Raw genomic sequence first — 56,496 nt, forward strand, 5'->3', positions numbered from 1 at the left:
CATCAAGCCAGCAGACACCCCGCTATCTCGATAACCCCACAATACCTGTGGGAGCGGGCTTGCCCGCGAAGAGGCCAGCACAAGCACCGCCAACCCTTGCCACATCCAGAAACCATCAAGCCAGCAGACACCCCGCTATCTCGATAACCCCACAATACCTGTGGGAGCGGGCTTGCCCGCGAAGAGGCCAGCACAAGCACCGCCAACCCTTGCCACATCCAGAAACCATCAAGCACTCGCGACCTGCATGTGAGCCGCTACTTTCCAGGAGGTATTCACTTTCAAGGAAGATCCAAATGTCCCTCGCCGAGTCCTATCTACTTCGCCGTGGTCGCTTTTCCGAGCCAGGCAGACGCTATCTGTTGACCACCGTCACCTCCCAGCGCAATCCGCTTTTTCGTGATTTTCACAGAGCTCGGCTGGTGGTCCAGCAGATGCGCCAGGCCGATCTTGAGCATGCTTGTCAGTCTCTAGCCTGGGTAGTTATGCCGGACCATGTGCACTGGCTGTTCGAATTGAAGGCAGTGACGCTGGGCACACTGATGCGCAGGTTCAAGTCACGCTCAGCTATGGCCTTGCGCAAGACGGGTATTGAGTGCCAGCCGATATGGCAGCCTGGGTATCAGGACCGTGCGCTGCGCAAGGAGGAAAGCGTGCGCGCCGTGGCCGAATACATTGCACATAATCCTGTGCGTGCCGAGCTGGTGGAGCACATTGGTGATTATCCGCATTGGGACAGTGCTTGGCTGTGAAGTGGCGGTGCGGCCTTCGCGGGCAAGCCCGCTCCCACAGGGTCCAATATCACTGATGAAATTGAGTGGTATCAGGCTGGAGCAAGGTCCAGCACAACTGATGAAAAATGAGTGGTATCAGGCTGGAGCAAGGTCCAGCACAACTGATGAGCATCATCACTTTTGACGTTGCGCCGGAGCAGAGAACGCCGAACCGCCGCTTAGGGCCGCAGTGCGGCCCTAAGCGCGTGGGTCAAGCCGACGCGGCAGCCGGAGACGGGCGCTTGACCTGTGGCTGCGAGAAGTTCGCCGCAGCGCCTTCCTCGATAGCCTGCTGGATCGCCTTGCGACGATGTTCTTCAGCGCGGCGGCTGAAGTACCAGACCATGAAGGTCACCAGCGACACCGACAGCAGAATCAAGCTGGCCACGGCGTTGATCTCAGGCTTGACGCCCAGACGCACCGCCGAGAACACTTCCATCGGCAAGGTGGTCGAACCTGGCCCCGAGACGAAGCTGGCCAACACCAGGTCGTCCAGCGACAGGGCGAACGACATCATGCCGCCCGCCGCCAGCGATGGCGCGATCATCGGGATGGTGATCAGGAAGAACACCTTCCACGGCTTGGCACCCAGGTCCATTGCCGCTTCTTCGATCGACAGGTCCAGCTCGCGCAAGCGCGCCGACACCACCACCGCCACATACGCCGCACAGAACGTAGTGTGGGCAATCCAGATGGTGACGATGCCGCGCTCCTGCGGCCAGCCGATCATCTGCGCCATGGCCACGAACAGCAGCAACAGCGACAGACCGGTGATCACCTCAGGCATGACCAGCGGTGCGGTCACCAAACCACCGAACAGCGTGCGGCCCTTGAAGCGGGTCACGCGGGTCAGCACGAAGGCCGCCAGGGTGCCCAGCGCCACAGCGGCGATCGCCGTGTAGCAGGCGATCTCCAGCGAGCGCATCACCGAGCCCATCAGCTGCGAGTTGTCGAGCAGGCCGACGTACCACTTGATCGACCAGCCGCCCCACACCGTTACCAGCTTGGAGGCGTTGAACGAGTAGATCACCAGAATCAGCATCGGCAGGTAGATGAACAGCAAGCCGAGCACCAGCATCAGCTTGGAGAAACTGAAGCGCTTCATGCCCTGCCCTCCATCTCTTTGGCCTGGCTGCGGTTGAACAGCAGGATGGGCACGATCAGGATCGCCAGCATCACTACCGCCAGCGCCGACGCTACCGGCCAGTCACGGTTGTTGAAGAATTCCTGCCACAGCACTTTACCGATCATCAGGGTTTCCGGGCCGCCAAGCAGCTCAGGAATGACGAACTCGCCCACCACCGGGATGAACACCAGCATGCAGCCGGCAATGATGCCGTTTTTCGACAGCGGCACGGTGATCTTCCAGAAGCTGTTGAAGGTGCTCGAACCCAGGTCAGAGGCGGCTTCCAACAGGCTCTGGTCGTGTTTGACCAGGTTGGCGTAGAGCGGCAGGATCATGAACGGCAGGTACGAATAGACCACGCCGATGTACACCGCCAGGTTGGTGTTGAGGATCTGCAGCGGCTGGTCGATCAAGCCGATCCACAACAGGAAGCTGTTGAGCAGCCCGTTGTTGCTGAGAATGCCCATCCAGGCATATACGCGGATCAAGATCGCGGTCCAGGTCGGCATCATGATCAGCAGCAACAGCACGGTCTGGCTTTCTTTGCGCGCGTTGGCAATGGCATAGGCCATCGGGTAGCCGATCAACAGGCACAACAGGGTGCTGAAGAAGGCCATCTTCAACGAGCCCAGGTAGGCCGAGATGTACAGCTCATCCTCGGTCAACAGGCCATAGTTGGCCAGGTTGAGGACCAGCTGGATCTTGTCTTCGACGTAGCTGTAGATCTCGGTGTACGGCGGGATCGCCACGTCGGCTTCGGCGAAGCTGATCTTCAGGACGATGAAGAACGGCAGCATGAAGAACAGGAACAGCCAGATGAACGGCACGCCGATCACCAGGTGCCGTCCCTCCGGGACCAGGCGCTGGAAGGCTCGCTTGAGCTTGCGAATTTTCATGAGCGCAGTACCACGCCGCTGTCATCTTCCCACCACACGTACACTTCATCGCCCCAGGTTGGTCGGGTGCCCTGGCGCTCGGCGTTAGCCACGAACGACTGTACGACCTTGCCGCTCGGCAGCTCGACGTAGAACACCGAGTGACCACCCAGGTAGGCGATGTCGTGAACCTTGCCGCGCGACCAGTTGTGCTCGCAGGTCGGCTGTTGGGTGGTGACCAGCATCTTCTCCGGACGCAGTGCGTAGAGGATGTGTTTGTCCTCGACCGAGGTGGTCACGCCGTGGCCGACGTAGATCTTGCGCTCAAGCTCAGGGCTGGCGATCACCGCGTGGCCTTCGGCGTCGTCGACCACTTCACCTTCGAACAGGTTGACGTTGCCGATGAACTCGCAGACCAGGCGGCTGGTCGGGGTCTCGTAGATGTCGATCGGCGAGCCGATCTGGGCGATCCACCCCAGGTGCATGATGGCGATGCGCTGGGCCATGGTCATGGCCTCTTCCTGGTCGTGGGTCACCATCACGCAGGTTACCCCCACGCGCTCGATGATCTCGACCAGCTCCAGCTGCATCTGCGAGCGCAGCTTCTTGTCCAGCGCACCCATCGGCTCGTCGAGCAGCAGCAGCTTGGGACGCTTGGCCAGCGAGCGAGCCAGGGCTACCCGCTGACGCTGGCCACCGGAAAGCTGGTGCGGCTTGCGCTTGGCGTACTGGGTCATGTGGACCAGCTTGAGCATCTCGGCCACACGGGCTTCGATCTCGGCCTTGGGCATCTTGTCCTGTTGCAGGCCGAAGGCGATGTTCTGCGCCACGGTCATGTGCGGGAACAGCGCGTAGGACTGGAACATCATGTTGATCGGCCGCTCGTAGGGCGGCATGTCGGTGATGTCGACACCATCGAGGAAGATCCGACCTTCAGTCGGACGCTCGAAGCCGGCCAGCATCCGCAGCAAGGTCGACTTACCGGAGCCGGAGCCACCGAGCAGAGCGAAGATCTCGCCTTTGCGGATTTCCAGGGACACATCGTCCACGGCAATTGTTTCGTCGAATTTCTTCGTGACCCGGTCGATCTTGACCAGCACCTGCTTGGGTTGCTGGCCACCCTCGAGGGCTTTCTTATAGGCACCGGAGGCAACTGCCATGAGTGAAACTCCCAACAAGATTTTTAAGCCCGCCCTTGGCGTGGCGGGTCTGGATGATTATTTGCCCGACTTGACCTTGGTCCAGCTGCGGGTCATCAAACGTTGCACCTTCGGCGGCAACTCACTGTTGACGAACATCTTGTCCAGCACTTCCTGCGGTGGGTAAACCGCGGCGTCAGTCCTCACGGCCTGGTCCATCAGGTCGCCAGCCTTGGGGTTCGGGTTGGCGTAACCGACGTAATCACTGACCTGGGCGATAACCTCAGGTTTCAGCAAATAGTTGATGAAGGCGTGCGCCTCTTTGAGGTTCTTGGCGTCCTTAGGAATCGCCAGGACATCGAACCAGAGGTTGCCGCCTTCCTTGGGAATCGCGTAGGCCAGGTTGACGCCCTTCTTGGCTTCTTCAGCACGGGCCTTGGCCTGGAAGATATCGCCGGAGAAACCGGCGGCGACGCAGATGTCGCCATTGGCCAGATCGGTGATGTACTTCGAGGAATGGAAGTAGGTCACGTAGGGACGCACGGCCAGCAGCTTCTGCTCGGCCTTTTCATAGTCCTTGGCATTGGTGCTGTTCGGGTCCAAGCCCATGTAGTTGAGCACCGCCGGCAGCATTTCGTCCGCCGAGTCGAGGAAGGCCACGCCGCAGGTGGAGAGCTTTTTCATGTTCTCGGGCTCGAACAGCACCGCCCACGAATCGATGGTGTCTACGCCCAGCACCGCCTTGACCTTGTCGACGTTGTAGCCGATGCCATTGGTGCCCCACAGATAAGGCACGGCGTACTGGTTGCCCGGATCGTTCTTTTCCAGACGCTTCATCAGCGCAGGATCCAGGTTGGAATAATTGGGCAGCAGATTCTTGTCGAGCTTCTGGAACGCGCCCGCCTTGATCTGCTTGCCGAGGAAATGGTTGGACGGCACCACTACGTCATAACCGGTGCGACCGGCCAGCAGCTTGCCTTCCAGGGTCTCGTTGGAATCGAAGACGTCTTGCACCGGCTTGATCCCGGTTTCTTTCTCGAAATCGGCGAGGGTGGTCGGCCCGATATAGTCCGACCAGTTATAGAAATGCACCGTTGGCGCCGCTTGGACGCTGCATGCCAGCGTCAGGCCCGCTCCAGCCATCAAGGCTTTGCGAAATACAGAAATAGACAAGTGGATGCTCCTCACAATCAGTGCATTCAGTGACGGTGTGCCGTAGTAGTAAGCCGCGCCGTACACGCGAAACCGGCGCGCAACTTACCGTTGCAGCCTCGATGCCGCAAACTTATTTGCCTTACAGCCACCCTGAGCCGGAGAACCCCGGCGCAGAGGGCTTGAGCACAGGCTTACTTGCCCGACTTGATCTTGGTCCAGCTCCGGGTGATCAGGCGCTGGGCTGCAGCTTCTGGAGCGGCAATGGCGTACAGCTGCTTTTTCACGTCGGCTGGTGGATAGATGCTTGGGTCGTTGGTGATGTCTTTGTCGACGAACTGGGTCGCGGCCTTGTTGCCGTTCGGGAAGCGCACGGCATTGGTGATCTCGGCCATGACTTCAGGCTGCAACAGGAAGTCCATGAACTTGTAGGCGGCTTCCTTATGCTCGGCATCCTTGGGAATGGCGACCATGTCATAGAAGGTGCCGGCACCTTCTTTAGGAATGATGTAGTCCAGCTTGACCTTGTCACCGGCCTCGTGGGCACGGGCCTTGGACTGCTCCAGGTCACCGGAGTAGCCGACCGCTACGCAGATGTTGCCGTTGGCCAGGTCACCGATGTACTTGGACGAGTGGAAGTAGGTGATCGAAGGACGGATGCTCAGGAACAGGTCTTCAGCAGCCTTCAGGTCTTCCTTGGTCGTGCTGTTGCTCGGCTTGCCCAGGTAGTGCAGCGCAGCCGGGAGCATTTCGGTCGGCGCATCCAGGAAGCTCACGCCGCAGCTCTTGAGCTTGGCGATGTTCTCTGGCTTGAACACGGCGTCCCACGAGTCGATCTTGTCCACGCCCAGCGCGGCCTTGACCTTCTCTGGGTTGTAGCCAATGCCGATCGAGCCCCACATGTAGGGGAAGGCGTATTTGTTGCCCGGGTCGCTGGCGTCACCGACGGCCTTGAGCAGGTCTTGGTCGAGGTTCTTCCAGTTCGGCAGCTTGGAACGGTCCAGTTCTTCGTAGACGCCAGCCTTGATCTGCTTGGCCAGGAAGTTGTTGGACGGCACGACCACGTCGTAGCCCGACTTGCCCGCCAGCAGCTTGGCTTCGAGGGTCTCGTTGCTGTCGAAGACGTCGTACTTGACCTTGATACCAGACTGTTTCTCGAACTTGGCGATGGTGTCCGGCGCGATGTAGTCCGACCAGTTGTAGACGTTCAACACCTTATCTTCAGCCTGAACAGCAGTGGCCATGGCACCCATCAGGGCTGCGGCCAGCAACGTCTTGCCCATTTTCTTCATGCGTCATGCTCCAGATTTTTTTAATTAGCCATCCGTTCAGCTGCCAGGTCCCGCAGTACACGCGTTGGGCGACTGAAACAGTCGCTAGTCTGGCAAGTTACAAGGCGCTGTTTCAAGGAAAGCAAGGCCTTGTAACCGCTTAATGTCACAACGCTAGCGTAGCAGGTGGTCATTTCACCGCTTGGAGGGTCAAGTCCAGGCATTTACGTGCCTTTTCCACCAGCTCGTCGATCTCGGCATGGCTGATCACCAGCGGCGGCGCAATGATCATGGTGTCGCCTACCGCGCGCATCACCAGGCCGTTCTCGAAGCAGAAGTTTCGGCAGATCATGCCCACGCCCTTGCCCTCGTAACGGCTGCGAGTCGCCTTGTCCTTGACCAGCTCGATCGCGCCGAGCAGGCCCAGGCCGCGCACTTCGCCCACCAGTGGGTGGTCCTGTAGCTCACGCAGACGTTTCTGCAAATACGGTGCCGCTTCTGTCTTGGCTTTCGCGACAATGTTCTCGTCACGCAGAATGCGCAGGTTTTCCAGGCCTACCGCCGCCGCCACCGGGTGGCCGGAATAGGTGAAGCCGTGGTTGAAATCGCCGCCTTCGCTGAGCACCTTGGCCACAGTGTCACGCACGATCACACCGCCCATGGGGATGTAACCGGAGGTCAGGCCCTTGGCGATGGTCATCAGGTCGGGCTTGAGGTCGTAGTAATCGGAGCCGAACCATTCGCCGGTACGGCCGAAGCCGCAGATCACTTCGTCAGCGACGAACAGGATGTCGTACTTGGCGAGGATCTCTTTCACCTTCGGCCAGTAGGTTTGTGGCGGAATGATCACCCCGCCAGCGCCCTGGATCGGCTCGGCAATGAAGGCGGCGACGTTGTCTTCGCCGACCTCGAGAATCTTTTTCTCCAACTGCTCGGCAGCCCACACGCCGAAATCGTCCGGGCTCATCTCGCCGCCTTCACCGAACCAGTACGGCTGCGGGATATGCACGATCCCCGGGATCGGCAAGCCGCCCTGCTCATGCATGCCGCTCATGCCACCGAGGCTTGCGCCAGCAACGGTGGAGCCGTGGTAGCCGTTGATGCGGCCGATGATGGTCTGCTTGTGCGGCTTGCCCTTGAGTGCCCAGTAATGGCGGACCATGCGCAGCACGGTGTCATTGCCTTCGGAGCCGGAGCCAGTGAAGAACACATGGGTCATGCCCTTGGGGGCCACGTCGGTGATCGCCTTGGCCAGCTCCAGCGCGGGCGGGTGGGCGGTCTGGAAGAACAGGTTGTAGTACGGCAGCTCGCGCATCTGCTTCTCGGCCGCTTGCACCAGCTCATCACGGCCATAACCGACCGCCACGCACCACAGCCCAGCCATGCCGTCGAGGATCTTGTGCCCCTCGCTGTCCCACAAATGCACGCCCTGGGCCTTGGTGATGATGCGCGGACCTTTCTCTTTCAGCTGTTTGTAGTCGCTGAAAGGCGCCAGGTGGTGCTCACTGCTCAGGGTTTGCCAATCACGGGTTTGCGGGTTGTTGACGCTCATGTGCTTCTCCGTTTTGCGACAGCCGCGCTCCTGCGGCCCCAGGGTTGATCAGACGGCAAACAGCAGGAACTCACGTTCCCAGGAGCTGATTACCCGTTTGAAGTTTTCATGCTCGGCGCGTTTGGTCGCGACGTAGCCGGTAATGAATTTCTTGCCCAGGTATTTCTCCAGGTCCTGGCAGTTCTCCATTCGCTCAAGGGCATCTTCGAGGGTCAGCGGCAGGCGCAGGTTGCGCCGCTCGTAACCCCGACCCTGGACCGGCGCACTCGGGTTGATGCCTTCGACCATGCCGATGTAGCCGCACAGCAGGCTGGCGGCAATCGCCAGGTAGGGGTTGGCGTCGGCGCCCGGCAGGCGGTTTTCCACCCGGCGATTCTGCGGACCGGCATCGGGCACGCGCAGGCCCACAGTGCGGTTCTCTTCGCCCCACTCGACGTTGACCGGCGCCGAAGTGTCGGGCAGGAAGCGGCGGAACGAGTTGACGTTGGGGGCAAACAGCGGCAGCACGTAGGGGATGAACTTCTGCAGGCCGCCAATGTGGTTGAGGAACAGTTCACTCATGCTGCCATCTTCATTGGAGAAGATGTTCTTGCCGGTGTGCGCATCGACCACGCTCTGGTGCAGGTGCATGGCGCTGCCGGGCTCGCCGGTCATGGGCTTGGCCATGAAGGTGGCGGCGACGTTGTGCTTGAGCGCGGCCTCGCGCATGGTGCGCTTGAACACCAGGATCTGGTCAGCCAGGTGCAGGGCGTTGCCGTGACGGAAGTTGATCTCCATCTGCGCCGTGCCGTCTTCGTGGATCAACGTGTCGAGGTCCAGCTGCTGCAGTTCGCACCAGTCGTAGACGTCTTCGAACAGCGGATCGAATTCGTTGGCAGCCTCGATCGAGAACGACTGGCGGCCGGTTTCCGGGCGGCCCGAACGGCCGACTGGCGGTTGCAGCGGGAAGTCCGGGTCTTCGCTGCGCTTGGTCAGGTAGAACTCCATCTCTGGCGCGACAATCGGCTGCCAGCCCTTGTCAGCGTAGAGCTTGAGCACTTTCTTCAATACGTTGCGCGGCGACAGCTCGACCGGATTGCCCTTCTTGTCGTAGGTGTCGTGGATAACCTGGGCGGTCGGTTCGATGGCCCACGGCACGAGAAACACCGCGTTCTCGTCGGGGCGGCAGATCATGTCGATATCGGCAGGATCCAGCAGCTCGTAATAGATGTCATCGTCGACATAGTCGCCGGTCACGGTCTGCAGCAATACGCTCTCGGGCAGGCGCATGCCTTTTTCGGCGATGAACTTGTTGGTCGGCGAGATCTTGCCGCGGGTGATGCCGGTCAGGTCGCTGATCAGGCATTCCACTTCGGTGATCTTGTGCTCTTTCAACCAATCGGTGAGCTGGTCGAGGTTGTTACTCATAAATACCTCAGGAGGTAAGGTGGCCCGGCTGGAGTATGTCGGGCGCTACTGACGCCTGGCGTCGATCAAGGTGGACGCTGCTCGGCTGCAATGGCCGCAGCAGACCCACGCATTGATTCTGGATGCACTGCCGTGGCAAAGCAAAGCGGCGCGCGCAGGACGTCACTGGATACCCGCGCAAGGCGTGTGTCCATGAAGCATTCGAAGGGCAGGAAAAACGAAAGGCGTGCAGTAAACTGCTACTTAAGGTGAATGGACCGTGCCGACCGTCAATTATTGCGGCCAGGGCATCGACGTCTACGGCGCTGTGCGCGAAGACCTTGCGGCGAGCGGAACGGGTACCTGTATGCGCTGCGCAGGCAGCACGTGCAGGTCGCGGCAAGCGGACCATGTGACCCTCGTATTATTGTGTTTTGGGTTGAGGCCGAGCTTAGCCTTGTTCATTTTTTTACACAACATCTCCGTAAAAAATAAAACACGGCCCGCGTGAGATAACCCTTCCGAGGCAAAATAGCGGATAATGGCACGCCCCGATATGCAGCAAATCGGCCGTCGATGTGCCATTTCAGGGCATCATGGGGTTGGCTTGACTTCAGTAGTTCTTTCCGATTGACTGAGGTTGCAAGCCCCCCTTGATTGATATTTTTAACAACAAAGGTGTTGCATCATGTCGGTACCCCCGCGTGCCGTTCAGCTTAACGAAGCGAACGCGTTCCTTAAGGAACATCCTGAGGTTCTCTACGTTGACCTTCTGATTGCAGATATGAATGGTGTGGTGCGCGGCAAGCGCATTGAGCGCACCAGCCTCCACAAGGTTTACGAGAAAGGCATTAACCTGCCGGCCTCCCTCTTCGCCCTCGACATCAACGGCTCTACCGTTGAAAGCACGGGCCTGGGTCTGGACATCGGCGATGCGGACCGCATCTGCTATCCGATCCCTGACACGCTGTCCAACGAGCCCTGGCAAAAACGCCCGACCGCGCAGTTGCTGATGACCATGCACGAGATCGAAGGCGAGCCGTTCTTCGCCGATCCACGTGAAGTGCTGCGTCAGGTCGTGAGCAAGTTCGATGAACTCGGCCTGACCATCTGCGCCGCTTTCGAGCTGGAGTTCTACCTGATCGACCAGGAGAACGTGAACGGTCGCCCACAACCGCCGCGCTCGCCGATTTCCGGCAAACGCCCACAGTCGACCCAGGTTTACCTGATCGACGACCTCGACGAATACGCCGACTGCCTGCAGGACATCCTCGAAGGTGCCAAAGAGCAGGGGATTCCGGCCGACGCCATCGTCAAGGAAAGCGCCCCGGCGCAGTTCGAAGTCAACCTGCACCACGTTGCCGACCCGCTCAAGGCCTGTGACTACGCGGTGCTGCTCAAGCGCTTGATCAAGAACATCGCCTACGACCATGAAATGGACACCACCTTCATGGCCAAGCCCTACCCGGGCCAGGCAGGCAACGGCCTGCATGTACACATTTCCGTGCTGGACAAAGATGGCAACAACATCTTCACCAGCGAGGATCCCGAGCAGAACGCCGCGCTACGTCACGCTGTCGGCGGTGTGCTCGAGACCCTGCCCGCGTCGATGGCGTTCCTCTGCCCGAACGTCAACTCGTACCGCCGTTTCGGCGCTCAGTTCTACGTGCCCAACGCGCCGAGCTGGGGCCTGGACAACCGTACCGTGGCCCTGCGCGTACCCACCGGCTCGCCGGACGCCGTGCGCCTTGAGCACCGTGTAGCCGGTGCCGATGCCAACCCGTACCTGATGATGGCGGCCGTGCTGGCAGGCGTGCACCATGGTCTGACCAACAAGATCGAGCCAGGCGCGCCAATCGAAGGCAACTCGTACGAGCAACTCGAGCAAAGCCTGCCGAACAACCTGCGCGATGCCCTGCGCGAGTTGGACGACAGCGAGATCCTCAACAAGTACATCGATCCGAAGTACATCGACATCTTTGTCGCGTGCAAGGAGAGCGAGCTGGAGGAGTTCGAGCACTCGATCTCTGACCTCGAGTACAACTGGTATCTGCATACCGTGTAAATGAAAACGCCGTCTTCTCAGACGGCGTTTTTCATGGTGCGCTTTGTGTCGTGTGTCTGGGGCTGCGAAGCAGCCCCAATACAGGCAGCGCTGAGACAATGCCTAGCACTGCCCCCCCCGCTTAGATCGACTTCTCGAAAATCTTCGAATTACGCTGGAAGTTGTACAGCGACGCCCGCGCCGCCGGCAGCCGCTCGACGCCGCTTGGCTCAAAGCCGCGCTCGCGGAACCAGTGCGCCGTGCGCGTAGTCAGCACGAACAGGGTTTTCAACCCCACCGCCCGCGCCCGCGCCTCGATCCGCTCCAGCAGATCATCGCCGCGCCCGCCATGACGGTACTCCGGGTTCACCGCCAGACACGCCAGCTCCCCCGCTTCGGAATCAGCAATTGGATACAGCGCCGCACACGCGATGATCATGCCGTCGCGCTCGACCACGCTGAACTGCTCGATCTCACGCTCGAGCACTTCACGCGAGCGGCGCACCAGAATGCCCTGTTCTTCCAGCGGGCTGATCAGCTCCAACAAACCGCCGACATCCTCGATAGTCGCCTCACGGACAATCTCGAACTGCTCCTGGGCTACCAGCGTGCCGCCACCGTCGCGGGTAAACAGCTCGGTGAGCAGCGCACCGTCATCGGCATAACTGACGATATGACTGCGCGCCACGCCGCCTTTGCAGGCCTCGGCGGCGGCATCGAGCAATTCACCCTGATAATCAGTACCGAGGCGGACCAGATGCGGCGCGACCTGCTGTGGCCGCAACTCACGCACCAGCCGGCCGTTCTCATCGAGCAAGCCCGGCTCGGCGCCAAACAGCAGCAGCTTGTCGGCGCCCAGCTCGATCGCAGCGCGGGTAGCGACGTCTTCGCAGGCCAGGTTGAAAATCTCGCCGGTCGGTGAATAGCCCAATGGCGACAGCAGCACGATGGAGCGCTCATCGAGCAGCCGGCTGATGCCTTTGCGGTCGATCCGCCGGACTTCACCGGTATGGTGATAATCCACCCCTTCCAGCACGCCGATTGGGCGGGCGGTGACCAGGTTGCCGGAGGCAACCCGTAGGCGCGAGCCCTGCATCGGCGAAGCGGCCATGTCCATCGACAGACGCGCCTCGATGGCCACCCGCAGGGCGCCGACCGCATCGATCACGCAGTCCAGCGTGGCAGCATCGGTGATACGCATGCCGCGGTGATAGTGCGGGGTCAGGCCGCGGGCCGCCAGGCGACTCTCGATCTGCGGACGCGAGCCATGGACCAGCACCAGGCGCACGCCAAGGCTGTGCAGCAGTACCAGGTCGTGGACGATGTTGCCGAAATTCGGGTGTTCGACGCCATCGCCAGGAAGCATGACCACGAAGGTGCAGTCGCGATGGGCATTGATGTACGGGGACGCATGGCGTAGCCAGTTGACGTATTCGGGCATGACAGAGCCTGTGGATAAGTGGACGGAGAACGGTCAAGGCGCACAACGTTCGAAAGTCATCGTCGGAACAGGCTTGCGGTCACGCGTACTCTCCTCTAGGCAGGAACGAATCAGGTCAATGGACGTTTAGCTCAGGCAATAGTGCCTGATCAGATCACGCAATAGACGCACGGTAGGCTCGATGCGTGACATTTCAAGGTACTCGCCCGGCTGATGGGCACAGGCAATGTCGCCAGGGCCCAGCACAATGGTCTGGCAACCCAGCTGCTGCAGGTACGGCGCTTCGGTGCCAAAGGCCACCGCTTCGGCGCGATGGCCGGTCAGGCGCTCGGCCACTTGCACCAGTTCGGCGTCGGCCGCTTGCTCGAACGGCGGCACCTCCGGGAACAGCGGTTTGTAGTCGATACGCACATCGAGCTGCTCGGCTAGCGGCACCAGTTTCTCGCGGATGGCCGCGCGCAGTTGCTCTGGGTCCATGCCCGGCAGCGGGCGCAGGTCGAACTCCAGCGCGCACTGGCCACAAATGCGGTTGGGGTTGTCGCCGCCATGGATACAGCCGAAATTCAGGGTCGGTGTCGGCACGCTGAACTGCGGATTACGGTAGGTCTGCTGCCATTGCTGGCGCAGGGCGATCATCTCGTCCATCACCGCGTGCATGGCTTCCATGGCACTGCGGCCCAGGCTTGGATCCGACGAATGGCCACTGCGGCCGAGAATCTCGATGCGCTCCATGAGGATGCCCTTGTGCATGCGGATCGGCTTGAGCCCGGTGGGCTCGCCAATCACTGCAGCGCGGCCCAGCGGCTGGCCTGCTTCGGCCAGGGCGCGCGCACCGGACATGGAGCTTTCTTCGTCACAGGTCGCGAGGATCAGCAGCGGCTGTTTGAAGTCATGCTCCAGCAGCGGCAGCACCGCCTCGATGACCAGGGCAAAGAAACCCTTCATGTCGCAGCTGCCCAGGCCGACCCAGCGATCACCGACCTCGGTCAGCTTCAGCGGGTCGGTTTTCCACAGCTGGGCATCGTACGGCACAGTGTCGCTGTGACCAGCCAAGACCAGGCCACCAGGACCCGTGCCACGGCTGGCCAGCAGGTTGAATTTGCCGGGTGTGACCTGCTGGATATCGCACTTGAAGCCCAGATCGCCCAGCCAGCCGGCCAACAGCTCGATGACCTGACGGTTGGACTGATCCAGCGCAGGCTGGGTACAACTGACCGAAGGCGCAGCGATCAGGGCGGCGAACTGGTCTTTCAGCGACGGCAACGGCATGCACGTACTCCTCAAAAGCGTGGGCTCATCATAACCCTGCATGCCGCTGGCCGAGCAAGCACTGTCGGGGCCGCTGCGCGCCCAGATATGCTTGAACCATCCACCACCTCAAATGAACCCTTGTGGGTGTACTGCTGTAGACTGCACACCACGATGCCCCCTCCTTCGAGCCAGCGATGCACAAAGAAACCGAACTCAAACTCCGCGCCAGCCGCGAGACCCTCGCCGCCCTGCGCGAGCACCCTTTGCTGAAGAAGCGCAACAAGTCCGGCTGGCAGACCCGCGAACTGCTCAACCAGTACTTCGACACCCCCGCGCGTGAACTGTCCGCCGCCCGTGTCGCGCTGCGCCTGCGCCGTGATGGCGATGTCGTCATCCAGACCCTCAAGTGCCGCGGCCAGAGCGTCGCTGGGCTGTCCGAGCGCAACGAGTACGAGTGGCAACTGGACAAAGCCAAGCTCGACCTGAAGAAACTCGACGCCAGCTGCTGGCCCGAGCAACTGGCCGAGCTCGACAAAAAAACCATCAAGCCACTGTTCACCACCGACTTCACCCGCGAGTTCGCCGAGATCTCCTGGGGCCGTGGCAAGGCCAAGGTCGTCATCGAGGCCGCACTGGATCAGGGCTTCGTCATCGCCGGCAAGCGCAAGGAAGAAATCTGCGAGCTGGAGCTGGAGCTGCGTGAAGGCGCACCTGAAGCGCTGTTGGAACTGGCCGCCGAACTGTCCGCCACCCTGGCCCTGATGCCCTGCGACATCAGCAAGGCCGAGCGCGGCTACCGCCTGCTTGAGCCAGACAGCTACGAGCTGGGCCTGCCGGGCGCCGAGCTGGATGCCGAAATGGCGGTGGACGACGCCTTTGCCGCGCTCGCCTGGCAACTGTTGGGCAGCAGCCAGCGTTTGGCCGAGCAGTATCGCCACAACGGCCATTGGAGCCTGCTCAAGGACTGGGTACGCTGCCTGGCAGAGCTGCGCGCCCTGGTCGGTAGCCTGGGCCAGGCGGCGCCGCGGCCAACCACCCGCGAGCTGCGCGCCAGCCTCGATGCACTGCTGGAAGACTGGCGCCCGCTGGTAATGGCCGGCAACGATGATGAAGACATTCGTCGCGCCGCCCCTGAGCAGTTCGCCGAAGAACTGGAAGACCCGCGCTGGGGCCAGTTCTCCCTGCAAACCTCGCGCTGGCTCACTGCCCGAGCCTGGACCGTCGAACGTAAAGGCCGTGGTGAACGCCAGGGCAAGGCGCAGCTGTCGAGCTGGCTGCAACACTTGCTCGGCGAAGAAGCCCGCGCCCTGAAGCTGCCACTGTATGTCCAGCGTCCGGAAGACCTGGCCGAGCAGCTACCGCGCATCGAGACCCTGCAAGCCTGGCTGCACCACGCCCGGCAAGTGCTGGACGTGCCTCAGCTGGACCGCCTCTACGGCGAGCTGAACAAGCTGCACCAGCTGGCTGAGCAGCCGCTGTCCGAGGACGAGGAGCAGTCTCTGGCGCTGCAGGACGCGCGCATCGAGCAAGCCCGCGCGATCGAACAGAACCGCGCCTGGAAGCACCTGCTCAAGTCACCTTCAACGCGTTAATGGCAAGCTGGTCGTGGACTTGATCTCGGACAAGGCCACGATCGAATTGACCTCCTGGATCCCCGGAACATTCGACAGCTTCTCGAAGAAAAATCGTTCGTAAGCTTCAATGTCCGGGGTGACGATGCGCAGTAAAAAGTCCACCGAGCCCATCAGCACGTAGCACTCCAACACCTCTGGAAATTCGCGGATCGCTTCGGTGAAGCCGGCGAAGTTCGAGCGCCCGTGAGCGTTTAGCTTCACTTCGGCGAAGATCTGCGTGTTCAGGCCGACCTTCTTGCGGTCGAGCAACGTGACCTGGCCACGAATGACCCCCTCCTCTTTCAATCGCTGAATCCGCCGCCAACACGGCGACTGCGAGAGGCCGACCCGCTCGGCGATCTGCGCGCTGGACAGCGACGCATCTTCTTGAAGCAGCTCAAGAATGCGCCGGTCGTATGCATCCAGCTCGGCTTGCATTGATAATTCTCCATATTGCCAAGTCACGAATCATTCAATCTGCCAACTTGGCAAATTGATCGAATCATAGCGAAAAAATACCGCTGCAAGCGTGGCAGAATTCTCCCATCCTGGTGGAGAACAGCAATGAACGCACTCGAACGGCCCGACACCCTTCCCCGCACCGACGCCTGGGCCGCCAGCGCCGCGCACAGCAGTGTGCGCTATCAGCTGCAGGCGGAGGCGGAGCCAGACAGCCTGTGCCGGGTGCTGAACCTATTTGCCTTGCAGTTTCTTACACCGACCAGCGTGCAGATGAGCCAGCAGGGGGATTGGCTGGATATCGAAATCGGCATTGGTGGCTTGAGCTGGCACCGCGCCGAGGTGATCGCGCAAAAGCTGCGTAACCTGGTGTGTGTGGCGGATGTGGAGCTGGTCAACCAACCGCAGCTTCACGAGCTGGCAGCCTGCTGATCTGCTCCAGGAGCGACTGCCTGCTGAACAGCTAGCCACTGGCGGCCTGCCGATCATCGTGGGAGCGGGCTTGCCCCGCGATAGGGCCGGCACTGCCCCGGTAAAATCCGGCAACTGTTCACCAACACTGTGCAACCACCGCCAGACTAGCCTTTCCAGGACTCCTCTCCTCGGCAAGGACGCCGCCAGCATGCACACCGCCACCAACCACGACCTCGACCTGAACCGCCTGCTCGACGCCCTGCTGGCCGAGCAGCGCCTGCAACCCAATGACGCCCTTCAGGTACTCGAACACCCCGCCCCAGCTGCCGACCATCCCCTGGAAACCATCGCCCGACTGGCCCTGGAAGACCGCCAGCACCCCGGCCAGCGCCTAGACCTGGACACCCTCTGCCAATGGCTTGCCGATAAGGTCGAGCAACCCTTCCTGCGCATCGACCCGTTGCAGCTGGACCTGTCGCGCATCAGCGCAGTGATGTCGCGCGCCTTCGCCAACCGCCACGGCATTCTCGCGGTAGCGGTGGACGATCACAGCGTCACTGTCGCCAGCGCCCAACCCTATCAACGCGAATGGGAGGCCGATCTTGCGCGCAGTCTGGGCAAGACCATCCAGCGCGTGCTGGCCAGCCCGCTGCAAATTCGTCAACTCGGTCAAACCCTGTTCCGCCTGGCGCACTCGGTACAAGGCGCAGGCTTGCAACAAGACCACGGGCTAGGCGAGCTGGAGCAGCTGCTCGAACTAGGCAGGCGCCAGGCTGAAGCCAGCGCGGATGACGCCCATATCGTGCACATCGTCGATTGGCTGCTGCAGTACGCCATCGAACAGCGCGCCAGCGATATCCACCTTGAGCCGCGCCGCGAGCAGGGCCGGCTGCGTTACCGGATCGATGGTCTGCTGCATACTGTTTACGCCTTTCCCGCCAGCGTGACATTGGCCCTGGTTAGCCGGATCAAGCACCTGGGACGGATGGACGTGGCCGAAAAGCGCCGCCCGCAAGATGGCCGCTTGAAGAGCCGCCTGCCAGGAGGCGCCGAGGTCGAGCTGCGTCTGTCCACGCTGCCTACGCCGTTCGGTGAAAAGTTGGTGCTGCGCCTGTTCGACCCAGAGCAATTGCACGAGAACTTCGATCACCTAGGCTTGGATGGCGAGTTGCTGCGCCAGTGGGAAGGTCTGCTCAGCCAGCGCCAGGGCATCATCCTGCTGACCGGGCCGACCGGCTCGGGCAAGACCAGTACCCTCTATGCCAGCCTCAAACGCCTGGCCACGCCTCAGGTCAACCTGTGCACCATCGAAGACCCCATCGAGCGGCTGGAACCGGCCTTCAACCAGCTGCAAGTCCAGCCCGGCCTGGACCTAGGCTTCGCCAACGGCGTGCGCGCGCTGCTGCGCCAAGACCCAGACATCATCATGATCGGTGAAATCCGTGACCGCGAAACCGCTCAGGTCGCAGTCCAGGCTGCACTTACCGGTCATTTGGTGCTGTCGACCCTGCACACCAACGACGCCTGCGGCGCGATCACTCGTTTGCAGGAGCTGGGCGTGGCCGATTACCTGATCAAGGCGACCTTGATCGGGGTCATGGCTCAACGCCTGGTGCGCACCTTGTGCATCGACTGCCAAGGTGCGGCAGGCCTGCACAGCACGCCGTGCCGGCTGTGCCGCGGCACCGGTTATCACGGTCGCACCGGGCTGTTCGAGTTGCTGGTGCCGGGCGCTGGCCTGCGCGCCAGTATCGGCCCGGACACTGACCTGGCCAGCTTGCGTCAGCAGGCCGTGCGCGAAGGGCTGCACGATCTGCGGCGCAGCGGTGAAGACAAAATCGCCCGTGGATTGACCAGCATGAGCGAGGTGCTGAGGGTCTGTAGCTGATGAAAAATCCCTTTGAAAAAGGGAACTTGGATGACTGAAAGCCGCTCCAACAGCGGGCATTTTTCAGCCCTCATCATTCGAGGTTATTCTCCATGCGTCTCAAAACAGCCATTGCCGCTGCTGCTCTGTTCTGCCTGCCCGTTAGCGGCGTCATGGCCGACACGTTCTGGCGTAACGTCATTTCTTCCGGCGCTACCACTGCGTCGACCTACCTGACCTTCAAGGATCACAAGCTGGTGGTCGCCGCACAGGATGATGCCGGTAGCTTCGTGGCCAGTGAAGGGGCGATTCGGGGGCCGTTCCTGGAGGCGGCGATTCGCCAGGTGCGGGCGGATAACCCTGGGGTGGAAGCTAGCGACATGGAGCTGGCCAATGCGATTTTGGCCAAGAATGCGCTAGCTGAGTAACGCTCGGGATAGGGCGAGGGCTCTGCCCTCGTTCGCGGGCAAGCCCGCTCCCACAGGTACAGCGGCGCACAGAACCAGTGGGGGGCTCACCCGCAAAGAAGTCGTTCTCGCTATACCTTCAGCGATAAGCCTCAACCGGTACACAGGCACAGAACAGGTTTCGGTCGCCATATACGTTGTCGACCCTATTCACCGCTGGCCAATACTTGTGCTGGCGCACATGCGCACTCGGCGCAATACCTTGCTCCAGGCTATACGGCCGATTCCAACCACCCAACACATCGGCCAAGGTATGCGGCGCATGCTTGAGCGGGTTGTCCTCCGCCGGCCAGTTTCCTTCCTGCACTTGGGCAATCTCCGCACGAATCGCCAGCATCGCCTCGATAAAGCGATCCAGCTCAGCCTTTGACTCACTTTCGGTCGGCTCGACCATCAACGTCCCTGGCACCGGGAACGACATGGTCGGCGCATGAAAGCCATAGTCCATCAGGCGCTTGGCGACATCCTCTTCGCTGATGCCGGTCTGCGCCTTGAGTGGTCGCAGATCGAGAATGCATTCGTGCGCCACGCGCTGATTGCGCCCACGGTAGAGCACCGGGAAGGCGCCACTGAGCTGGCTGGCCAGGTAGTTGGCGGACAGGATCGCCACCTCGCTGGCATCGGCCAGTTGTGGCCCCATCATGGCGATGTACATCCAGCTGATCGGCAAGATGCTCGCACTGCCCCAGGGCGCGGCACTGACTGCGCTGTTGTTAGGGTCCAGGCCAGGCACCGGGACTACCGGGTGGCTGGCGACGAACGGCGTGAGATGGGCGCGCACCCCTATCGGGCCCATGCCTGGGCCACCACCGCCGTGGGGGATGCAGAAGGTCTTGTGCAGGTTCATGTGCGAGACGTCGGCGCCGATATCCGCTGGCCGCGCCAGGCCGACCTGGGCATTGAGATTGGCGCCGTCCATGTACACCTGGCCGCCATGTTGATGGATGACCTCGCAGATCTCGCGAATGCCCTCCTCATACACGCCATGGGTCGAGGGGTAGGTGATCATCAGGCAGGAAAGCCGTTCGCCGGCCGCCTGTGCCTTGGCCTTGAGATCGGCAAGGTCGATGTTGCCCTGCTCATCACAGTCAACGATCACCACCTCCATGCCAGCCATCTGCGCCGAAGCCGGATTGGTGCCATGCGCCGAAGACGGGATCAGGCAGAGCGTGCGCAGTGGCTGCTTGCGGCTGCGGTGATAGCGAGTGATCGCCATCAGCCCGGCATATTCGCCCTGGGCGCCTGAGTTGGGCTGCATGCAGATCGCATCGAAGCCGGTAATGGCGCACAACCAGCTTTCCAGCTCATCGATCATCGCCTTGTAGCCCACGGCCTGGGCCGCGGGGGCGAACGGGTGCAGGTTGGCAAATTCTGGCCAGGTGATCGGGATCATTTCACTGGTGGCGTTGAGCTTCATGGTGCAGGAGCCAAGCGGGATCATTGACTGGTTGAGCGCCAGGTCTTTGTTCTCCAGCTGCTTGAGGTAGCGCAGCATCTCGGTTTCGCTGTGATGCAGGTTGAATACCGGGTGGGCGAGGAACGGAGTGCGCCGCACCAGGGCGCCTGGGATGCCCTCGGGGTGGGCTTGCCGATCCAGCGTGGCGATATCCAGGCCATGGTCAACACCGAGGAACACATCGAACAGGCGCAGCACTGTTGCCTCGTCGCAGGTCTCATCCAGGCTCACGCCCAAGTGCCCCCGGCCGAGAATACGCAGGTTGATCTGCGCCGCTTCAGCGCTTTCGATGACCGCTGCCTGGGTGCCGCCAACCTCAAGCGTGAGGGTGTCGAAGAAGTGCTGATTGAGCCTTTTGATGCCTTTGGCTTCCAGGCCTGCGGCAAGAATGAAGGTCAGCCGGTGCACGCGTTGGGCGATGCGCAGCAAACCTTCGGGGCCGTGATAGACCGCGTAGAAGCCGGCGATATTGGCCAGCAGCACTTGTGCTGTGCAGATGTTGGAATTGGCCTTCTCGCGGCGAATATGCTGTTCACGGGTTTGCAGGGCCATACGCAGCGCGGTGTTGCCCCGAGCATCGCGGGAGACGCCGATGATGCGCCCGGGCATGGCCCGCTTGAACTCGTCGCGGCAGGCAAAATAGGCGGCATGCGGGCCGCCGTAGCCCATCGGTACGCCAAAGCGCTGGGTCGAACCGAGCACCACGTCTGCGCCCAGTTCGCCGGGCGGCGCGAGCACGACCAGGCTAAGGATGTCGGCGGCAACGCAGGCCAGCGCCTGCTGCTTATGCAATTGCTCGATCAGCGGGCGCAGGTCGCGCACTTCGCCGTGGGTATCGGGGTACTGCAAGAGCGCACCAAACACCTGATGCTTGGCCAAGTTATCCACAGCGTCGACGATCAGCTCGAAGCCAAAGCCTTCGGCGCGGGTCTTGAGCACCGACAGGGTCTGCGGGTGACAGTGCTGGTCGGCGAAGAACGCATTGCTTTTGCTCTTCGCCACGCGTTTGGCCAAGGCCATGGCTTCGGCCGCGGCGGTGGCTTCATCGAGCAGCGAGGCATTGGCCAGGGCGAGGCCGGTGAGGTCGATGACCATCTGCTGGAAATTCAGCAAGGCCTCCAGGCGCCCCTGGGCGATCTCTGGCTGATAGGGCGTATAGGCGGTGTACCAACCTGGATTTTCCAGTACGTTGCGCAGGATCACGGTCGGCGTGAGGGTGCCGTGATAGCCCATGCCGATCAGGCTGGTCCACAGTTGGTTCTGGGCGGCGTGTGCAGCGAGCTTGGCCAGGGCGGCCTGCTCATCGAGGGCTGCGGGCAAATCGAGGGGGCGGTTCAGGCGGATGCCGGGGGGAACGGTCTGCTCGATCAGTTCGCTGCGGCTGGCGACGCCCAAGGCGTCGAGCATGGCTTTCTGCTCCGAGGCATCAGGCCCCAGGTGACGACGCAGAAACGGGTTGAGCTCTTGCAGTTGACTCAGGGATGGCGACTGGGACATGGCGACCTCTTCCTCGACCAGAAACCCATGCAGGAGCGGCGGTTGGCCGCTGCGGCTTGTCGTGCGACCAGGCCTGCCCTGCCATCAGCGCTGGATGGCAAGGGCCTTGCCCTTGATCGCGGGACAAGCCCGCTCCTACAGAGAGACTTACAAGTCTAGGAAGGGATCGTCGATGTTGCGGGAAAACTTACTCGCCGATGGCGGCAGCGTAGCCAGCAGCGTCCAGCAGTTTGTCCAGCTCGGCAGGGTTGGCCGGCTTGAGCTTGAAGATCCAGGCAGCGTACGGATCGTTGTTCAGCTCCTCAGGGCTGTCACTGAGGGCCTCGTTGACGGCGATCACTTCGCCACCGACCGGCGCGTAGATATCCGAAGCGGCCTTGACCGACTCGACCACGCCAGCTGCATCGCCAGCGGCGAAGACCTTGCCAACTTCCGCCAGTTCGACGAACACCACGTCACCCAGGGCCTCCTGGGCGTGATCGCTGATGCCCACGGTCACACTGCCATCGGCTTCCAGGCGAGCCCACTCGTGGCTTTCGGCAAAACGCAGGTCGGCGGGGATATTGCTCATGTCTTGTAATCCTCGATAGGGTCAGCGGTCGGCCCGCCAGAAAAATGTTCAGATCAGAATCTTGCCGTGGCGCACGAAGGTCGGTTTGACCACCCGCACCGGGTACCACTTACCACGAATCTCGACCTCGGCCCGGTCGCCGGTCGCCATCGGTACACGCGCCAGGGCAATGGATTTGCTCAGCGTAGGAGAGAAACTACCACTGGTGATCTCTCCTTCGCCAATCCCGGCGACACGCACCACTTGATGCGCACGCAATACACCACGCTCTTCGAGCACCAGACCGACCAGTTTTTCCTGCACGCCGTGCTCGATTTCCTTGAGCAGGCCGGCACGACCGATGAAGTCGCGTTCAGCGGGCTCCCAGGCGATGCACCAGCCGAGGTTGGAGGTTTGCGGGGTATGCTGCTCGTCGATGTCCTGGCCGTAGAGGTTCATCCCGGCTTCCAGGCGCAGGGTATCGCGGGCACCGAGGCCACTGGGGGCGATGCCGGCTCCGACCAGGTCGTTGAAGAATGCCGGGGCTTGCTCACCCGGCAGGATGATCTCCAGGCCATCTTCACCGGTATAGCCGGTGCGGGCGACGAACCAGTCGCCTTCGATCACCCCTTCGAACGGCTTCAGCTCGCGAATCACCGCTGCACGTGGGGCACTGACCAGCTCGGCAACTTTGTCGCGAGCGCGGGGGCCCTGGATGGCCAGGATCGCCAATTCCGCACGTTCTTCGAAACCGACTTCGTACCCTGCACTATGCGCGTGCAACCAGGCCAGCACTTTGTCGCGGGTGGCCGCGTTGACCACCAGGCGATAGCCATCTTCAGTGCGATAGACGATCAGATCGTCGACCACCCCGCCGTCATGGTTGAGCAGGGTGCTGTAGAGCGCCTTGCCGATACCCTCAAGACGGGCCACATCATTGGCCAGCAGGTGCTGCAACCAGGCCTTGGCGGCGTTGCCGTAGACATCGATCACGGTCATGTGCGAGACGTCGAACACCCCGCAGTCACTGCGCACCTGATGGTGCTCCTCGACTTGCGAGCCATAGTGCAGGGGCATGTCCCAACCGCCGAAATCGACCATTTTGGCGCCTAGCGCCAGATGCAGGTCGTACAGAGGCGTGCGCTGTCCCATGGGTTTCTCCTTCCGGGCGTGGCGAAGCAGCGGCGGTCGGCAACGTTTAATCGTCACCTTTTCTTGTAGGACCCGCCGCAGCGAATGCCGCGCATTGTAGCCGCAAGGGCGCGGACTGGCATCCTCAGTGAGTGTGACCCGGGCGCCGAGCTGAACGGCGAATCAGCCCGATGACCGGCAGCAAGCCGACCATCACCAAGGTCAAGGCCGGCAGCGAAGCGCGTGCCCATTCACCTTCGCTGGTCATCTCGAACACCCGTACCGCAAGGGTGTCCCAGCCGAACGGACGCATCAGCAAAGTCGCCGGCATCTCTTTGAGGACATCGACGAACACCAGCAAAGCGGCGCTCAGGGCACCAGGCACCAACAGCGGCAGATATACCTTGAAAAACAATCTTGGCCCGCCCACCCCAAGACTGCGCGATGCCTCCGGCAGGGACGGACGTATGCGCTCCAGCGTGCTTTCCAGCGGGCCATGGGCCACGGCGATGAAGCGCACCAGATAGGCCATCAACAAGGCGGCCAGGCTGCCCAGTAGCAAGGGTTTGCCGGCGCCGCCAAGCCACTTGGACAGTGGCACCACCAACTGATTGTCCAGGTAACTGAACGCCAGCATGATCGACACCGCCAGCACCGAGCCAGGCAAGGCGTAGCCAAGGTTGGCCAAGCCGACCCCGGCCCGGATAACTCTGGTTGGCGCCTGGCGGCGGGCGAAGGCCAGCAGCAGCGCGACACTCACGGTGATCAACGCTGCCATGGCGCCCAGGTAAAGGGTGTGCAGCACCAGGCCGACATAGCGCTCATCCAGATCATGCCGACCGCGCTGCCAGAACCACGCCAACAGTTGCAGCAGCGGAATGACGAAGGCGCAGGCAAACACCAGCATGCACCAGCCGCTGGCCGCCAGCGCCTTGAAGCCGCGCAAGTGATACAGCGCCTGCCCGCGTGGCCGCTCGTTGCCAGTGCGGCTCGCCCCGCGAGCGCGGCGCTCGCCGTACAGCACCAGCATCACCACCAACAACAGCAGGCTGGCCAGTTGCGCTGCGCTGGAAAGGCTGAAGAAGCCGTACCAGGTCTTGTAGATCGCAGTGGTGAAGGTATCGAAGTTGAACACCGCCACCGCGCCGAAATCTGCCAGTGTTTCCATTAGCGCCAGGGCAATGCCCGCCCCGATAGCCGGCCTGGCCATCGGCAGGGCTACCCGCCAGAAGGCTTGCAGCGGCGACATGCCCAACACTCGCGCGGCTTCCATCAGACCCTTGCCCTGGGCGATGAAGGCGGTACGCGCCAGCAGGTAGACATAGGGGTAGAACACCAACACCAGGACGATGATCACGCCGCCGGTAGAGCGCACCCGTGGCAGGCGTATCTGCCCGAACACCTCGCGCAGCGCGCTCTGCACAGGCCCAGCGAAATCCAGCAGGCCGACGAAGACGAACGCCAGCACGTAGGCCGGGATGGCGAATGGCAGCATCAACGCCCAGTCTAGCCAGCGCCTGCCGGGAAACTCGCAGAGGCTGGTCAGCCAAGCCAGGCTCACACCAAGCACGGTTACCCCGAGGCCCACGCCCAGCACCAAGGTCAGGGTATTGCCCAGCAGACGGCTCATCTGCGTGTCGAGCAGGTGCGACCAGATCTGCAGGTCGATCGACTGCCACGAGAGCAGCAGGACGCTCAGGGGCAGCAGGACCAGGGCGGCGACCAGGGAAACCGGGAGGTACCAGCGACGTTGCGGGGCGTGGGACAAAGCTCAATCCTGAGTGAAAATGGCGAATGCATCGCGGGGCAAGCCCGCTCCCACGCCAGCCGCGTATGCACGGTGTGCGTGGGAGCGGACTTGCCCCGCGATACGGCCTGCAAGGGCCGCAGAAGGATAAAGCCTGGCGCTTAGTTCCAGCCAGCCCGATCCATCAAGCGAATAGCTTCTGCCTGACGCTTGCCCGCCACTTCCACCGCAATGCTGTCAGCCTTGAAGCTGCCCCACGCCGCAACTTCCGCAGAAGGCTTGACCTTAGGGTTGGCCGGGAACTCCTGGTTGATGTCGGCAAACAGCTTCTGCGCTTCTTCACCGGTCATCCATTCCACCAGTTTCGTGGCCGCCTCAGGGTGTGGCGCATGCTTGGTCAGGCCGATGCCCGAGAGGTTGACGTGTACCCCACGGTCGCCCTGGTTAGGCCAGAACAACTTGATCGGCAGGCTCGGCTGCTGCTTGTGCAGGCGGCCATAGTAGTAAGTGTTGACCACGCCCACATCGCACTGGCCAGCCTCGATGGCCTGGAGCACGGCGGTATCATCGGAGAACACGTCAGTGGACAGGTTGTTGACCCAGCCCTTGATGATCTGCTCGGTCTTGGCCTCGCCGTGGTTCTCGATCAGGGTGGCGGTCAGCGACTGGTTGTAGACCTTTTTCGCAGTGCGCAGGCACAAGCGGCCTTCCCAGTGCTTGTCGGCCAGGGCCTCGTAGGTGCTCAGCTCTTCGGGTTTGACCCGCTCGGTGGAGTAGGCGATGGTTCGTGCGCGCAGACTCAAGCCCGTCCAGTCATGGGAGCTGGAGCGATACTGGGCGGGGATGTTGGCGTCGATGACGTCCGACTTGATCGGCTGCAGGATGCCCATCTGCTCGGCTTGCCAGAGGTTACCAGCGTCGACGGTGAGCAGCAGGTCGGCCACGCCGTTGTCGCCCTCGGCCTTGATGCGCTGCATCAGTGGGGCTTCTTTGTCGGTGATGAACTTGATCTTGACGCCGGTCTTGGCGGTATAGGCGTCGAACACCGGCTTGATCAGCTCATCGATGCGCGAGGAATACACCACCACTTCGTCCGCCGCCTGGGCGGTGCCGCCGAACAGGGTCAGGGCCAGGGCGGCCAGTAGGGGCTTGCGTGGCAACATCGGGGTAACTCCTCGCGGGTTCTAGAGGTGCAAATGGTAGTGTTTCCCATTATGCGACTCACCCTTACAGGCGTTACCAGATGTTGCCATTTCCTTCTTGAGGGGCCAGCAAGCTCCGCCAGCGCCCACACACATTGCGAAACTCTATAGGCGCTGGCGCAGCCTGCGACGGGCCGCAAAGCGGTCGCAAGAACCTCAGGCCCGAGCCAATTCCGGCAAATCCCCAGAAAGCCCCAACGCCTGCCGCACGAACAGCGCCTTGGCCTCCGGCATCTGCTCAACGATCCTCAACCCGCTATTACGCAACCAACGCAGCGGCAACGGATTAGCCTGGAACAACCGCTCAAAACCCTCCATTGCCGCCATCAGCGCCAAATTGTGCGGCATGCGCCGACGCTCATAGCGACTGAGCACCTTCACATCCGCCAAACGCTCACCCCGCTCGCAGGCACGCCCAAGCTCTTCAGCCAGCACCGCCGCATCGAGGAAGCCCAGGTTGACTCCCTGCCCGGCCAGTGGGTGGATCACATGCGCAGCATCGCCGATCAGCGCCAGCCCTTCATCCACATAGCGCTTGGCATGGCGCTGACGCAGCGGCACACACACCCGTGGGTCGGCCTCCAGCACTTCGCCCAGACGGCCCTCAAAAGCCCTGCCTAGCGCCTGGCAGAACGCTTCATCGTCCAACGCCATGGCCTGCTCGGCCTGCTCGGGGGTGGTCGACCAGACAATCGAGCACCAATGCTGCCCGTCATCGCGGGCCAGCGGTAGAAACGCCAACGGCCCCTCATCGGTGAACCGCTGCCAGGCGGTCGCCTGGTGCGGCTCGCTGCAGCGCACGCTGGTGACGATCGCCTGATGCAGGTAATCCCACTCGCGCGTTTGGCAACCGGTCAGGCGCCGCACCGCCGAGTTGGCGCCGTCCGCCGCCACCACCAACGGTGCGCGCACACGCCGGCCATCGGCCAGGGTCAGCAGCCACTCGTCACCGGAGCGGCGCATCTGTTCCAGACGGGCGTTGGCCAGCAGGCCAATATCGCTGTCGTGCAGCCGATCCAGCAGGCCATCTTGCACCACCCGGTTCTCGACGATGTGGCCCAGTACCTGGGCGTGCACACTGGCCGCAGAGAAGTGGATCTGGCCAGTGCCGCTGCCATCCCAGACATGCATGTCCGAATACGGCGAAGCCCGCCGCGCAGCGATACCCTCCCAAGCGCCCAGGCGCTCAAGAATGCGCTGGCTGGCCGCCGACAGGGCACTGACACGGGGCTCGAACGCCGCCTGTGGATCAAAGGGTTTGACCGACAGCGGGCCGCCGTCGAGCAGGAGAATTTCCAGGCCGCTGTGGCGCAACGCCAGGGCCAGTGCGCTGCCGACCATACCGGCACCGACAATCAACAGATCTGCGCGCATTTCCATGCTTTACGCCTGCCTCGCTTGCGGCTTGAGCCGTACATAAAGGGTTTTATCGACCCGCGCCACCAGCTCACCGGCACCATCGCGGATATCGACCTGCAAACGGGGCAGGTACTTCTTGCCGCTGGCGGTCTGCTGGCGGATGTCGTCGAGCATCGCGTCGTCGACATGAAACTCGGCGTATACCGGGCCTTTGCCAGGGGAGATGAAATCGATGCTGGCGGCTTTATCCCAGACGATGTATTCGCGGCCCAGGCGCTCGATCAGCAGCAGCATGTAGAACGGGTCGACCATCGAATACAGGCTGCCACCGAACTGGGTGCCGACATAGTTGCGGTTCCAGCGGGTCAGCTTCATGCACACCTTGACGCTGCTCATGTCCGGGCTGATGTGCTGCACACGGATACCGGCGCCCAGGTAAGGCGGGTAGAAGTTGAGCAGCCAGCGCAGCATCCGGGCCTTGCGCGCGAGCTTGCGTGGGTCGCTCATGCGCGACCCCGCAGGTCAGGCCGAGTGCCCAGGCCCATGGCCTGGCGGGCGAACCAGCGTTTGGCCGGTGGCAGCAAGTCGAGGCCCAACAGGCCGAGGTTGCGCCCGGCTGCCAGCAATGGCTGGCCGCTGCCAAATACGCGGGTGACCTGGTCGGAAAAGCCGATGGTCAGCGCCTGGTCCACACGCTGACGCTGGTGATAGACCTGCAAGGTCGCCAGATCGCCCGGCTGCGCTGGGCCGGCCAACAGGCCTTCGGCGAGGGTCTGCACATCGCGCAGGGACAGGTTGAAGCCCTGCCCGGCAATCGGGTGCAGGCTGTGCGCGGCATTGCCCAGGACAACCAGATGGGGGCGCACCTGCTCCTCGGCCTCGACCAGCGCCAGCGGGTAGAGGTGACGCACGCCAACCTGGCGCAGTGCGCCCAGGCGATAGCCGAACACGTCCTGCAACTCACGCAGGAAGCTACGCTCGTCGATTTCGGCAAGGCGCTTGGCATCCATTCCCTGGCGGGTCCAGACCAGCGCGCAGCGGTTCTCTGGTAATGGCAACAACGCCATCGGGCCTTGCTCGGTGAAGCGTTCAAAGGCTTGGCCAGCATGGGCCTCGCCGGGGCTGATATTGGCGATCAGCGCGCTCTGGTCGTAAGGTCGGCGCCGCACATGGATGCCCAGTTGCTCACGCAGGCCGGAACGACCACCATCGGCCAGCACCGCCAGGTCGCACTCAAGGCTGGTGTCGTCATCGAGCTGCAAGCGATAGCCGCCCTCGATCGGCTGCATGGCCTTGACCTCGGCCGGGCAGCGCCAGCTGACCACGTCGCGGTCCAGGCTTTGCCACAGGCACTGGCCAAGCCAGGCATTTTCCACCACGTAACCCAGCGCAGGCACGCCTTCTTCGCTGGCATCCAGACGGGTAGCGCCGAAGCGGCCCCGGTCGGACACGTGGATCTGGCGGATTGGCTCGGCGCGCGGGCTGAGGATTTGCCACACGCCAAGTTGCTCGTAGATTTGCCGAGTGCCGAACGACAGCGCTGACGAGCGCGCATCGTAGCTCGGCTGGAAGCTGTCGCCTGGCGCGAACGGCTCGATCAACAGGATCTTCCAGCCCCGCGCCTTGGCGCCGGCCTGCAAGGCCAGGGCCAGGCTGGCGCCGACCAGGCCGCCGCCAATGATCGCCAGGTTGACCCGGCTCATGCCACGTCCCTGCGTGCGTCAGCCATCAGCGCCTCGATCTCGGCGACCGTACGCGGCACGCCTGAGGTGAGAATTTCACAGCCTTGCTTGGTCACGACCACGTCGTCCTCGATCCTGATCCCGATGCCACGCCATTTCTTCGGCACATCCTGGTTGTCGGCGGCAATGTAGATGCCCGGCTCGACGGTCAGCGCCATGCCCGGTTCGAGCACTCGCCACTGGCCACCGACCTTGTATTCACCGACGTCGTGCACATCCATGCCCAGCCAATGCCCTGCGCGGTGCATGTAGAAGGCGCGATGCGCCTCGGCGTCGATCAGCGCCTGCACCTCGCCTTTGAGCAGCCCCAGCTCGACCAACCCTTCGGTGATCACCCGCACGGTCGCTTCATGGGCATGGTTCCAGTGCTTGCCAGGGGCGATCTCGGCAAACGCTGCCGCCTGAGCCTTGAGCACCAGTTCGTAGATCGCCTTCTGCTCTGGCGAAAATCGCCCGCTGACCGGGAAGGTGCGGGTGATGTCGCTGGCGTAGCAGTCGATCTCGCAACCGGCGTCGATCAACACCAGATCGCCGTCCTTGAGCAAGGCGTCGTTCTGCTGGTAGTGCAGGATGCAGCCGTTGCGCCCGGCAGCGACGATCGAGCCGTAGGCCGGCATCTTCGCCCCGCCCTTGCGGAACTCGTAGTCCAGCTCGGCTTCCAGGCTGTATTCGTAGAGCCCGGCGCGACAGGCCTGCATGGCCCGCACATGGGCGCGGGCGGAAATGTCCGCAGCAGCGCGCATCACCTTCACCTCTGCCGCCGATTTATACAGACGCATGTCGTGCAGCAGGTGATCCAGGGCAACGAATTCGTTCGGCGGCTGGGCACCGAGGCGCGCCTTGGAGCGTATGACGTTGATCCAGTCCATCAGCCGGCGATCGAACTCGGGATTGCTGCCCATGGCGGTGTAGACCCGATCGCGGCCTTCGATCAGACCCGGCAGGATCTCGTCGATATCGGTGATCGGGAAGGCGTCGTCGGCGCCAAAGTCGCGCACAGCGCCTTCCTGGCCTGCGCGCAGGCCATCCCACAGCTCGCGCTCGGGGTTACGCTCACGGCAGAACAGCACGTATGCGCCATGCTCCCGGCCAGGAATCAGCGCGATTACCGCCTCTGGCTCCGGAAAGCCGCTGAGGTATTGGAAGTCGCTGTCCTGGCGGTACACATGCTCGACGTCGCGGTTGCGAATGGCAACCGCGGCGGCTGGCAAGATGGCGATGCTGTTGGGGACCATCTGCGCCATCAGCGCCTTGCGCCGACGGGCATACTCCGCCTTGGGTATGTGGCTCATGGGCAAACGACCCCGTTCAGATCAATGCAGCGATGGCTTTGGCGCGGGTGCTGCTGGCGTGTTCAACTCCGTGAACAGCAACAGCGGGGCGACGCGCAGGTACTCCATGACCTCCATGTAGTCGCTTTCACCGTCCTCGGACTCTTCCAGCGCTTCCTGGACCTGCGAAATGGCCACCAGATCCTGCAGCACTTCCTTGGCGTCGGTGGACAGGTCCTTACCGCCGGCATTCAGGCCGAAACCACTGATGAAGCCCTGGCACCACTGGCCCAGCGCGGCGGCACGGTCAGCCAGCGCCGCGTCGTCGGTCGGCAGCAGCAGGACGATGGCGACGTCTTCGCCGGTGAGCTCGGCCTTGACCATCTCTTGCAGGCCGATCAAAGCATTGCGAACTGTGTCACCAGGCTCGGTCTCCAGCAGCTGGGCTGCGTCAGCCAGCCAGGCATCGGCATCGAACCCTGCGCCGGCGCAGCTGCGGCCGATCAGCAAGCCATGCAGCTCGGCAGGGGTGACAGGGTGGCCATTGCTCGAAAGCAACATGGCGAAGGCGATGTAGGGCGATTGTGTATTGGGCATGGGCTGCTAGGCGCCAGACGGCGCAATGTCTAGAATGAAGACCTTGTATCCTAGCACCGGCAGGCGCGCCAAGACCATCGGCACTGGCCGCCGAGGGCCTGGCACAGGCATGATCGCCAGGCAGTCAACGATGGAGCGAAACGAGTGCAACCCATGCAAGACAACGACCTGCAAGCGCTGATGAGCCGATTTGAGTTGCTGATCGAGCGCGTCGAGCAACTTAAACGGCAAAATGCACTCCTAGTAGCTCAGGAAAAATCCTGGCGCGAAGAGCGCGCCCACCTCATCGACAAGAACGAGATCGCAAGGCGCAAGGTCGAATCGATGATCTTGCGGCTCAAGGCCCTGGAGCAAGACTCATGAGTTCAAGCAATAGCGTCACCGTCCAGATCCTCGATAAGGAATACTCGATCATCTGTCCGCCCGAGGAGCGCAACAACCTGGTCAGCGCGGCACGCTACCTGGACGGCAAGATGCGTGAGATCCGCAGCAGCGGCAAGGTGATCGGCGCTGATCGCATCGCGGTCATGGCAGCGCTGAACATCACCCACGAAATGCTGCACCGTCAGGACACTCCGGATGTGGTCAGCGGCGGCACTACCCGTGAGCAGGTGCGTGACCTGCTGGAGCGGGTCGACAATGCATTGGCCGACGACACGGGTACCAAAAACGGCTGAGGTTGGTATACTGGCGCCACTCCCTGGGGGATGCGCCAGTCGGTTATGTCCCTGAGCCGATACGCACAACCACGGGGGTTGCACGCTGGGGCCGGTGTGCATGTCCGCACGACGGAAAGCCTTAACGCCCCCTGCAATCTCCACCTTGAACTTTCGGGTTCAAGGGCTACACCGATAGCGGTCTTATCGGGGAGCCTGAATGCTTCATTGCCCGCCTCCGGGCAATTGGTTTGGCCGCTATGGCGGCCGACACCTCTGGGAACGCCCGTGCCATGACCGACACCGCGCCGCTCACCCGCCCTCAACTTCGCCGCCTGCTGCGTAATGCCCGCCGCGCCCTTACCCCGGCCCAGCAACGCCAGGCGACCCTCGGCCTGTACCGCCAGCTTGCGCAGCACCCGCTGTTTCGCCGGGCCAAGCACATTGCCCTGTACCTTCCCAACGATGGCGAGATCGACCCACGCCTGCTGCTGCGCGAAGCTCAACGCCGGGGCAAACGCACCTATTTGCCCGTGCTGCATGCCTGGCCAGCGACGCGCATGGTATTTCAGCGATTCGAGCATGGGGAAAAACTACGGCCCAACCGCTTCCGAATTCCGGAACCTGTAATCGAGCGCAAGCGGCAACGGCCAATCTGGGCGCTGGACTTGATCCTGCTGCCGTTGGTGGGCTTCGATGAAGTGGGTGGGCGACTGGGTATGGGCGGTGGCTTCTATGACCGCAGCCTGGCCTATCAGGCACGTCGCAAGTACTGGAAGAAACCGCTACTGCTGGGGCTGGCCCATGAGTGTCAGAAAGTAGAACGACTGGCCCAGGCCAGTTGGGATGTGCCGCTGCAAGGAACGGTCTCGGACCGCGGCTGGTACCTGGCACGCAACTAAAGGCGCGCCAGGCCAAGGCTTAGCGTTGTTGCGGGGCAGACTCGACGGGGGTCTGGTAGGCGATGTCCATCTTGCGCTCCCAGAAACTCTGCGCATAACCGGTGGTGACAACCCCCAGGCCGAAAATGAAGGCCAAGACCCACAGCAGGTCCGGTTTGCGTTTGTTCATCGATTGCCCCCCTAGGCAAACTGTTCTGGCTCGCTAGCTTTTTCAGTGCTGGCGGAGCATGTCGCTTAAAATCGGCGCATTTTCCGACAACGTGCGTCGACACGCAAACGTTGACGCCAACCGGCTGTCGGTTTCATGCAACAGGTTATTTCAAACTTTGTCAGGAGCAGCATCCATGGCCTATTGGCTGATGAAATCCGAGCCCGACGAGCTCTCCATCGAAGCCTTGGCCCGCCTGGGCGAGGCGCGCTGGGACGGGGTGCGCAACTATCAGGCGCGCAATTTCCTGAGGGAAATGAGCGTAGGCGACGCGTTCTTCTTCTACCACTCCAGCTGCCCGCAACCAGGCATCGCCGGTATTGCCAAGATCACTACGGCGGCCTACCCGGACCCGACTGCGCTCGACCCTGAAAGCCCCTATCACGACGCCAAGGCGACTGCCGAGAAAAACCCGTGGAGCGCGGTAGATGTAGCTCATGTGCAGACGTTCAAGCAGGTGCTGGGGTTAGGCCTGCTCAAGCAACAGACTGCACTTGAGGAGCTGCCGCTGGTGCACAAAGGCACGCGGCTGTCGGTGATGCCGGTTAGCCCAGCGCAATGGGCGGCGATCATGGCCCTGGCTAAGTGACGTGACGCGCTGGCTGACCCAGCTTTTTCGCAGGCTCGCCGGCGAAAAGGCTGGGTCGATATCAAATCACTGCACAATCAAGTTATTAAACAGCAGATCCTCGACGATCGGCTTGCCTTCTTCGGCTTCCATCACCTGCTGCACCTGCTTCAGGGCTTCCTGACGCAGCTTCTCCTTGGCCTCGACGTTGCTCATGTTATCCACAGCCTGCTGGGTGAACAGCGCCACCAGCTGGTTACGGATCAGCGGCTCGTGGTGCTTGACCGCAGTGGCGGCGGCGTCACCGGTTACTCGCAGGGCCACGTCAGCCTTGTATACGCGCAGCTTGGGGCTACCATCGAGGGCGTAGTTGCCGACAAAGGGCGGGCTCAGGCTGATGTAGGAAACCTTCGGCTCCCCTTCCTTGGCTGCCTCGGCCATGGCCGTTGCTGGCAGCAGCAGCGCCAGTACCATCAAGATCCACGCTTTCACGAATTCGCTCCTCAATACAGTTGGCGCCAGCTTACCCAGCACTTCGTTCAAACCCAAGCTCGGGCTTATGCCAGCCCATCAGGCCGGGCCATGCTCATTGACCCGGCACCTGGCCCTCTTACACTTATCGGCCACCACACGCAAAGGAATAGCCCCGATGAAAGCTGTGTTGTGCAAAACCCTTGGCCCAGCGCGCGATCTGGTGCTGGAAGAGGCGGCCAGCCCTACGCCAAAGATCAACGAGATCCTGCTCGACGTGCACGCCGCCGGGGTCAACTTCCCCGATACCCTGATCATCGAAGGCAAATACCAGTTCCAGCCGCCACTGCCATTCTCGCCAGGTGGCGAGGCCGCAGGGGTAGTGGCCGCCGTGGGCGCGAAAGCGGGTGCCTTCAAGGTCGGCGACCGGGTCATGGCCCTGACCGGCTGGGGCGCCTTTGCCGAGCAGGTGGCAGTGCCGTTCTATAACGTGCTGCCAGTGCCGCCGAGCATGGACTTCACCACTGCTGCGGCGTTTGGCATGACCTACGGCACCTCGATGCACGCCCTGCGCCAACGCGCCAACCTACAGCCAGGGGAGACCTTGCTGGTACTCGGCGCTTCGGGGGGTGTAGGGCTTGCCGCAGTGGAGATTGGCAAGGCCATGGGCGCCAAGGTGATCGCCGCCGCCAGCAGCGAAGAGAAACTGCAGGTGGCCAAGGCCGCCGGCGCCGATGAGGTGATCGACTACAGCAAGGCCAGCCTGAAGGATGAAATCAAGCGCCTGACGGGCGGCCAGGGAGTAGATGTCATCTACGACCCAGTAGGTGGCAAGCTGTTCGACCAGGCTGTGCGTGGCCTTGCTTGGAATGGGAGATTGCTGGTGGTGGGTTTTGCCAGTGGAACGATTCCGCAATTGCCGGTGAACCTGGCGCTGCTCAAGGGTGCCTCGGTGGTCGGGGTGTTCTGGGGATCGTTTGCCCAGCGCCAGCCTGAGGATAATGCAGCCAACTTCCGTCAGTTGTTTGCCTGGCATGCCGAAGGCAAGTTAAAGCCACTGGTGTCGCAGACTTATCCACTGGCCGAGGCCGGGGCGGCAATCGAGCGACTGGCGCAGCGCCAGGCTGTGGGTAAGTTGGTGGTGCTGGCCAGGTAAGGCTTTAGATCCTCAATGTCGCTTCTGGCCTCTTCGCGGGCAAGCCCGCTGCCACAGGGATAGCGGTGTCTTTGATGTCGATGCGGTATCTGTGGGAGTGCCCGTCACCGCACTCACAGGTACAGCGCAGCCATCAATGACAACTCGGCCCCTGTGGGAGCGGCCTTGCCCGCGAAGCGGCCGGTGCAGCCGACAAATACTTCAGACCTCACGCAAGTTGTGGCAACGCCTGAACCGCGCCTCAAGATTACGATCGGGCATCTGGTGACTGCGCAGTGCATTGAGGGTCTGCTCGACGTAATCCCGGGTACTGCCATAACGCCCTTTGGCGCTGGCCAGAATCTGGCTGAGCAAGCCATCCGGCAGATCACCGGCATAGCACGGCAGATGGCGCTCCAGAACAAACCCTAGCGCCTGAACCTTGCTGCCATCATTCAAGCGGCAAGTCAGCCAATGCGGCCGATACGCAGGGTATGGCATCTCGCGCTGCCACAAGGCCATGAGCGAGTCATCCAGATTGCTCTCCTCCAGGCGATAGGCAAAGCCACTGCATGAGCCGCCACGATCGAGCCCGAACACCAGCCCTGGGCACTCCGGCGTGCCGCGGTGCTCATGCGACCACAGGTACAGCCCGCGATGATAGCCATGCACCCGCGCCCGCTGGCGTTCGACCGAATGACATTCTGGGCGCCAGATCAGCGAGCCATAGGCAAATAGCCACACCGGCCCACCGTGATGGCGCGCCATGGTCGACTGCATCGAATTGAACAATTGCTCGCGAGTCAGTTGCTGACCGAAGTCGAGCGACGGCGGATAGGGTACCTGCCAAGATAGACTTTCAATTGCCGACATAAGCTGCCGCCATTATTCCCCGAGAACTTACGAAGAACGCCACTGTAACTCAGTGACGCTCCACTGGACTTACCGTACGGCAGAAAGTATCCATCGCACAAGCCCCCATGCACACCTGAGCCGCCGAACTACGGGCCCTGCAAGCGATTGCACGGTATTGTTTCGAGTATAGTGAAAGTTATTGGCTGCGGCGGTAACAATTTACCGCCTTATAATCATCGCCGGACACTTTGGTTATTAGCGTCGACTAACTATTCAGTTGCGCGGGGCATAGGCGAACACATCGGCACGCATGCGGTGCGCATCCATGCCGGCTTCAACCAACGCATCGAGCGTGGCATAGACCATATTTGGCGAACCACTGGCATACACGTGCACATCGTTGAGGTCGGCGATGTCTTCGCAAACTGCCTCATGCAGCATGCCGCAACGCCCTTCCCAGCCACACAGGTCACTGACGACCTTGTGCAGGAACAGGTTGGGCAGGCGCTGCCACTCATCCCAGTGCTCGATCTGGTAGAAGTCTTCCGGACGACGCACGCCCCAGTACAAGTGCACCGGGTGCTTGAAACCATTGGCCCGGCAGTGCTCGACCAAGCTGTGCATCTGGCCCATGCCGGTGCCGGCGGCGATCAGCACCAGTGGCCCATCAGGCAGCTCGGCCAAATGTGCATCGCCAAACGGCAGTTGGATACGCGCAATACCATCGCGCTGCAATTGCTCGATCAGCGCCACGGCACTGGCTTCGCGCGCCAGCACGTGCAGCTCCAGATCGCGCCCGCCATGCGGTGCAGAGGCCAGCGAGAAGGCTGCCTTGTCGGCGCCGTCGCGCTCGATCATCAGGTACTGGCCGGCGTGATAACGCGGCGGCTTGCCGGCCGGAGCGCGCAGGCGCACGCGCCAGACGTCGCCGCCCACCTCGACGCACTCGCTCACCGTGCAGGCCAAGGTGCGCACCGGCAGTTCGCCCAAGGCAAGTACACCGTCCCAGAGCAAGATACAGTCCTCCAGCGGCTCGGCGATGCAGGTGAACAGCTCGCCGTGATCACGCACTTCACCGTCCTGGCGCACCCGCCCTTCCACCAGCAAGGCAGCGCAGACGTGGCAATTGCCGTTGCGGCAGCTGCTCGGACAGTCGTAACCCAGGCGCCGGGCGCCATCGAGAATCCTTTCACCGGGTTCAAGCGCCAGTACCGCCCCGGACGGCTGCAACGTTACCTGCATCAATCTATTCCCAACTGATCCCACAGCTCATCGATACGGCGGGTGACGGCATCGTCCTTGACGATGACTCGACCCCATTCGCGTGTAGTCTCGCCCGGCCACTTGTGCGTTGCATCCAGGCCCATCTTCGACCCCAGCCCCGATACCGGCGACGCGAAGTCCAGGTAGTCGATTGGCGTGTTGTCGATCATCACCGTATCACGCTTGGGGTCCATGCGCGTGGTGATGGCCCAGATTACGTCGTTCCAGTCACGGGCGTTGACGTCGTCGTCGGTAACGATAACGAACTTGGTGTACATGAACTGTCGCAGGAACGACCAGACACCCAGCATGACCCGCTTGGCATGGCCTGGGTACTGCTTCTTGATGGTCACTACCGCCATGCGGTACGAGCAGCCTTCGGGCGGCAGGTAGAAGTCGATGATCTCTGGGAACTGCTTCTGCAGGATCGGCACGAACACTTCGTTCAGCGCAACACCAAGGATCGCCGGCTCATCCGGTGGACGGCCGGTGTAGGTGCTGTGATAGATCGGTTTACGCCGGTGGGTGATGCGTTCAATGGTGAACACCGGGAAGCTGTCCACCTCGTTGTAGTAACCGGTGTGGTCGCCGTATGGGCCTTCGGGGGCCATCTCGCCTGGGTGGATCACCCCTTCCAGGATGATTTCCGCAGTGGCCGGCACCTGCAGGTCACTGCCACGGCACTTGACCAGCTCGGTACGATTGCCACGCAGCAGGCCAGCGAAGGCGTATTCGGAAAGGGTGTCAGGCACCGGGGTCACAGCGCCAAGAATGGTCGCCGGGTCCGCGCCCAGGGCTACCGCCACCGGAAATGGCTGGCCAGGGTGCTTCTCGCACCACTCGCGATAGTCCAAAGCGCCGCCACGGTGGCTCAGCCAACGCATGATGACCTTGTTCCGGCCAATCACCTGCTGGCGATAGATGCCCAGGTTCTGGCGTTCTTTGTTCGGCCCGCGGGTGACGGTCAGGCCCCAGGTGATCAGCGGCGCCACATCGCCCGGCCAGCAGTGCTGGATCGGCAGTTGGCTGAGGTCGACGTCTTCGCCCTCGACCACGATTTCCTGGCATACCGCATCTTTGATGACCTTGGGCGCCATCGACACGACTTTCTTGAAGATCGGCAGTTTCGACCAGGCGTCCTTGAGCCCCTTGGGCGGCTCGGGCTCTTTGAGAAAGGCCAGCAGCTTGCCGATTTCACGCAGCTCGTCGACCGATTCGGCACCCATGCCCATGGCCACCCGCTCCGGGGTGCCAAACAGGTTGCCGAGCACTGGAATGTCGAAGCCGGTAGGCTTTTCGAACAGCAACGCCGGGCCCTTGGCACGCAAGGTGCGATCGCAGACTTCGGTCATTTCCAGGACGGGTGAAATCGGAACCTGGATGCGCTTGAGTTCGCCGCGCTGTTCCAAGCCACGGATAAAGTCGCGCAAATCGCGATACTGCATGCGTGAGCCTCGTGTTGGCCGTATCGGTCGGGGTGCAGAGTGTAGCGCTGATCAAGCCGTTTTAGGATGCAAAAATGACTTGGGGCCGCTGCGCGACCCTTCGCGGGCTTATCCGCGAAGGACTGCGCAGCAGCCCCAAATCATCAGCCTGTGGAACGAATCGCTTACTTGCGCTTCATCGACAGGAAGAACTCATCGTTGGTCTTGGTCTGCTTGAGCTTGTCAGTCAAGAACTCGATGGCGGCGATCTCATCCATCGGGTGCAGCAGCTTGCGCAGAATCCACATGCGCTGCAGCTCGTCGTCAGCGGTCAGCAGCTCTTCACGACGGGTGCCCGACTTGTTGATGTTGATGGCTGGGAACACGCGCTTCTCGGCGATGCGGCGATCCAGCGGCAGCTCCATGTTGCCGGTACCTTTGAACTCTTCGTAGATCACTTCGTCCATCTTCGAGCCGGTTTCAACCAGCGCGGTGGCGATAATGGTCAGCGAACCGCCTTCCTCGATGTTACGTGCAGCACCGAAGAAGCGTTTTGGCTTCTCCAGGGCGTGAGCATCGACACCACCGGTGAGGACCTTGCCGGAGCTTGGGATCACGGTGTTGTAGGCACGCGCCAGACGGGTGATCGAGTCGAGCAGGATGACCACGTCTTTCTTGTGCTCGACCAGGCGCTTGGCCTTCTCGATGACCATCTCGGCAACCTGCACGTGGCGGGTCGGCGGCTCGTCGAAGGTGGAAGCGACCACTTCGCCGCGCACGGTGCGCTGCATTTCGGTCACTTCTTCCGGGCGCTCGTCGATCAACAGGACGATCAGGTGGCACTCGGGGTTGTTACGGGTGATGTTGGCCGCGATGTTCTGCAGCATGATGGTCTTGCCCGCTTTTGGCGGGGCGACGATCAGGCCGCGCTGGCCTTTGCCGATCGGCGCGCAGAGATCGATGACGCGGCCGGTCAAGTCTTCGGTGGAACCGTTACCGGCTTCCATCTTCAGGCGCTTGTTGGGGAACAGCGGCGTCAAGTTCTCGAACAGGATCTTGTTCTTGGCGTTTTCCGGACGGTCGAAGTTGATCGTGTCGACCTTGAGCAGCGCGAAGTAACGCTCCCCTTCCTTCGGCGGGCGGATCTTGCCGACGATGGTGTCGCCGGTACGCAGGTTGAAACGGCGGATCTGGCTAGGCGAGACGTAGATGTCGTCTGGGCCGGCCAAGTAGGACGCATCAGCCGAACGCAGGAAACCGAAGCCATCCTGGAGAATCTCCAGCACGCCGTCACCCGAGATCTCTTCGCCGCTTTTCGCGTGTTTCTTCAACAGGGCGAAAATCACGTCCTGCTTGCGCGAACGGGCCATGTTTTCGATGCCCATCTGTTCGGCCATTTCCAGCAGATCGGTAATCGGCTTTTGCTTGAGTTCAGTCAGGTTCATAAGGGGAGTGACGTAATCATGTAAGAAGGGAGGATTAAGCTTCTGGCTTAATGAAGCCGCGCCGCAAGATTGGCGACAGGATCGCGTACTGATTCGAATTAGGGATGCGTCGGCGACGGCGTGCAGAGGGCACTGAAGAAGCAGTGCGAGGCCGAATGTAACACTTGCTTTTTTCGGCGTCTAGTGCTCGAAAAAAGAAAAGCCCCGCATTTTCGTAATGCTGTTCACTAAGATTTAGGGGCCGCTTTGCGGCCCTTCGCGGGCAAGCCCGCTCCCACAGGAATAGCGCTTAACGTGAGAACGGCGCTAAACCTGTGGGAGCGGGCTTGCCCGCGAAGGGCTGCAACGCAGCCCCAAAACAAACGACACACAGTTTAAGTGAACAGCACTACCGCATTTGCGGGGCTTTTTCACATCAGATGTTTGCGTCGAGGAACGCAGCCAGCTGAGATTTGGACAGCGCGCCGACCTTGGTCGCCTCGACGTTGCCGTTCTTGAACAGCATCAGCGTCGGGATACCACGCACGCCGTGCTTGGCCGGGGTTTCCTGGTTGTCGTCGATGTTCAGCTTGGCGACGGTCAGTTTGCCTTGGTAGGTCGAAGCAATGTCGTCCAGGACTGGAGCGATCATCTTGCACGGGCCGCACCATTCAGCCCAGTAGTCGACCAGCACCGGGCCTTCTGCCTTCAGGACTTCAGCCTCGAAGGTGGCGTCGGTGACATGTTTGATCAGGTCGCTGCTCATGGATATCTCCAGGTTCGTAAGCAAAAAACGTGGCCCATCATAGCCGCACCGGCCGCCTACAGGAAGTCACGCTCGATTGAGTGTAACTATAGTTGTGCAAGACGCCACGAATCGAAACTGTCATATCAGTGTCATAAGATTCGTTGCCCCTTTGCTTTGCATCAAGCCTTGCCTTGCCGCGCGTTGGCGTCAGCCCGCGATCGTGGCACGATTGCCGGGTTATCGACCGAGAATCTCGAAATCATGCCGCAGAACTCCGCGAAGAACCTGTCCTTGATCGCCGCCATCGACCTTGGCTCCAACAGTTTCCATATGGTCGTGGCCAAGGCTCACCACACGGAAATCCGCATTCTTGAGCGCCTTGGAGAAAAAGTTCAGCTGGCTGCGGGCATCGACGAAGAGCGTCGCCTGAGCGAAGAAGCCATGCAGCGTGGCCTCGAATGCCTCAAGCGCTTCGCCCAGCTGATCAACGGCATGCCCGATGGCGCAGTGCGCATCGTCGGCACCAACGCCCTGCGCGAAGCGCGCAACCGCAATGAATTCATCCAGCGCGCCGAGGCCATTCTCGGCCACCCGGTAGAGGTCATCTCTGGCCGTGAAGAGGCGCGCCTGATCTACCTCGGTGTGTCGCACACCCTGGCCGACACCCCCGGCAAGCGCCTGGTCGCCGACATCGGCGGCGGCAGCACCGAGTTCATCATCGGCCAGCGCTTCGAACCGCTGCTGCGCGAGAGCCTGCAGATGGGCTGCGTGAGCTTCACCCAGCGCTATTTCCGCGACGGCAAGATCACCCCAGCGCGCTACGCCCAGGCCTACACAGCCGCGCGCCTGGAGCTGATGAGCATCGAAAACGCCTTGCACCGCCTGACCTGGGATGAAGCCATCGGCTCCTCGGGCACCATCCGCGCCATCGGTGCGGCGATCAAGGCCGGTGGTTTGGGCAATGGCGAGGTCAATGCCGAAGGGCTGGCCTGGGTCAAACGCAAGCTGTTCAAGCTGGGCGACACCGACAAGATCGATTTCGAAGGGGTCAAGCCGGACCGGCGCACCATCTTCCCCGCAGGCCTGGCGATTCTCGAGGCGATCTTCGATGCCCTTGAGCTGCAGCGCATGGATCACTGCGACGGCGCCCTGCGTGAAGGCGTGCTGTTCGACCTGCTCGGCCGCCACCATCATGAAGACGTGCGCGAGCGCACCCTCAATTCGCTGATGGAGCGTTATCACGTCGATCAGGGCCAAGCGGCCAGGGTCGAGCGCAAGGCGCTGCACGCGTTCGATCAGGTCGCCAAGGACTGGAACCTGGAAGAGGGCAATTGGCGCGACCTGCTCGGCTGGGCGGCGAAAGTGCACGAAGTGGGGCTGGATATTGCCCACTATCACTACCACAAGCACGGCGCCTACCTGATCGAGCACTCCGACCTGTCCGGTTTCTCCCGCGAAGACCAGCAGATGCTGGCCCTGCTGGTGCGCGGCCACCGCCGCAACATCCCCAAGGACAAGTTCGCCGAGTTCGGCGACGAAGGCATCCAGCTGATCCGCCTGTGCGTACTGCTGCGCTTTGCCATCCTGTTCCACCACATCCGCGGCACCCAACAGATGCCCAAGGTGGTGCTCAAGGCCGGTGCGAACAGCCTTGAAGTGGTCTTCCCAGAGGGTTGGTTGGAGCAGAACCAGCTGACCCAGGCCGACTTCGCCAATGAGGCGGAGTGGCTGGCCCGGGTCGGCTTCGTCCTCAGCGTACGTTGAGGACGGGGTTGCTCAGGCGCTCGAGCAGGGTCGCCTGGGCACTGCGCGGATTCTGGTTGCCGGTCGGCGTGCTGCGCACATAACGACCGTCGGACTGCAAGGTCCAGGCCTGGGTGTTGTCGGTCAGGTAGCTTTCCAGCTCCTTCTTCACCCGCAGCAGCAACTTCTTGCCTTCGACCGGGAAGCAGGTCTCGACCCGCTTATCCAGGTTGCGCTCCATCCAGTCGGCACTGGACAGGAAGATCTGCTCTTCGCCGCCATTGAGGAAGTAGAACACCCGCGTGTGCTCCAGGAAGCGGCCGATGATCGAGCGCACCTGGATATTGTGCGAAACCCCCGGAATACCTGGACGCAAGCAGCACATGCCACGCACTACCAGATCGATGCGCACGCCCGATTGGCTGGCCTTGTACAGCGCGCGAATGATCTTCGCGTCGGTCAACGAGTTGAACTTGGCGATGATGTGCGCAGGCTTGCCCTCGAGCGCGAACTGGGTCTCGCGGGCAATCATGTCGAGCATGCCCTTCTTCAGGGTGAACGGCGCGTGCAGCAGCTTCTTCATGCGCAGGGTCTTGCCCATGCCGATCAGCTGGCTGAACAACTTGCCGACGTCTTCGCACAGCGCGTCATCCGAGGTCAGCAGGCTGTAGTCGGTGTACAGACGGGCGTTACCGGCGTGGTAGTTGCCGGTACCCAAGTGGGCGTAGCGAACGATCTCACCCTGCTCACGGCGCAGGATCAGCATCATCTTGGCGTGGGTCTTGAAGCCGACCACACCATAGATCACCACCGCGCCCGCGGCTTGCAGACGGCTAGCCATCTGCAGGTTGGACTCTTCGTCGAAGCGCGCCCGCAACTCGATCACCGCCGTGACCTCCTTGCCGTTACGCGCCGCGTCCACCAGGGCGTCGACGATTTCCGAGTTGGCGCCGCTACGGTACAAGGTCTGGCGCACGGCAAGTACGTGCGGGTCCTTGGCGGCCTGGCGCAGCAGGTCGACCACCGGCGTGAACGACTCGAACGGGTGCATCAGCAGGATGTCCTGCTTGCTCACCACGCTGAAGATGTTCTCGGCATTTTGCAGCAACTTGGGGATCGCCGGGGTGAACGGCATGTATTGCAGCTCTGGATGGCTATCCAGGCCGGTAATGCTGAACAACCGGGTGAGGTTGACCGGGCCGTTGACCTGATACAGCTCGCTCTCGCTCAGGCTGAACTGCTTGAGCAGGTAGTCCGACAGGTGTTTGGGGCAGGTATCGGCCACTTCCAGGCGCACGGCATCGCCGTAGCGGCGCGAGAACAGCTCGCCACGCAGCGCCCGGGCCAGGTCGTCGACCTCTTCCGAATCCAGCGCCAGGTCGGCGTTTCGGGTCAGGCGGAACTGATAGCAGCCCTTGACCTTCATGCCCTGGAACAGGTCATCGGCGTGGGCGTGGATCATCGACGACAGGAACACGAAGTTGTCGCCGCTGCCGCCGACCTCTTCCGGCACGCGGATCACCCGCGGCAGCAAGCGCGGCGCCGGGATGATCGCCAAGCCCGAGTCGCGACCGAAGGCATCGACCCCTTCGAGCTCGACGATGAAGTTCAGGCTCTTGTTCACCAACAGCGGGAACGGGTGGGTCGGGTCGAGGCCGATCGGGGTGATGATCGGCGCGATCTCATCGCGGAAGAAGCGCCGTACCCAGGTCTTGAGCTTCGGCGTCCAGTGGCGGCGACGGATGAAGCGGATCTGGTGTTTTTCCAGCTCCGGCAGCAGTACGTCGTTGAGGATCGCGTATTGGCGATCCACCTCGAAGTGCACCAGCTCACTGATTCGCGCCAGCGCCTGGTGCGGCTGCAAGCCGTCGGCGCCGGCCTGTTCACGGGCAAAATTGATCTGTTTCTTCAGGCCCGCAACGCGGATCTCGAAGAACTCGTCGAGGTTGCTGGAGAAGATCAGCAGGAACTTCAGGCGCTCCAGCAGCGGGTAGGACTCATCCAGCGCCTGCTCCAGCACGCGGATGTTGAACTGCAGCTGGGAGAGCTCGCGATGAATGTACAGGCTGCTGTCGTCCAGGCTCGGCACGTGAATCGCCGGCGCCGGCGCGGGGGCCGGGGCTGGCGCTTCGACCGACTGCTCAGCGACCTGCTCGGCCACAGGCTCGGCAGCAACGGGCAAGTCCGGTGGCGTCTGGGTCAGCTCCTGCGGCAGCGCCTGGGCATCCTTGATCTCGACAGGGGTAAGCACTTCGTTATTCATCTGACGTTCCTGGAGGGCGTTACTGCCCTCTCAACAATTGAGCGGCGCGAACGGCGAAATAGGTGAGGATGCCATCGGCGCCAGCGCGTTTGAAAGCGGTGAGCGATTCGAGGATCACCGCTTCGCTGAGCCAGCCATTCTGGATGGCCGCCATGTGCATGGCGTACTCGCCGCTGACCTGATAGGCAAAAGTCGGCACTTTGAATTCGGCTTTGACCCGGTGGACGATGTCCAGGTACGGCATGCCCGGCTTGACCATGACCATGTCGGCGCCTTCGGCGAGGTCGGTGGCCACTTCGTGCAGGGCCTCGTCGCTGTTGGCCGGGTCCATCTGGTAGGAGGCCTTGTTGGCCTTGCCCAAGTTCAGCGCCGAGCCGACCGCATCGCGGAACGGGCCATAATAGGCGCTGGCGTACTTGGCCGAGTAGGCCATGATGCGCACGTTGACGTGGCCAGCCACTTCCAGGGCTTCACGGATAGCCCCCAGGCGGCCGTCCATCATGTCCGACGGGGCAACCACTTGGGCGCCAGCTTCGGCATGCGACAAGGCCTGGCGTACCAGTGCGTCGACAGTGATGTCGTTCTGCACGTAGCCCTCTTCATCGAGGATACCGTCCTGGCCGTGGGTGGTGAACGGGTCGAGGGCGACGTCGGTGATCACCCCCAGTTCCGGGAACTGCGCACGCAGGGCGCGGGTAGCGCGCTGGGCAATGCCCTCCGGGTTCCAGGCTTCGGCGCCGTCGAGGGACTTTTTCTCGACCGGCGTCACCGGGAACAGTGCCAGTGCCGGAATCCCCAACTCTACCCAGCCTTGCGCGGCTTCCAGCAGCAGGTCGATGGACAGGCGCTCGACGCCTGGCATGGACGGCACTTGTTCACGGCGATTTTCCCCATCCAGCACAAACACCGGCAGGATCAGGTCATCGACGGTCAGGGTATTTTCGCGAACCAGGCGACGGGAAAAATCATCCCGGCGGTTGCGACGCAGACGGGTGGCAGGAAACATACGGTTGGCGGGGGTAAAGCTCACGGCAGACTCCTGAGCCCACGCAGGCGGGCAGCGCGACAGTTATAAGCGGCCATTATGACGCCTGTGTTACACCCAAGGGCAACCCTGCGACTTGTGGCCGCAGGCATTCTCCTCGTCGGAATTGTTCACGTCGAGACACATTTGGACACTTTCATGAATGCGCGCGAAGGGGTAGGCTGCGCGTTCATTTCGCCAGCACCCCAGAAAATGCTTCAACAATTCCTGCAGGATTTCGGCTACTTCGCCCTTTTTCTCGGCACATTTTTTGAAGGTGAGACCATCCTGGTGCTCGCGGGATTCCTTGCGTTCCGTGGATACATGGACATCAACCTGGTAGTGCTGGTGGCGTTCTGCGGCAGCTATGCCGGAGACCAGCTGTGGTACTTCATGGGCCGCCGCCATGGCCGCGCGATCCTGGCACGCAAGCCGCGCTGGCAAGCAATGGGCGACCGGGCGCTGGACCATATTCGCCGCCATCCGGATATCTGGGTGCTGAGCTTTCGTTTCGTCTACGGCCTGCGCACGGTGATGCCGGTGGCAATCGGCCTGTCGGGCTATCCGCCCAGGCGCTACCTGCTGCTCAACGGCATTGGCGCAGCGGTGTGGGCCTTGGCCCTGGGCGCGGCCGCCTACCACTTCGGCGCCATCCTCGAAGGCCTGTTGGGCAATGTGAAAAAGTACGAGCTATGGGTGCTCGGCGGCCTGCTGGTGCTGGGCCTGCTGCTCTGGCTGCGGCGGCGTTTCCGTACCCTGCGCGCGGAGCGCAAGGCGGCGGCAGCAGACCAGGCCGCCGAGGCTGAGCAGGCTGTAGCCCAGCAGCAAAAACCACGCGAGGGGCGTGACGGTCACTAAACCGAGTGCGCCGGCCAGGTACAGCACCGGCCCATTGGCAAGCAGCCGCGCCAGCTCCAGGCGCGCGCCCCACGGTCGATTCTCCAGGGCCACGCCCAGCACGAACAAACCGAACGCCATCACTGTCCAGCCCAGCGCCAGGGCGGTGCTGCTGACCTGCTCGGCAACCTCCATCAGGTAACTGCCTAACGCCACGTAGACCACGAACTGCGCGGCGACATACACCTGCTGCGCCTGGCCCAAGGGAATCTCGAATTTGCGAAAGCTGGCCAGGTCCTGCTTGGCCTGTGGATAAGCCTGCGCGACATCGGCCGGGCGCCAGCCGGTGGGCATGAACCAGATGCGCAGCTTGTCCCATACACTGCGCGTGCGCCGGGCATCGTTCCACAACTGGGCATAGAACTGCAGGTTGGCCCACAGTGGATTCCAACTGGCCAGCGGCGTGGTCACGCCAAAGATCACCGGCTCACGCGGGTCCTCTTCCTGGAAGGTGCCGAACAAGCGGTCCCAGAGAATGAACACGCCGCCGTAGTTACAATCCAAGTACTGTGGATTCTGCGCATGGTGAACGCGATGGTTGGACGGCGTGATCAACACCCATTCGAGCCAACCCAACTTGGGAATGTGCCGGGTGTGCACCCAGAACTGGTACAGCAGGTTCAGCGACGCCACGGTGATGAATACCAGCGGCGGTACGCCGAGCAACGCCAGGGGCAGGTAGAAGATCCACGAGAAGAGAAAGCCGCTGCTGGTCTGGCGCAGGGCGGTGGTCAGGTTGTACTCCTCGCTCTGGTGATGCACCGAGTGCGCAGCCCACAGCACATTGCGCTCGTGGCCCAGGCGGTGCAGCCAGTAGTAGCAGAAGTCGTACAGCACGAACGCCAGCAGCCAGACCCACCAGGCCTGCCCAGGCAAACGCAACAACGCCAAGTGCTCCCAGGCCAGTGCGTAAGTCACCAGCCCAACTCCCTTGGTCAACAATCCGGTGCTGGTCGACAGCACCCCGGTGCTGAGGCTGTTGATCGAGTCGGCCAGACGATAGTTGCGCTGACCGCGCACAGAGTCGGCGATCAGCTCCACCGCGATCAGCACGAAGAAAAACGGCACGGCCAGCAGAATCAGGTCCATGGGCAGCGATCTCAGGCGTTATCCAGACAGATTAGCCCCGCCCCACAGCAACCCCTATGGCCACATCTGCCAAACTAGAGGACATTTAGCGCCTCGACACTGGAGTAATGAGCATGACAAAAAAAGTTGCGGTGATTCTTTCCGGTTGCGGCGTCTATGACGGCGCTGAGATCCACGAAAGCGTGATCACCCTGCTGCGCCTCGACCAGCGCGGTGCCCAGGTACAGTGCTTTGCGCCGAACATCGCGCAGATGCACGTGATCGATCACCTGACCGGCGAACAGATGCCCGAGACACGCAACGTGTTGGTGGAGTCGGCGCGCATCGCCCGTGGTGAGGTCAAGGATATCCGCGAAGCCGATGTCAAAGACTTCGACGCGCTGATCGTGCCGGGTGGCTTTGGTGCCGCGAAGAACCTCTCCAACTTTGCCGTAGAAGGTGACAAGTGCACCGTGCAGCCAGATGTCCTGGCCCTGGCTGAAGCCTTTGCCGAGGCCGGCAAGCCGGTCGGGCTGATCTGCATCTCGCCTGCCTTGGCGGCGAAGATCTACGGGCCAGGCGTGGTCTGCACCATTGGTAACGATGCCGACACCAGCGCGGCGGTGGTGAAGATGGGCGGCACCCATGAAGAGTGCGACGTGCACGACATCGTCGAAGATACCCAGCGCAAGCTGGTGACTACGCCGGCCTATATGCTGGCCAAGTCGATCAGTGAAGCGGCGGGTGGCATCTACAAGCTGGTGGACCGGGTGCTGGAGCTGACTCACGAAGGTGACAATTAAGCAGCCGAATGCGCGTGGGGGCGAGGAGGCTATCGCGGGGCAAGCCCGCTCCCACGCAAGCCCGCATACACCGACATTGCCGCGCAACGCGCTGCATGATGCTGTTGACTAGGCTTTGGACAAACGGGTCAGGATGCGGTCGAGGGAATTGGCGAATTCCTGCTTCTCGCGCTCGCCATACGGCGCCTGGCCACCGCTGACCTGGCCCTGCTCGCGCAGCTCGGTAAACAGGTTGCGCACAGCCAACCGGTCGCCCATGTTGCGCTCATCGAACTCGCGGCCACGCGGGTCGAGCGCGGCCACGCCTTTCTTGATCAGGCGGTCGGCCAGGGGAATATCACTGCAAATCACCAACTCGCCCGGCACGGCGTTTTCGACCAGGTAATCGTCGGCTGCATCCGGCCCGCTGGGGACCACGATCAACCGGACACAGGCGAACGCCGGCTTGATCTGCGCCTGGCCGGCGACCATCACCACCTCCAGCTTACGCTTGAGGGCGAATTTGACGATCAGGTCTTTGGCCTGCTTGGGGCAGGCGTCGGCATCGATCCATATACGCATTGCGGGTGTTCCATTGCTTCAGACAAGGCATTCATAGTGCCAGATCCGCGGGACCAGCGCGCTCCTACAGGCCCAGTGAGCCCCCTGTAGGAGCGGGCTTGCCCGCGATGAGGCCGGCGCAGACTCAGCAGCCCTCAGCTGGCTGCAGCACGGCGCTTTTCCGTTAGACGCGAGCGCCCATACAGAATCACGATCGCCGTCAACGCCACCACCTGCGCCGCCAGCGAATACGCATCGGCATGAATCCCCAGCCAATCGAACTCGAAGAACGCTACCGGCCGCGTGCCCAGCACCCCAGCCTCTTGCAGCGCCTTGACGCCATGCCCGGCAAACACCACCGACAGCGCACACAGCAGCGCCGCATTGATGCTGAAGAACAGCGCCAGCGGCAGCTTGGCCGACCCACGCAGGATCACCCAGGCCAATCCCACCAGCAGCACCAGCGCCGTGGCGCCACCAGCCAACACCGCGTTATGCCCAGCGGGCCCCGACTGCAGCCACAGGGTTTCGTAGAACAAGATCACTTCGAACAGCTCGCGGTACACCGAGAAGAACGCCAGCATGGCAAAGCCAAAGCGCCCGCCACCGCTGAGCAGGCTGCTCTTGATGTAGTCCTGCCAGGCCGCGGCGTGGCGACGGTCGTGCATCCACACGCCCAGCCACAACACCATGACGCTGGCGAACAGCGCTGTGCAGCCTTCGAGCAGCTCGCGCTGGGCACCACCGACATCGATCACATAAGCCGCCAAGGCCCAGGTGGCAAAGCCTGCGACCAGCGCCAGACCCCAGCCGACGTTGACGCTGCGCACTGCCGATTGCTGGCCGGTATTGCGCAAGAAGGCCAGGATCGCCGCCAGTACCAGAATCGCCTCGAGGCCTTCACGCAGCAGGATCAGCAGACCGGAGATATAGCTCAGCGACCAGCTCAGGCCATCGCCGCCAAGCAGCTTGGCGGCCTCGTCCAACTGGGTTTTGGCCTCGGCCAAGCGTTGCTGGGCTTGCTCGACGGGCAAGCCATCCTGCAGCGACTGCCGATAGGCCATCAGGGCCTTTTCGGTGTCCTTGCGTACTTGGGTATCGATGTTGTCCAGGGAGCTTTCGACCAGCTCGAAACCTTCCAGGTAAGCGGCCACCGACAGGTCGTAGGCCTGGTCGTGATCGCCTTCGCGGTAGGCCGCCAGGCTCTTGTCCAACGTGCTGGCGGTGTACTCGAGCAATTGCGCCGGGCCGCGTTTGACCTGCGGCGGCTGGGCGCGCTGGGCGCGAAACGCCGGCAGTGCTGCAGCGCCTTCACTGGCGGCGACCTCGGCGGGGGTCTGGCGCGCAAGGTCGGCGAGGTTCCAGGTCTGGTCGCCCTTGGCCGCCTGCGGCTCGGCGGTGAAGCTGGCGACATAGGCAGCCACATCCCAACGCTGGCGCTCATCGAGCTGATCGGCAAACGACGGCATCTCGGTGCCTTCGATGCCAAGGCCCAGGGTGTTGTAGAGATCGAACAAGCTCAGCTGATCCAAGCGCTCGGCACTGCGCAGGTTGGCCGGCGGCGGCTCCAGGCCCACGCCGGCCGGGCCATCGCCCGCTCCGCTGTCGCCATGGCAGATCGAGCAGTTCTGCGCATACAGCGCAGCACCACGAGTAGGGTCTGGGGTGATGACCGGGGCCTGGCTGACCTCATAGGCCACTGCCAGGCGAGCACCTAGCTGACGCGCCTGGCGAGCCACGCTGGCACCGTCCTGGCGCTGGTCGATGGCCTGGCGCAGCGTCTGCACGCCTTGCTCCAGCGCATCGCGCTCGGCATGCGCGGGCAGGCCTATGACCAGGTCCGCCAGCAGTGTGCTGAACTCCTGTTGCTCGCGGTATTCACCGTCGTCCAGCACCTTGCCGTCATGCACGGTCGGTGGGTAGTCGGCGCCGATGTAGTCGAGCAGGTGCAAGGCCTTGGTTGCCTCGGCGGGCGATTCGGCCAACGCCAGGGTGCTGCACAGCGCCAGCACCGGCCACAGCAGCCAGGCAAACAAACGGGGGCGGAAAGTCATGACCAGTCTCGTTAATACGAAAGAGAACATTGTTCACTTCCAATTGCCACTGCTCAAGGTTTGCTGGCGGATTTCATGAAAAATCTTGTAACAGTTGCGGCGACGTTGCGGCCTCGAAGGCCTATAAAAAATTGAGAATCATTTAGCCACTGTATCGCCACCCTGCACGTATAATGCCGCGCCGCCACTAGTAGCCATTAACAATCATTCGGCCACTAGTGTCCGTCGCCGTCCATCTACTCAGGGAATCAGAACACCGATGGTCACCCGCGCCCTAACCGTTGTGGTAATTCTTGCCGCCTTGCAATTGACCGGCTGCGCCGTGTTTCGCAGCTACGACAGCGAGCTTCAGGAAACCAACCAGCAATTGACTGCTGGCAACGTCGACGCCGCCTTGGAGCTGCTGGAAAGCAACAACAAAGGCGAAAGCAAAGACCTGCTCTACTACTTCGAAAAAGGTGAGCTGCTGCGCTCCAAGGGCGACCTGCAAGGTAGCCAACAAGCCTGGCGCGCCGCCGATGGCGTGGTGCTGGGCTGGGAGGAGTCGGTCAAGCTCGACACCGAGAAGTACCTGAGCCAATTCGGCAGCTTCCTGGTCAACGACAAGGTTCGCCGCTACGAAGGCTATGACTACGAGAAGGTCATGCTGACCACGCAAATGGCCCTCAACCTGCTGGCCATGAACGATTTCGATGGCGCCCGCACCGAGATCAAGAAGACCCACGAACGCGAAGCGGTGATCGCTGAGCTACGTGACCGGCAATACCTCAAGCGCGAGGAGCAGGCCGAACAACAAGGGGTGAAGACCGAGCTCAAGGACCTGCACGGCTACCCGGTGGCCAGCCTCGACGCGCCCGAAGTGGTCAGTCTGAAAAACAGCTACCAGAGCGCCTTCAGCCACTATCTGGCCGGATTCGTCTACGAAGCCCTCGGCGAGAAAGGCCTGGCAGCACCGGGTTACCGCAAGGCTGCCGAGCTGCGGCCGAACACGCCCTTGCTGGAGCAAGCCCTGCTCGACCTGGACAAGAACGGCGCCAGCAGCGCTGAAAGCGATGTGCTGATCGTGGTGCAAAGCGGTCTGGCTCCCGCGCGTGGCTCGATCAACATCCCGCTGCCGCTGGTGATCAAGGACAACCTGGTGATCACTCCGCTGTCGTTCCCAGTGGTCAAGGAGGACACCTCTACCACCTACTTCAGCCAAATCACCCTCAACGACCAGGCCGTGCCACTGACCGCCCTCAACAGCACCAGCGCGATGTCGCGCCGGGCCTTGCGCGACGACATGCCGGGGATCATCCTGCGCACCAGCGTGCGCGCCGCCAGCCGGGTGGTCGCGCAAAAGGAATTGAACGAAACCAACCCCCTGGCCGGCCTGATCGTGGGCATCCTCTCGGCGGTGACCGAGAGCGCCGACACTCGCACCTGGCGCACCCTGCCCAATGAAACCCAAGTGGCGCGGGTTCGCCTGGCGCCGGGCGAGCATCGCTTGAACCTGCCAGCGGGCCTCGGCGCCAGCCAGGTCATGGTCAAGATCGACCGCCCCTACCAGGTGGTCAGCCTGCGCGTGCTTGGCCGCCAGGTGTTTGCCAGCGGCCCCGCCGCACACGTTGTCCCCCTGGCCCAGCCGCAGGCGCTCGCCAGCCTCAAGTAACCTCAAGGATCGAACATGCGCTTTACCTGTATCGCCCTGCTCGCCGCCGCGCTGCTCGCCGGCTGCACATCGACTCCCGACCCCGACAGCGCCGCCAGCAAGGTGGTGACCATGGGCCAGCTCGATGATTTCGACCTCGGCCCGATGCGCGTCGCCCGCGAAAACGGCTTCCTCACCGTCAAGGTCGGCGTCAGCAACACCAGCCGCAGCAACCAGACCCTGTACTACCGCTTCGCCTGGCTGGGCGACGACGGCTTCCCGGTGGCCGACGCGGAAAGTTGGAAGACCCTCACCCTGTATGGCAAGCAGGCCAGCGTACTGCCAGCCATCGCCCCGCTTCCCCAGGCGACGGACTTTCGCCTCGAAGTCCACACCCGGTAATTTTTCCCAGGAGCAATTTTGATGTTTGCACGTATTACCTTCGCCGCCCTCGCCATCGCCCTGGTCAGCGGCTGCAGTACCCCATCGCCCGTCCTCGGTGGCAAGAACATCAGCTACGGCGACAGCAAGGCCGTGGAACTGATCACCAATGAATTCGGCTCCACCGACTTGCAGATGATCGCCGAGAGCATGACCCGTTCGCTGGCCCAGTCCGGTGTGCTGCATGGCCGCCCGGTGGTGCAGGTATATGACGTGAAGAATAAGACCAGCGAGTACATCGATACCCGCGAGATCACCACCACGATCAAGACCCAGCTGCTGAAAACCGGCGTGGCGCGCTTCGCCAGCGACAACACCGACATGCAAAGCCAGGTCGATCAGCTCAAGCTGCAAAACCAGAGCGGCCTGTACAAGAAAAACACCGTGGCCAAGACCGGCAACATGATCGCCGCCAAGTACCGCCTGGAAGGCTCGATCAGCTCGATCGTCAAGCGCAGCAGCGACTACAAGGACGTGTTCTACAAGTTCAGCCTGCAACTGGTCGACGTCGAAAGCGGCCTGGCTGAATGGATGGACGAAAAAGAAATCCGCAAGACCACGGAGCGCTAAGCGATGCGTACATGGATGGCAGTCATCGGCCTGGCTTGCGCGTTTTGCGCGCAAGCGGCCCCCAAGGTCGCGGTCACCGACCTCGCCTACCAGGCGCAGGTGGAGGAGTACACCCACAGCGTCAACGCCCACAGCAGCGGCCAGTCGAGCCCGTATAACGCCAGTCACTCGTCGAGCTACAGCGAGTACCAAAGCAACAAGAGCTACATCGAGCAGAGCGAGCTGCGTAGCTTTGGTGGCGACATCAAGGGCGAGATTCTCAAGGGCGGGATGCTCCAGCTGGTCCAGGGCAAGCCCTACACGGCCTCGTCCAGCGAAGACGTGTACGACGTGATCGAGCGCATCAAGAACGGCGCGTTTCCCGGCGCCGACTATGTGCTGTTCGGCACCTTGTCGGATATCGACTTCCAGCGTGACGTCAATTCGCTGGACCATACCGACAGCTACTCGGCGGTGCTTGGTTTGAGCGTGGTGGCTGATTTCAGCCTGATCAACACCAGCACCTATGAGATCACGTCGGCGTTCACCGCCATGGGTGAGGGGCAGGACACCAAGCTGGTGAAAAGCCAGGATGCGCGCGTGACCCTCAACCGCCCACGGGTGGTGCGTGAGGTGTCCAAGGCGCTGGGGATGGACGTGGCGCAACAGCTGGCTGAGCAGCTAGGGAGTGAAGTACCTGGGCAGCCGGAGCGGCCGGTGGGTCAAAGCCATTTGCCGGCGGATGAGCCGGCGCGGATTTTGCGCTGACTTGAGATTGCCGGGGCCGCTGTGCGGCCCTTCGCAGCGATTCGGCGCCCCGCCCCCCCAGGTACCGCATGTCCCTGTAGGAGCGGGCTTGCCCGCGAAGGGCCGCAACGCGGCCCCAGTATCTCACTGTTTGGTCGCAGTATCCTTCCAACCACCACCCAAGGCCAGGAACACACCAATCTGCCCCATCGCCACCCGGCTATTGGCCGCCGCCAACTGCGCGCGCATGTCGGTATAGGTGCGGGTCGCCTGCAAGTCCGCCAGGAACGACTCTCGCCCTGCCTGGAAATACCGGTGGGTCTGGTCCGCAGCTTCTTTCGCCGAACGCTCAGCCTCTTGCAAGGCGTCGCGCCGATCAAGCAAAGCGCTGTACTGGGCCAGGCGAGTCTGGGTCTCGCGAATAGCATTTAGCACCACGCCATCGAAATGCGCCAAGGCCGCCTGGGTCGACGCCTCGGTCTCGCGGATCCGTGCCCGGGTGCCGTTGGTGGGAATGGTCCAGCTGACCAATGGGCCGAAGCCCCAGCGGTTGGTCGATGGTTCGCCGAGGTTTTCCAGGATGCCGATGGTGCCCACTTGGGCGCCAATGCTGATATTCGGGTACAGCGCGCCGGTGGCCACGCCAATCGACGCGGTGGCGGCCGCCAGCTGACGCTCGGCCTGGCGCACATCCGGCCGGCGCTTGAGCAGCGCGGCGCCATCGCCAACCGGAATCAGCTGCGCCAGGTGCGGCAGCTCGGCGCAATCGGCAGTGCCAGCGGGCAACTGCTCGACTGGCTTGGCGAGCAACGCCGCGAGCGTATACAGGCCGGCCTCGCGCTCTGCCTTGAAGCGTGGCAGCTCAGCTCGCAGCGACTTGAACTGGGTCTGCGACCGAGTGACCTGGGTCTCATCGCCGCGCCCCGCATCACGCAGGCGTTGGTTGAGCTGTACGCTCTGCTCCTGCAAATCCAGCGACTCACGGGCAATGTGGTATTCCTCGTTGGCCGAGCACACCTGGGTGTAGGCCTTGACCACATCGGCCACTAGGGTGATGCGGGCGGTATCGGCAGCAGCCTGTACGGCATCGGCGTTGGCCTGGGCCGCCTCGGTGCCGCGCTTGAAGGTGCCCCACAGGTCGAACTGATAGGAGGCGCTGAGGATCGCCTCGCCGATGTTGGCCACCGGCACTTTCTCCGGCAACAAGAACGCCTCCCCCGACTCTTGCAGACGCTGGGCAGCCACCTTGGCGCCGCCACTGAAGCCGCCTTGCGCCTCGGCCACCTCGAGCTGGGCGCGGGCCTTGGCGATGTTGGCGGCCGCCACGCGCAGCTCGGTGTTGGCGCCCAGGGCCTGACGCACCAGTTGATTGAGGCGCTGATCCTGGTACAGCTGCCACCAGTCCTCAGGGACCGGCGCCGACACCACGCTATCGGCATCCTGACGCAGCGGGCCGTTCAGATCGCTGCGCTGCACGGCGGCGTCCTTGGGCACCTCGTAGTTCGGGCCGACCATCATGCAGGCACTGAGGGACAGGCTCAGGCCCGCCAGGATCAGGTGTTTCATGGCCGCTGGCCCTCGATGATCGATACCGTGGCGGTCCGCCCGGCGATCATGCGGAAGTCTTGCGGCACTTCGTCGAAGGCGATCCGCACCGGAATCCGCTGAGCCAGGCGCACCCAGCTGAACGCCGGGTTGACG

The 56,496-nt window shown here is 62.2% G+C and carries 51 protein-coding genes, 1 other RNA gene and 1 pseudogene (1 of these 53 only partly in view); 19 read left to right on the top strand and 34 right to left on the bottom strand.

Going from position 1 to position 56,496, the window contains the following annotated elements; all coding sequences use genetic code 11:
- Positions 1-296 precede the first annotated feature (296 nt).
- Positions 297-752, top strand: a complete 456-nt coding sequence (locus OIU19_RS22180; protein ID WP_264236807.1) for a transposase — start codon at positions 297-299, stop codon at positions 750-752.
- A gap of 232 nt (positions 753-984) precedes the next feature.
- Here OIU19_RS22180 and OIU19_RS22185 read toward each other — a convergent pair whose 3' ends face one another.
- From OIU19_RS22185 to OIU19_RS22215, 7 genes are all read right to left on the bottom strand, one after another.
- Positions 985-1,878: an ABC transporter permease subunit gene (locus OIU19_RS22185; protein WP_186555863.1), complete on the bottom strand. Its 894-nt coding sequence runs from the start codon at positions 1,876-1,878 to the stop codon at positions 985-987.
- Positions 1,875-2,795 carry an ABC transporter permease subunit gene (locus OIU19_RS22190; protein ID WP_264236808.1) on the bottom strand — a complete coding sequence of 307 codons (921 nt, stop codon included), beginning with the start codon at positions 2,793-2,795 and terminating at the stop codon, positions 1,875-1,877. Before OIU19_RS22190 ends, OIU19_RS22185 begins: the two co-directional genes overlap by 4 nt.
- Entirely contained in the window at positions 2,792-3,934 is a 1,143-nt protein-coding gene (gene potA, locus OIU19_RS22195) for a polyamine ABC transporter ATP-binding protein (RefSeq protein WP_186555861.1), read from the bottom strand. Before potA ends, OIU19_RS22190 begins: the two co-directional genes overlap by 4 nt.
- Before the next feature lie 57 nt (positions 3,935-3,991).
- Positions 3,992-5,086, bottom strand: coding sequence for a polyamine ABC transporter substrate-binding protein (locus OIU19_RS22200; RefSeq protein ID WP_186555860.1), 1,095 nt, complete (start codon positions 5,084-5,086; stop codon positions 3,992-3,994).
- Positions 5,087-5,259: 173 nt separating this feature from the next.
- Entirely contained in the window at positions 5,260-6,357 is a 1,098-nt protein-coding gene (locus tag OIU19_RS22205; RefSeq protein WP_264236810.1) for a polyamine ABC transporter substrate-binding protein, read from the bottom strand.
- Positions 6,358-6,526: 169 nt separating this feature from the next.
- Positions 6,527-7,888 (bottom strand): aspartate aminotransferase family protein, encoded by a 1,362-nt coding sequence (locus tag OIU19_RS22210; protein WP_264236811.1) that lies wholly within the window; start codon positions 7,886-7,888, stop codon positions 6,527-6,529.
- Between the two features lie 48 nt (positions 7,889-7,936).
- Positions 7,937-9,295 carry a glutamine synthetase family protein gene (locus OIU19_RS22215; RefSeq protein WP_186555857.1) on the bottom strand — a complete coding sequence of 453 codons (1,359 nt, stop codon included), beginning with the start codon at positions 9,293-9,295 and terminating at the stop codon, positions 7,937-7,939.
- A 667-nt stretch (positions 9,296-9,962) separates the two neighbouring features.
- Between OIU19_RS22215 and OIU19_RS22220 the strand changes: the two genes are divergently transcribed.
- Positions 9,963-11,339, top strand: coding sequence for a glutamine synthetase family protein (locus OIU19_RS22220; protein WP_186555856.1), 1,377 nt, complete (start codon positions 9,963-9,965; stop codon positions 11,337-11,339).
- A gap of 121 nt (positions 11,340-11,460) precedes the next feature.
- Here the strand turns inward: OIU19_RS22220 and argA are convergent, their stop codons facing one another.
- The gene (gene argA / locus OIU19_RS22225) at positions 11,461-12,759 is read right to left on the bottom strand and encodes an amino-acid N-acetyltransferase (protein ID WP_264236812.1); all 1,299 of its coding nucleotides are present in this window, start codon (positions 12,757-12,759) and stop codon (positions 11,461-11,463) included.
- Positions 12,760-12,885: 126 nt separating this feature from the next.
- Entirely contained in the window at positions 12,886-14,028 is a 1,143-nt protein-coding gene (gene argE, locus OIU19_RS22230) for an acetylornithine deacetylase (protein ID WP_264236813.1), read from the bottom strand.
- Positions 14,029-14,204: 176 nt separating this feature from the next.
- Between argE and OIU19_RS22235 the strand changes: the two genes are divergently transcribed.
- On the top strand, positions 14,205-15,602 hold the full coding sequence (locus tag OIU19_RS22235) for an inorganic triphosphatase (protein ID WP_264236814.1): 1,398 nt from the start codon (positions 14,205-14,207) through the stop codon (positions 15,600-15,602).
- On the opposite strand, the gene OIU19_RS22240 is transcribed toward OIU19_RS22235, so the two are convergent.
- Positions 15,591-16,061: an Lrp/AsnC family transcriptional regulator gene (locus OIU19_RS22240; protein ID WP_186555852.1), complete on the bottom strand. Its 471-nt coding sequence runs from the start codon at positions 16,059-16,061 to the stop codon at positions 15,591-15,593. The genes OIU19_RS22235 and OIU19_RS22240 overlap by 12 nt on opposite strands.
- A gap of 126 nt (positions 16,062-16,187) precedes the next feature.
- Between OIU19_RS22240 and OIU19_RS22245 the strand changes: the two genes are divergently transcribed.
- The 3 genes from OIU19_RS22245 (at position 16,188) to OIU19_RS22255 (ending at position 18,791) form a co-directional block, all read left to right on the top strand.
- Entirely contained in the window at positions 16,188-16,514 is a 327-nt protein-coding gene (locus OIU19_RS22245) for a hypothetical protein (protein ID WP_264236815.1), read from the top strand.
- A 190-nt stretch (positions 16,515-16,704) separates the two neighbouring features.
- Positions 16,705-18,384, top strand: a complete 1,680-nt coding sequence (locus OIU19_RS22250; RefSeq protein ID WP_264236816.1) for a GspE/PulE family protein — start codon at positions 16,705-16,707, stop codon at positions 18,382-18,384.
- A gap of 92 nt (positions 18,385-18,476) precedes the next feature.
- On the top strand, positions 18,477-18,791 hold the full coding sequence (locus tag OIU19_RS22255) for a DUF2388 domain-containing protein (protein ID WP_264236817.1): 315 nt from the start codon (positions 18,477-18,479) through the stop codon (positions 18,789-18,791).
- Positions 18,792-18,909: 118 nt separating this feature from the next.
- Here OIU19_RS22255 and gcvP read toward each other — a convergent pair whose 3' ends face one another.
- The 10 genes from gcvP to OIU19_RS22305 form a co-directional block, all read right to left on the bottom strand.
- On the bottom strand, positions 18,910-21,783 hold the full coding sequence (gene gcvP / locus OIU19_RS22260) for an aminomethyl-transferring glycine dehydrogenase (RefSeq protein WP_264236818.1): 2,874 nt from the start codon (positions 21,781-21,783) through the stop codon (positions 18,910-18,912).
- Between the two features lie 187 nt (positions 21,784-21,970).
- Positions 21,971-22,354 carry a glycine cleavage system protein GcvH gene (gene gcvH / locus OIU19_RS22265; RefSeq protein WP_264236820.1) on the bottom strand — a complete coding sequence of 128 codons (384 nt, stop codon included), beginning with the start codon at positions 22,352-22,354 and terminating at the stop codon, positions 21,971-21,973.
- Between the two features lie 48 nt (positions 22,355-22,402).
- Entirely contained in the window at positions 22,403-23,485 is a 1,083-nt protein-coding gene (gcvT, locus tag OIU19_RS22270) for a glycine cleavage system aminomethyltransferase GcvT (RefSeq protein ID WP_264236822.1), read from the bottom strand.
- Positions 23,486-23,609: 124 nt separating this feature from the next.
- Positions 23,610-25,232: an iron ABC transporter permease gene (locus OIU19_RS22275; protein ID WP_264236824.1), complete on the bottom strand. Its 1,623-nt coding sequence runs from the start codon at positions 25,230-25,232 to the stop codon at positions 23,610-23,612.
- A 140-nt stretch (positions 25,233-25,372) separates the two neighbouring features.
- Positions 25,373-26,374 (bottom strand): extracellular solute-binding protein, encoded by a 1,002-nt coding sequence (locus OIU19_RS22280; protein WP_264236825.1) that lies wholly within the window; start codon positions 26,372-26,374, stop codon positions 25,373-25,375.
- A gap of 195 nt (positions 26,375-26,569) precedes the next feature.
- Positions 26,570-27,787, bottom strand: a complete 1,218-nt coding sequence (locus OIU19_RS22285) for a 2-octaprenyl-3-methyl-6-methoxy-1,4-benzoquinol hydroxylase (protein ID WP_264236867.1) — start codon at positions 27,785-27,787, stop codon at positions 26,570-26,572.
- 9 nt (positions 27,788-27,796) lie between these two features.
- Positions 27,797-28,279 (bottom strand): DUF4442 domain-containing protein, encoded by a 483-nt coding sequence (locus OIU19_RS22290; protein ID WP_186555843.1) that lies wholly within the window; start codon positions 28,277-28,279, stop codon positions 27,797-27,799.
- Complete coding sequence (ubiH, locus tag OIU19_RS22295; protein ID WP_264236826.1) at positions 28,276-29,475, bottom strand: 2-octaprenyl-6-methoxyphenyl hydroxylase; 1,200 nt, start codon at positions 29,473-29,475, stop codon at positions 28,276-28,278. Before ubiH ends, OIU19_RS22290 begins: the two co-directional genes overlap by 4 nt.
- Positions 29,472-30,806: a Xaa-Pro aminopeptidase gene (gene pepP, locus OIU19_RS22300; protein ID WP_264236827.1), complete on the bottom strand. Its 1,335-nt coding sequence runs from the start codon at positions 30,804-30,806 to the stop codon at positions 29,472-29,474. Before pepP ends, ubiH begins: the two co-directional genes overlap by 4 nt.
- Positions 30,807-30,827: 21 nt before the next feature.
- Positions 30,828-31,382 carry a YecA family protein gene (locus OIU19_RS22305; protein ID WP_186555840.1) on the bottom strand — a complete coding sequence of 185 codons (555 nt, stop codon included), beginning with the start codon at positions 31,380-31,382 and terminating at the stop codon, positions 30,828-30,830.
- Positions 31,383-31,535: 153 nt separating this feature from the next.
- On the opposite strand from OIU19_RS22305, the gene OIU19_RS22310 reads away from it, so the two are divergent.
- The 4 genes from OIU19_RS22310 to OIU19_RS22325 all read left to right on the top strand — a co-directional run bounded on the left by OIU19_RS22310 (position 31,536) and on the right by OIU19_RS22325 (position 32,940).
- Complete coding sequence (locus OIU19_RS22310) at positions 31,536-31,745, top strand: TIGR02449 family protein (protein WP_186555839.1); 210 nt, start codon at positions 31,536-31,538, stop codon at positions 31,743-31,745.
- The gene (locus tag OIU19_RS22315) at positions 31,742-32,059 is read left to right on the top strand and encodes a cell division protein ZapA (protein WP_186555838.1); all 318 of its coding nucleotides are present in this window, start codon (positions 31,742-31,744) and stop codon (positions 32,057-32,059) included. The genes OIU19_RS22310 and OIU19_RS22315 overlap by 4 nt, the downstream gene beginning before the upstream one ends.
- Before the next feature lie 17 nt (positions 32,060-32,076).
- A non-coding RNA gene (gene ssrS / locus OIU19_RS22320) (6S RNA) lies at positions 32,077-32,256 on the top strand.
- A 75-nt stretch (positions 32,257-32,331) separates the two neighbouring features.
- Positions 32,332-32,940: a 5-formyltetrahydrofolate cyclo-ligase gene (locus OIU19_RS22325; RefSeq protein ID WP_264236828.1), complete on the top strand. Its 609-nt coding sequence runs from the start codon at positions 32,332-32,334 to the stop codon at positions 32,938-32,940.
- Between the two features lie 19 nt (positions 32,941-32,959).
- Here the strand turns inward: OIU19_RS22325 and OIU19_RS22330 are convergent, their stop codons facing one another.
- A complete protein-coding gene (locus OIU19_RS22330) occupies positions 32,960-33,109 on the bottom strand; it encodes a hypothetical protein (protein WP_186555836.1) in 150 nt (49 codons plus the stop codon).
- A 175-nt stretch (positions 33,110-33,284) separates the two neighbouring features.
- Between OIU19_RS22330 and OIU19_RS22335 the strand changes: the two genes are divergently transcribed.
- Positions 33,285-33,737 carry an EVE domain-containing protein gene (locus OIU19_RS22335; protein WP_264236829.1) on the top strand — a complete coding sequence of 151 codons (453 nt, stop codon included), beginning with the start codon at positions 33,285-33,287 and terminating at the stop codon, positions 33,735-33,737.
- A gap of 66 nt (positions 33,738-33,803) precedes the next feature.
- On the opposite strand, the gene OIU19_RS22340 is transcribed toward OIU19_RS22335, so the two are convergent.
- Complete coding sequence (locus tag OIU19_RS22340) at positions 33,804-34,208, bottom strand: flagellar basal body-associated protein FliL (RefSeq protein WP_186555834.1); 405 nt, start codon at positions 34,206-34,208, stop codon at positions 33,804-33,806.
- 157 nt (positions 34,209-34,365) lie between these two features.
- On the opposite strand from OIU19_RS22340, the gene OIU19_RS22345 reads away from it, so the two are divergent.
- Positions 34,366-35,343 (top strand): NADPH:quinone oxidoreductase family protein, encoded by a 978-nt coding sequence (locus OIU19_RS22345; protein WP_264236830.1) that lies wholly within the window; start codon positions 34,366-34,368, stop codon positions 35,341-35,343.
- A 201-nt stretch (positions 35,344-35,544) separates the two neighbouring features.
- Here the strand turns inward: OIU19_RS22345 and OIU19_RS22350 are convergent, their stop codons facing one another.
- The 5 genes from OIU19_RS22350 to trxA all read right to left on the bottom strand — a co-directional run bounded on the left by OIU19_RS22350 (position 35,545) and on the right by trxA (position 41,054).
- Positions 35,545-36,195 (bottom strand): gamma-glutamylcyclotransferase, encoded by a 651-nt coding sequence (locus tag OIU19_RS22350; RefSeq protein ID WP_264236831.1) that lies wholly within the window; start codon positions 36,193-36,195, stop codon positions 35,545-35,547.
- 255 nt (positions 36,196-36,450) lie between these two features.
- The gene (locus OIU19_RS22355; RefSeq protein ID WP_264236832.1) at positions 36,451-37,419 is read right to left on the bottom strand and encodes a CDP-6-deoxy-delta-3,4-glucoseen reductase; all 969 of its coding nucleotides are present in this window, start codon (positions 37,417-37,419) and stop codon (positions 36,451-36,453) included.
- Positions 37,419-38,885 (bottom strand): 4-hydroxy-3-polyprenylbenzoate decarboxylase, encoded by a 1,467-nt coding sequence (gene ubiD, locus OIU19_RS22360; protein ID WP_264236833.1) that lies wholly within the window; start codon positions 38,883-38,885, stop codon positions 37,419-37,421. Before ubiD ends, OIU19_RS22355 begins: the two co-directional genes overlap by 1 nt.
- Positions 38,886-39,049: 164 nt before the next feature.
- On the bottom strand, positions 39,050-40,309 hold the full coding sequence (rho, locus tag OIU19_RS22365) for a transcription termination factor Rho (protein ID WP_119146917.1): 1,260 nt from the start codon (positions 40,307-40,309) through the stop codon (positions 39,050-39,052).
- Positions 40,310-40,724: 415 nt separating this feature from the next.
- Positions 40,725-41,054: a thioredoxin TrxA gene (gene trxA / locus OIU19_RS22370; RefSeq protein ID WP_186555829.1), complete on the bottom strand. Its 330-nt coding sequence runs from the start codon at positions 41,052-41,054 to the stop codon at positions 40,725-40,727.
- A 243-nt stretch (positions 41,055-41,297) separates the two neighbouring features.
- Between trxA and ppx the strand changes: the two genes are divergently transcribed.
- Entirely contained in the window at positions 41,298-42,800 is a 1,503-nt protein-coding gene (ppx, locus tag OIU19_RS22375; RefSeq protein ID WP_264236835.1) for an exopolyphosphatase, read from the top strand.
- Here ppx and ppk1 read toward each other — a convergent pair.
- Positions 42,787-45,042 (bottom strand): polyphosphate kinase 1, encoded by a 2,256-nt coding sequence (gene ppk1, locus OIU19_RS22380; RefSeq protein WP_264236836.1) that lies wholly within the window; start codon positions 45,040-45,042, stop codon positions 42,787-42,789. The two genes, ppx and ppk1, sit on opposite strands and share 14 nt — an antisense overlap.
- 19 nt (positions 45,043-45,061) lie before the next feature.
- On the bottom strand, positions 45,062-46,072 hold the full coding sequence (gene hemB, locus OIU19_RS22385; RefSeq protein ID WP_186555826.1) for a porphobilinogen synthase: 1,011 nt from the start codon (positions 46,070-46,072) through the stop codon (positions 45,062-45,064).
- Positions 46,073-46,279: 207 nt separating this feature from the next.
- Here hemB and OIU19_RS22390 point away from each other — a divergent pair, with 207 nt between their 5' ends.
- Positions 46,280-46,924 carry a DedA family protein gene (locus tag OIU19_RS22390; protein WP_186555825.1) on the top strand — a complete coding sequence of 215 codons (645 nt, stop codon included), beginning with the start codon at positions 46,280-46,282 and terminating at the stop codon, positions 46,922-46,924.
- A gap of 501 nt (positions 46,925-47,425) precedes the next feature.
- Here the strand turns inward: OIU19_RS22390 and OIU19_RS22395 are convergent.
- Positions 47,426-48,052 (bottom strand): annotated as a pseudogene (locus OIU19_RS22395) (sterol desaturase family protein); the annotation flags it as partial.
- Positions 48,053-48,165: 113 nt separating this feature from the next.
- Here OIU19_RS22395 and elbB point away from each other — a divergent pair.
- Positions 48,166-48,834, top strand: coding sequence for an isoprenoid biosynthesis glyoxalase ElbB (gene elbB, locus OIU19_RS22400; RefSeq protein WP_264236838.1), 669 nt, complete (start codon positions 48,166-48,168; stop codon positions 48,832-48,834).
- Between the two features lie 108 nt (positions 48,835-48,942).
- Here the strand turns inward: elbB and OIU19_RS22405 are convergent, their stop codons facing one another.
- Together OIU19_RS22405 and OIU19_RS22410 are read right to left on the bottom strand one after the other, a co-directional pair.
- A complete protein-coding gene (locus OIU19_RS22405) occupies positions 48,943-49,395 on the bottom strand; it encodes a YaiI/YqxD family protein (RefSeq protein ID WP_264236839.1) in 453 nt (150 codons plus the stop codon).
- Positions 49,396-49,529: 134 nt separating this feature from the next.
- The gene (locus OIU19_RS22410; RefSeq protein WP_264236841.1) at positions 49,530-51,458 is read right to left on the bottom strand and encodes a cytochrome c/FTR1 family iron permease; all 1,929 of its coding nucleotides are present in this window, start codon (positions 51,456-51,458) and stop codon (positions 49,530-49,532) included.
- Between the two features lie 229 nt (positions 51,459-51,687).
- Between OIU19_RS22410 and OIU19_RS22415 the strand changes: the two genes are divergently transcribed.
- Genes OIU19_RS22415 through OIU19_RS22430 form a run of 4 tightly spaced genes read left to right on the top strand, consistent with a single transcriptional unit; the run spans position 51,688 to position 54,816 of the window.
- Positions 51,688-53,079: a COG3014 family protein gene (locus tag OIU19_RS22415; protein ID WP_264236842.1), complete on the top strand. Its 1,392-nt coding sequence runs from the start codon at positions 51,688-51,690 to the stop codon at positions 53,077-53,079.
- A 15-nt stretch (positions 53,080-53,094) separates the two neighbouring features.
- The gene (locus OIU19_RS22420; RefSeq protein ID WP_264236843.1) at positions 53,095-53,460 is read left to right on the top strand and encodes a YcfL family protein; all 366 of its coding nucleotides are present in this window, start codon (positions 53,095-53,097) and stop codon (positions 53,458-53,460) included.
- A gap of 21 nt (positions 53,461-53,481) precedes the next feature.
- Positions 53,482-54,069 carry a penicillin-binding protein activator LpoB gene (lpoB, locus tag OIU19_RS22425; protein ID WP_186555819.1) on the top strand — a complete coding sequence of 196 codons (588 nt, stop codon included), beginning with the start codon at positions 53,482-53,484 and terminating at the stop codon, positions 54,067-54,069.
- A 3-nt stretch (positions 54,070-54,072) separates the two neighbouring features.
- The gene (locus OIU19_RS22430) at positions 54,073-54,816 is read left to right on the top strand and encodes a penicillin-binding protein activator LpoB (RefSeq protein ID WP_264236845.1); all 744 of its coding nucleotides are present in this window, start codon (positions 54,073-54,075) and stop codon (positions 54,814-54,816) included.
- A 123-nt stretch (positions 54,817-54,939) separates the two neighbouring features.
- Here the strand turns inward: OIU19_RS22430 and OIU19_RS22435 are convergent, their stop codons facing one another.
- Both OIU19_RS22435 and OIU19_RS22440 read right to left on the bottom strand, forming a co-directional pair.
- Positions 54,940-56,361, bottom strand: a complete 1,422-nt coding sequence (locus OIU19_RS22435) for an efflux transporter outer membrane subunit (RefSeq protein ID WP_264236846.1) — start codon at positions 56,359-56,361, stop codon at positions 54,940-54,942.
- Positions 56,358-56,496, bottom strand: partial view of an HlyD family secretion protein gene (locus tag OIU19_RS22440; RefSeq protein WP_186555816.1) — the final stretch only. The gene runs 737 nt beyond the window's last position; the window shows 139 of its 876 coding nt (coding positions 738-876); the start codon falls outside the window, past its right edge; its stop codon occupies positions 56,358-56,360. The genes OIU19_RS22435 and OIU19_RS22440 overlap by 4 nt, the downstream gene beginning before the upstream one ends.

The organism is Pseudomonas sp. BT-42-2 (genome assembly GCF_025847435.2).
GTDB lineage: Bacteria > Pseudomonadota > Gammaproteobacteria > Pseudomonadales > Pseudomonadaceae > Aquipseudomonas > Aquipseudomonas urmiensis.

Coding starts and splice junctions, on each gene's coding strand:
- OIU19_RS22180 (WP_264236807.1), top strand. CDS start 297: ATGTCCCTCGCCGAGTCCTATCTACTTCGCCGTGGTCGCTTTTCCGAG.
- OIU19_RS22185 (WP_186555863.1), bottom strand. CDS start 1,878: ATGAAGCGCTTCAGTTTCTCCAAGCTGATGCTGGTGCTCGGCTTGCTG.
- OIU19_RS22190 (WP_264236808.1), bottom strand. CDS start 2,795: ATGAAAATTCGCAAGCTCAAGCGAGCCTTCCAGCGCCTGGTCCCGGAG.
- potA (WP_186555861.1), bottom strand. CDS start 3,934: ATGGCAGTTGCCTCCGGTGCCTATAAGAAAGCCCTCGAGGGTGGCCAG.
- OIU19_RS22205 (WP_264236810.1), bottom strand. CDS start 6,357: ATGAAGAAAATGGGCAAGACGTTGCTGGCCGCAGCCCTGATGGGTGCC.
- OIU19_RS22210 (WP_264236811.1), bottom strand. CDS start 7,888: ATGAGCGTCAACAACCCGCAAACCCGTGATTGGCAAACCCTGAGCAGT.
- OIU19_RS22215 (WP_186555857.1), bottom strand. CDS start 9,295: ATGAGTAACAACCTCGACCAGCTCACCGATTGGTTGAAAGAGCACAAG.
- OIU19_RS22220 (WP_186555856.1), top strand. CDS start 9,963: ATGTCGGTACCCCCGCGTGCCGTTCAGCTTAACGAAGCGAACGCGTTC.
- argA (WP_264236812.1), bottom strand. CDS start 12,759: ATGCCCGAATACGTCAACTGGCTACGCCATGCGTCCCCGTACATCAAT.
- argE (WP_264236813.1), bottom strand. CDS start 14,028: ATGCCGTTGCCGTCGCTGAAAGACCAGTTCGCCGCCCTGATCGCTGCG.
- OIU19_RS22235 (WP_264236814.1), top strand. CDS start 14,205: ATGCACAAAGAAACCGAACTCAAACTCCGCGCCAGCCGCGAGACCCTC.
- OIU19_RS22240 (WP_186555852.1), bottom strand. CDS start 16,061: ATGCAAGCCGAGCTGGATGCATACGACCGGCGCATTCTTGAGCTGCTT.
- OIU19_RS22245 (WP_264236815.1), top strand. CDS start 16,188: ATGAACGCACTCGAACGGCCCGACACCCTTCCCCGCACCGACGCCTGG.
- OIU19_RS22250 (WP_264236816.1), top strand. CDS start 16,705: ATGCACACCGCCACCAACCACGACCTCGACCTGAACCGCCTGCTCGAC.
- OIU19_RS22255 (WP_264236817.1), top strand. CDS start 18,477: ATGCGTCTCAAAACAGCCATTGCCGCTGCTGCTCTGTTCTGCCTGCCC.
- gcvP (WP_264236818.1), bottom strand. CDS start 21,783: ATGTCCCAGTCGCCATCCCTGAGTCAACTGCAAGAGCTCAACCCGTTT.
- gcvH (WP_264236820.1), bottom strand. CDS start 22,354: ATGAGCAATATCCCCGCCGACCTGCGTTTTGCCGAAAGCCACGAGTGG.
- gcvT (WP_264236822.1), bottom strand. CDS start 23,485: ATGGGACAGCGCACGCCTCTGTACGACCTGCATCTGGCGCTAGGCGCC.
- OIU19_RS22280 (WP_264236825.1), bottom strand. CDS start 26,374: ATGTTGCCACGCAAGCCCCTACTGGCCGCCCTGGCCCTGACCCTGTTC.
- OIU19_RS22285 (WP_264236867.1), bottom strand. CDS start 27,787: ATGCGCGCAGATCTGTTGATTGTCGGTGCCGGTATGGTCGGCAGCGCA.
- OIU19_RS22290 (WP_186555843.1), bottom strand. CDS start 28,279: ATGAGCGACCCACGCAAGCTCGCGCGCAAGGCCCGGATGCTGCGCTGG.
- ubiH (WP_264236826.1), bottom strand. CDS start 29,475: ATGAGCCGGGTCAACCTGGCGATCATTGGCGGCGGCCTGGTCGGCGCC.
- pepP (WP_264236827.1), bottom strand. CDS start 30,806: ATGAGCCACATACCCAAGGCGGAGTATGCCCGTCGGCGCAAGGCGCTG.
- OIU19_RS22305 (WP_186555840.1), bottom strand. CDS start 31,382: ATGCCCAATACACAATCGCCCTACATCGCCTTCGCCATGTTGCTTTCG.
- OIU19_RS22310 (WP_186555839.1), top strand. CDS start 31,536: ATGCAAGACAACGACCTGCAAGCGCTGATGAGCCGATTTGAGTTGCTG.
- OIU19_RS22315 (WP_186555838.1), top strand. CDS start 31,742: ATGAGTTCAAGCAATAGCGTCACCGTCCAGATCCTCGATAAGGAATAC.
- OIU19_RS22325 (WP_264236828.1), top strand. CDS start 32,332: ATGACCGACACCGCGCCGCTCACCCGCCCTCAACTTCGCCGCCTGCTG.
- OIU19_RS22330 (WP_186555836.1), bottom strand. CDS start 33,109: ATGAACAAACGCAAACCGGACCTGCTGTGGGTCTTGGCCTTCATTTTC.
- OIU19_RS22335 (WP_264236829.1), top strand. CDS start 33,285: ATGGCCTATTGGCTGATGAAATCCGAGCCCGACGAGCTCTCCATCGAA.
- OIU19_RS22345 (WP_264236830.1), top strand. CDS start 34,366: ATGAAAGCTGTGTTGTGCAAAACCCTTGGCCCAGCGCGCGATCTGGTG.
- OIU19_RS22350 (WP_264236831.1), bottom strand. CDS start 36,195: ATGTCGGCAATTGAAAGTCTATCTTGGCAGGTACCCTATCCGCCGTCG.
- OIU19_RS22355 (WP_264236832.1), bottom strand. CDS start 37,419: ATGCAGGTAACGTTGCAGCCGTCCGGGGCGGTACTGGCGCTTGAACCC.
- ubiD (WP_264236833.1), bottom strand. CDS start 38,885: ATGCAGTATCGCGATTTGCGCGACTTTATCCGTGGCTTGGAACAGCGC.
- rho (WP_119146917.1), bottom strand. CDS start 40,309: ATGAACCTGACTGAACTCAAGCAAAAGCCGATTACCGATCTGCTGGAA.
- trxA (WP_186555829.1), bottom strand. CDS start 41,054: ATGAGCAGCGACCTGATCAAACATGTCACCGACGCCACCTTCGAGGCT.
- ppx (WP_264236835.1), top strand. CDS start 41,298: ATGCCGCAGAACTCCGCGAAGAACCTGTCCTTGATCGCCGCCATCGAC.
- ppk1 (WP_264236836.1), bottom strand. CDS start 45,042: ATGAATAACGAAGTGCTTACCCCTGTCGAGATCAAGGATGCCCAGGCG.
- OIU19_RS22390 (WP_186555825.1), top strand. CDS start 46,280: ATGCTTCAACAATTCCTGCAGGATTTCGGCTACTTCGCCCTTTTTCTC.
- elbB (WP_264236838.1), top strand. CDS start 48,166: ATGACAAAAAAAGTTGCGGTGATTCTTTCCGGTTGCGGCGTCTATGAC.
- OIU19_RS22405 (WP_264236839.1), bottom strand. CDS start 49,395: ATGCGTATATGGATCGATGCCGACGCCTGCCCCAAGCAGGCCAAAGAC.
- OIU19_RS22410 (WP_264236841.1), bottom strand. CDS start 51,458: ATGTTCTCTTTCGTATTAACGAGACTGGTCATGACTTTCCGCCCCCGT.
- OIU19_RS22415 (WP_264236842.1), top strand. CDS start 51,688: ATGGTCACCCGCGCCCTAACCGTTGTGGTAATTCTTGCCGCCTTGCAA.
- OIU19_RS22420 (WP_264236843.1), top strand. CDS start 53,095: ATGCGCTTTACCTGTATCGCCCTGCTCGCCGCCGCGCTGCTCGCCGGC.
- lpoB (WP_186555819.1), top strand. CDS start 53,482: ATGTTTGCACGTATTACCTTCGCCGCCCTCGCCATCGCCCTGGTCAGC.
- OIU19_RS22430 (WP_264236845.1), top strand. CDS start 54,073: ATGCGTACATGGATGGCAGTCATCGGCCTGGCTTGCGCGTTTTGCGCG.
- OIU19_RS22435 (WP_264236846.1), bottom strand. CDS start 56,361: ATGAAACACCTGATCCTGGCGGGCCTGAGCCTGTCCCTCAGTGCCTGC.